The organism is Rhizobium sp. NLR10b, from assembly GCF_019685435.1.
Lineage (GTDB): Bacteria > Pseudomonadota > Alphaproteobacteria > Rhizobiales > Rhizobiaceae > Rhizobium.
Map to the genome: position 1 here is coordinate 168506 of NZ_JABDWV010000011.1, position 57671 is coordinate 226176.

The window sequence follows — 57671 nt, forward strand, 5'->3', positions numbered from 1 at the left end:
GATCGGCGATGACGGCCTTTATGAAAACGCCAGCGAGTATATTCGTGCGCTCATTCGCCGCGACTTGCAGTCCCGTAATGAGGCCTGGGACATGCTGCAAAGAGAGCTTGCGCCGGGCATGCGGGCTGACGACAGCGAATTCATCGCGGTTTCGGCCGAAGACGTCATCCGCCGCAACAAGCGTCAATAAGCCTGATGGCAGCCTATCGATTTTATCCGCGCCCTGACGACGCGCAGGACAAGATTTGGCGCGACACGATTGAGGCGTGGGGAGAGAAGCAGGCGGATGCCTACATTTTCGGGCTGCACGCCTATTTGCAGCGTTTGTGCGAGGATCGGTCGATCTGGCGACAGCTTCCGCAACGTCTGGCAGTTCCGACAGACATCAAGCGGTTGGCCTATTTCGGTCGTTATGAACAACATTACGTGTTCTTTCGCGAGCTTAAGAACGGCGATCTTGGTGTCATGAGCATTCTTCACGAACGGATGAATCTGCCGGTCCGGCTCAAAGAGGATCTGGCGGCTCTCTCAAACAAACTGCCGTGAGGGCGCGGAATCTTCGGTCGGTAGGATTGATCCTCGATGTGCGCTTTAACCCGGACTCAGAACCGGTGTTCCGCTCCCTCCAGCGGGTTTGCCCAGACCGTCATGCCAGGCCCGAAAGGCGTTTCGCCTTCGGCGCGCACGATCATTTCACCGAGTTCGGGGACGTCGAGATAAAGGATCGCGTCGGCGCCGAGCCGTTCCACATGGCGGATTCTGCCGTGCCACTGGCCGGTGCCTTCCGAAAGCCTGACATGTTCCGGGCGGATGCCGTAGGTCGCGCAATTCATTCGCCGTGCCGTCTCGCCGCCATAGAGGTTCATTTTCGGGCTGCCGATGAAGCCGGCGACGAAGGGTGTCGCGGGATTGCGGTAGAGCTCCATTGGGCTGCCGATCTGCTCGACCGCGCCACCGTTGAGGACGACGATCTTGTCGGCCATCGTCATGGCCTCGACCTGGTCATGGGTGACATAGATCATCGTCGACTTCAGACGGGCGTGGAGTTCCGAGATCTCCAGGCGCATCTGTGCCCGCAGGGAAGCATCGAGATTGGAGAGCGGCTCGTCGAAGAGGAAAACCTTGGGATCGCGCACGATGGCCCGGCCGATGGCGACACGCTGCCTCTGGCCGCCGGAAAGCGCTTTCGGCTTTCTCTGCAAGAGATGGGTGAGCTGCAGCGTTTCGGCCGCCGCCGCAACCTTCTCGGCGATTTCAGCCTTAGGGCGGCGGGCGAGCGAAAGTCCGAAGCCGATATTCTCGGCAACCGTCATATGCGGGTAGAGCGCATAGCTCTGGAACACCATGGCGATGCCTCGCTCGGAAGGTTCCGCATAGGTCACGTCCTTGCCGCCGATGGTCAGCCTGCCCGAGGTCGTCTCTTCCAGGCCGGCGATGATGCGCAGCAGCGTCGACTTCCCGCATCCCGACGGGCCGACGAAAACGACGAACTCGCCGGAGGCAACCTCCAGATCGACGCCCTTGATGACCTCAAGGGCGCCAAAGCTCTTGCGAACCTGTTTGAGAGTGAGCTCAGCCATTCTGCTATCCCTTGACCCCGCCTGCCGTCATGCCTGCGACGATCTGGCGGTTGAAGAAGATGAAGACGATCAGCGGCGGGATCGTCACGAGGAGGATGTTCATGAAGAGCAGATTATACTGGCTCGAATACATGCTCTGGAAATTATAGAGCGTCAGCTGCACCGTCACGTTCTCCTTGCCCGGCAGGTAATAGAGCGGATTGGTGAAATCGTTGAAGATCGCGATCGACTGGACGACGATATTGGTCACGGTCACCGGCTTCAGCAGCGGCAGGACCACCCTGAAGAAGATCTGCCGAGGCTTGGCGCCGTCGATCAGCGCCGCCTCGTCGAGATCGCGCGGGATGGTCGAAATGAACGACCGATAGAGCAGGACCGAAAAGGAGAGATTATAGGCAACCTGGATCAGGATCATTCCCGTCATGGTCTTGAAGAGGCCGATGTCCTGCAGAAGGCCGATGGTGGGAACAACGGCCGGCGGCATCATCAGGCCCATGAACAGCGCAGCGAAAGCCACGCGGTTCCACGCCGTCTTGCGGCGCTGCATCACATATCCGACCATCGCCGACAGCAGGATCAGGATCGTGACGGAAACGACCGTGATCAGCGTCGAATTGAAATAGGCGAGCACGAGCTGATAGTCGCGCGCCTTGAAGACGGCGACGAGATTGTCCCGGAACAGCCAATGCTCAGGAAGTTCGAAATCGAGCCGGGAGGCCTCGGATTTGGATTTGACCGCCTGCAGGGCGACGAAAACGAAAGGCATAACGAAGATGACGGCCGCGACGGCAAGGGCTATCGCACCCGTCAGATAGGGGCGGACGCTTCTCATTCCTCGACCTCGCGCCGGTTGAACCATAGGGTGAAGGGCAGGATGATCACGGCGATCAGCGCGAACAGGATGACGTTTCCAGCCGTCGACAGTCCATAGAAACCAGCCTGGTACTGCTTGTAGATAACCGAGGCGATCACATCGGAGGAGAAACCGGGTCCACCGCGGGTCATGGCCCATATGAGATCGAAGGAACGAAGCCCGCCGATCAGCGACAAGGTCACCACGATGACGGTGGCGGGACGCACGAGCGGTAGGGTGATCCGAAAGAATTGCTGGAGCCGCGTGGCGCCATCGATCCTCGCCGCCTCGTAATAATCGGGGCTGATCGCAGCAAGACCAGCGATGAAAATCAGGGTGGCGAGGCCGACGCCCTTCCAGACGTCGACGAGGGCCACCGAAAAAAGCGCGAGCGCCGGATTGGTCAGCCATCCCGGCCCAGGAATGCCGAGCGTCTCGAGTGTAACATTGATGATGCCCTTGGTCGGATGCATCATCACCGTGAAGGTGATGCCGATGCCGATGGTCGAGACCAACACGGGAAAGAAGACCAGCGTGCGCAGGAAGCCGCGGGCGAAGATATTGCTGGTGAGCAGCACGGCGAGCAGCAGGCCGCAGACCGTTTTCAGGCCAGATGTCGTCACGGCATAGAGCAGGGTGTTGACCAGCCCCTTGACCAAGAACGGCTCGGAAAAGAACTGCTGGAAATTTTCGAGCCCGATGAATTGGGCCGTCGAGAGATCCCAGCGCGTCAGGCTGTACCAGAGAGACGATATGGTCGGAAAAAGGAACAGCACGCCGTAGATGATGGCGGCGGGAATGAAAAACCACAGCGGGTAGGGCGATTTGCGCGAGTGCGGGGGTGTCTCGGTCATGACTACCTCTTCGATCGGGGAAACCTCGCCCCGTCAGGAGCGAGGTTAGCTGGCCCGAGTGACCGCTACCAGTTGGGCAGGCCGAGCTGCTTGGCCTGTTTGCGCACATCCTCGTCATAGAGCTTCGCTGCCTCGGCCGGCTGGCGAATGCCGGAACCGACTTCGACGGTGATCTGCTCGAGAGCCGGGCCCTTCACCGGCGATACGAATTCCAATGCGGGGGTCGTCTTTTCCTTGGCGTCGAAATAGGGGAGCATGTCCTTTACGGCAGGCGGTACGTTGGCAGGCAGATCGCAGCCGTTGATCAGCGGAGGCCCCTGCACGGTGTTGGTTTCCACCATGATCTTGCAGCCTTCGACACTTCCGGCGAAATCCACGAATTTCTTCGCTTCCTCTGTGTGCTGGCTGGTCAGGGGAATATAGAGGGCGGGCGGCATCCATACGGTCAGACCATTCGTCGCCGCATCGTCGCTCGGCTGCGCGAAGAAACCGACATCTGCAAGATTTTCGGGATAATTCTGCTTGATGGCGCCGATGGCGAAGCTCAGCATCGGATAATGCGCCGCTTCGCCCGTCGCCACCATTCTGAGGCCATCGTCATAGCTTGCCGCGCCGAAATCCTCGTTCATCAGGCCGGCGTCGTGAACATCCTTCAGCCGTTCGAAGCCTTTTGTGGCGGCGGGCGTCTCCGCATATTTCGCCTTGTTGGCGGTATAGTCGCCGGCGAAGTTCGGCACGGCGGCATGCAGATTGTAATAGTCGGCCAGAACGAACAGCTGCGAGGTCCAGGTATCGCGATAGGTCTGGGCCACGGCGACCTTGCCCGAAGCCTTGACCTTGGCATTGTTGGCCATGAAATCCGCCCATGTCTTCGGAACGGTGAGGCCGAGGTCCTGATAGACCTTCCTGTTGTAGAGGATGCCACCCGCCATCGCCGTGCCGAAGGGAACGCCGTAGAGCTTGCCATCGGCACGGACGACCGATTTGAAGCCTTCAACCACCTTCGCCTGTGAGGCGAGACCGCTCAGATCGACAAGTGTCTGCGCCGGCTTCAGCGCCTGTAAGAGGGATCCGGAATTATAGAGGAACACATCGGACATCTCCCCCGTCGCCAGGCGCGTCTTGATGATGTTGTCACCCTCGCCGCCGCCTGCCCGCGGCTCGATTTCGATCGTCACGTCGGGCGCTTTGGCCTGGTAGGCGGCAACCAGTGCTTCGGCTGCCGCGACCGTGTCGGGGTTGTTGTCGATCAGGAAAGACAGCGTGGTTTCCGCATGCGACGGGCTGGCCGCAGCCAAGGCCAGAAGCGCGGATGCGCCGGCAAGAATGAGCTTTATCCGATGTGTCATGACGTTCCTCCTCTGAACGGTGTGACCTATATGCTCCTCAGTAATCGGGTAGGGAAAAGACCAGCTGGTGCGTACCCGGGGGGAGAACCGCCTCCTCAATGACAGGCTCGCCATTGAGTGACGCATTCCGGTGCCGCCGGCCGGGCCGGAAGCGGCCGACGCAACCCTCCGGAAGCGTCAGCACATAGGTGACCTCGCTGCCGGTGCAGTGCCAGCCGGCCTCGATGCGCCCTTGGCTGATATCGTGATAGGCCGAAACCGACGAAAGCGACCGGATCGGTGCCGGGTCGACGATCACTTCGGCAAAGCCGGGTGCGGCCGGGCTCGGCGAAATGCCGGCAACACATTCGAACAGCCATTGGCAGACCGCGCCATAGGCATAGTGGTTATAGCTGTTCATGTCGGGTTCGTAGATGGTGCCGTCGGGCGCCATGGAATCCCACCGCTCCCAGATCGTCGTCGCTCCCTTCGACACCTGGTAAAGCCAGCCCGGCACGTCGTCCTGCAGGAAGACCTTTTCAGCGAGATCGTCCATTCCGAGCTTCGTCAGGGCCGGCAAAAGGGCGGGCGTGCCGATGAAACCGGTGCCGATCTTGTAGTCGGCGTCGACGATCACCTTCCGGAAATGCTTCCGAGCGGTTTCCTCATGCACCGCCGGTATCAGATCGTAGAGGAAAGCGAGTGCGTAGGATGTCTGGTCATTATGGGCGAGCCGCCCTGCCGGCGTGATGAACTCATTAGCAAAGGCCATCCGGATATTGTCGGCGCGGCCTTTCATCTGTTCTTCAAGCATTTGCTCGCCGAGCACGCCTGCGATCTTCGCCAGAAGATCCGTCGAGATGAAGTGGTAGAGGGTGGCTGCACAATCGTCTGCAATTGTCGGGCGCGGCTTTCTGTTATCGCCGACCGGCTGCAGCCAGTCGCCGAAGGTGAAGCCGCGGGCGCCCCAATGCGAGGGCGGACGGACGATCGGGCCATCCGAGATGGACCAGACGAAATCGACCCAGCGCACCATCGAGCCCAGGCACTCCGAAAGAACCGACCGGTCGCCGTAATGGGTGTAGAGGACCCAGGGGATCACGACAATCGCGTCACCCCAGCCGGTCGAGCCGGCATAGCCCGGGAAATTGCCCGGGTGCAGACGCGTCGGGTCAGGCGAGAAATGCGAAACGGCGCCGTCTTCGCGCTGGTCGGCCATCACATCCCGCAGATATTTCCTGAGGAAGGACTGGCTGTCGCTCAGCCAGCAGGCCGTCGCGGCAAAGACTTGGGCATCACCCGTCCAGCCAAGCCGTTCGTCGCGCTGCGGGCAATCCGTGGGCACTTCGATGAAATTGGCGCGCTGCGACCAGATGGTATTCTCAACCAGTCGATTGACGAGAGGATTGCCCGAGGTGAAGCCGCCGGCCGGTTCCGGCGCCGAGGAGATCGGGATCGACTGGATCGCAAGAATCTCCGCTTCGCCTTTGATCGTCACCCTGGCATAACGGAAGCCGTGGAAGGTGAAATGGGGCGCATAGGTCTCGTCGCCATCTCCGCTGAGCGTATAGAGGGTATGCGCGGCCGCCGCGCGATAGTTGCGATTGTCGAAATGGCGTTCCGGCCCAAGGACTTCCGAGTGCTCGACCCGCACTTCGGTGCCGCCGACGCCACGGACCGCATATCTGACGTAACCGCCGACATTCTGGCCGAAATCATAGATCGTTCTGCCTTCGTGATCGGTCCAGCTTTCGATAGGGGCGAGCGGCTGCAGCTCCCGCACCGCCGCAGTCTCATGCGCGACGAGCAGCCCCGTGTCGAACGGCAATCGCGCGGTCCCGTGGGTTTCGGCGACGTTTTCCAGGCGTGCGTCATAAATCTCGCCGAAATAAATCCCCGACTTCTGGATCGGCAGAAGGCCGCTTTGCCATGTCGTGTCGGTAGAAAGAAGGGTGCCGCTGGGGCCGACCAGATCCGCAATGGCCCCGATCCTGTCGCCCCAGCAATTGGGAATAGCCTGGGCGCCCCACATGATCGGCGAGCGGTACCATCCGTCGGCGAGCCAGATTTCTATCCTGTTGAAGCCTGACTTCAGCAATCTCGAGATGTCGTATCGCTGATAGGCAATGCGGGCGTCGTAATTTGTCCAGCCGGGCGTCAGCACATCGTTCCCGACGCGGGCGCCGTTGATGAAGCAGCGATAGAGGCCGAGCGCCGAGATGAAGAGTTCTATCGGAAGGCCGGTGCCGTCATGATCAAAGGTCTTGGAGACGAAGCTTGCGGCCGTTCCCTGGCCGCGGTCCGATAGTGGTGCGATCATCTCTCCGGCCCAGGCGCGCGAAACGAGATTGCCGTCGATGGCTGCCGGCTGAAAGTTCATCAAGTCCTCCCGGAGAGTTGTAGAACGTTCTCCATATAACGTTCTACATTTTTTTCGGAAGCGCAATAGAAATTTCGTCGCCAGTCTGCCATGGTGGTTCTGCGAGCGATTGTGACGGCCCGCAGAGTAGTCCAGAGATTTCATGTCGATCGAAGAGCAAAAAAGACTGCAACGAAATGATCGCGTGACGATCCGGACAGTGGCAGCGCATGCGGGCGTGTCGGTCGCCGCAGTTTCCAAGGTGATGCGAAACGCTTATGGCGTTAGTGAAGCATTACGGGCAAAGGTGATCGAGGCTATCGAAGTTCTCGGATATCGCCCCTCACGGGCGGCGCGCGGGTTGCGCGGCCGGAGTTTCACCATCGGCGTGCTTTTGATCGACATCCGCAACCCCTTCCTTCCGGAGGTGATTGCCGGCGTCAACGGCGTGCTCGCGCCTTCGCACTACCAGGCGATGATCGGCGTCAGCGACGCGCGCGTGCAGCTGGAGACTTCGTTGATCGAGTCGATGATCGATTACAAGATGGACGGCCTGATCCTGGTTGCGCCGCGCCTGCCCTCGGACATCATCGCAAAGTTTGCGGCTCAGATACCGATCGTTGCGGTCGGTTATCACGATGCCGGCGCCACGGCCTTCGATACGGTCAATGCCGACGACCAGCGCGGGGCGGAAATCGCAGTCGAAGCGCTGCTTGCCTGCGGCTATCGCGACATCGAGATGCTGAGCCTCGGCGAGCGTGAAGGGCACCAGGTCTCCGTCGTGCGCCAGCGTGAGATCGGCTTTCGCCGGGCGATACAGCGCGCCGGACTGGGATCGTCTGCGCCGATCACCAAAATTCCGATCGCCCCGCCAAAGCGGGAGGAAACGATGCGAAAGTTCCTATCGAGAAAGAACAGGCCGCGCGCGGTGTTCTGCTGGAGCGACCTCGACGCCATCACCCTTCTGAGCCTGGCGATGGAAACGGGTGTGCGCGTGCCCGAGGATCTTGCCGTCGTCGGATATGACAATTCGTCGACCGCAGCGCTCGGCCTCGTCAATCTCGCAAGCATCGATCAGTCGGGCAGGGAACTCGGCCAGGTCGCCACCCGAACGTTGATTTCCAGAATAGAGGGCCGCACCGGCGCCGAGCACATTTTCCAGATACCGTCGCTGGTCAGCCGCAACAGCCTGACTCGCTCCGTTAACGCTCCAGGCACATAGCGCCAGAGATGGTAAGGCCGGCTGCGGCTGCGCGCTCGCCGGCCTCGTGATCTCAGGCTGCCTTGCCGAGTTTCGAGGGGCGCGTCGCAGCAGCCTTCTCGACCATGGCGGTGACTTCGGTGCGCCGTGCACCCGAAAGCGGCAGGCGCGGCATGCGGACGCGCTCGGAGCCGCGGCCCATGATCTGCTCGGCGAGCTTGATCGACTGCACGAGGTCATGCTCGGCATCGAGATGCAGCAGCGGCATGAACCAGCGGTAGATCCTGCGGGCCTCTTCCCAGTCGCCGCGTTCGGCCGCTGCAACGAGCTGCACGGACTCCTCAGGGAAGGCGCTGGTCAGGCCGGAGACCCAACCCTTGGCGCCGAGCATCAGGCCCTCAAGCGCGACGTCATCGAGGCCGGCAAAGATATCGAAACGATCGCCGAAGGCATTGATGAGATCGGTGAAGCGGCGTGGATCCGGGGCGCTTTCCTTGACCGCTTTGATGTTCGGCACGTCGGCAAGCACCTTCAGCACGTCGACGCCGATGTTGACGCGGTAGGCGGGCGGATTGTTGTAGAGCATGATCGGCAGCGAGGTCGCCTCGGCGACGGTGCGGAAATGCGCGATCAGCTCCTCCGGCTTCGGGACATAGACCATGGCCGGCAGCAGCATCAGCCCGTCGGCGCCGAGTTTTTCGGCGTCGCGGGCATAGGCGACGGCGCGGCGCGTGTCGAATTCGGAGACGCCCGTCACGACAGGAACGCGGCCGTTGACGACCTCGACGGCGGCTTTGAGGATCGTGCGCTTCTCATCGGGATCGAGCGAGTTGTTCTCACCGCATGTGCCCATGACGATCAGGCCGTTGACGCCGTCGTTGACGAGCGCGTCCTGAACACGCTGGGTTGCGGAAAGATCCACGGAAAGATCTTCGTTGAACTGCGTCGTTACGGCGGGAAATACGCCCTTCCATCCTGTTGTCATCTATCGAAACTCCGTTAAAGTCGGTTCGTTATATACAAACTGTCGACAAGACTCAATCGCGGTTATTTGTAAATTCGTGGGGCGTTGCCGAAATCGGCCAAAACGCACTACAAGGCTCTCATCAAGGGGAGGGACGCATGCAGAACGACGCGGAAAATGTGCGGGTGCGCGGTTCCGGCACGCAGAGCATCTATGCCGCGCTGCGCCGGGAGATCCTGTCGATGGCGCTGGAGCCAGCCAGTCCGCTCGACGAGGTGCGGCTGTCGGAGCGTTTCGGCATGTCGAGGACACCCATCCGCGAGGCGCTGTTACGGCTTGCCGCCGATGGGCTGGTCACGACCCTGCCGAACCGGAACACGATCGTTGCGCCGATCGATTTCGCCAACCTGCCTACCTATTTCGAAGCGCTGACGCTGATGTACCGGGTGACGACGCGCGGGGCCGCCGGTCGGCGGAACGACGCGATCATGGAGACCATCCGCCGCCACCAGAAGGACTTCGCCGGCGCGGTTGCCGCGCGCGACGCCTATGCGATGATCGAGGCGAACCGCGAATTCCACGTGGCGATCGCCGAGCTTGCCGGCAACGCCTATTACACGGCCTTCTTCGCCAAACTGCTCGACGAAGGCCGGCGCATCCTTCGCTTGTATTATTCGACCTTCGACGACCGGCTGCCCCGCCAATACGTCGACGAGCATGAGGAAATCATCGCCGCCATCGACGCCGGAAACGCCGAACGCGCCGATCGGCTGGCGATTGCCCACGCCGGCCAGATCGTCCGGCAGATTCAGGATTATCTCGCCCGCAACCTCGATCGGCCGGTGGCGATCGGTCTGTCGTGAAGCGCTACGCTGGACCAGGCATAAACGGTAAGAACAGGAAAACGACATGTCATGGCAGCACCCCGTACCCCGGATCACTGAAGACGAGCGTCAGATCCGCCTTTCCAGGCTTCGCGAAGCGATTGAAGCCGAAGGGCTTGCCGGCCTGCTTCTCGGCCCGACCGAAAGCCTGCGTTATTTCACCGGGCTCGTCTGGCATCCGAGCGAAAGGTTCCTCGGCGCGCTGATCACACCCACGGCCGTTTCCTACATCGTTCCGGGTTTCGAGCGCAGCCGCGTCGAAACGCTGCCGCATCTGCCGGGGGAAATCCTGGTCTGGGAAGAGGAGGAAAGCAGTGCAGCGCTCATCGCCCGGCTTGTCGGCCAGGGCGGCACGCTCGCCCTCGACGATGGTTTGCCGCTGTTCTTCTATCACGCCTTGGCAGCGGCGATGGGCGCCGACAGGCTCGCCGACGGCGGGCGGCTGATCCATGGCCCGCGCCGCATCAAGTCGGCGGCCGAGATCGCGCTCATTCAACATGCGATGAACCTGACGCTCGACGTCCACAGACAGGTGCACGCGCTGTTGAAGCCGGGCATCACCTCATCCGAGGTGGTCGATTTCATCGATCGGCAGCATCGCCAGGCGGGCGCCGACGACGGCTCGACATTCGCAATCGTTTCCTTCGGTGCGGCGACTTCGCTTCCTCATGGCGCCGACGGCGATCAGATCCTGGGCGACGACGAGGTCGTTCTCGTCGACACGGGCTGCCGGATCGACGGCTACCATTCCGATATTACCAGGACCTATATGCTCGGCGGCGGTAACGGCGACTTCGAACGCGCCTGGTGGATCGAACGCGAGGCGCAGCAGGCCGTCTTCGATGCTGCCCGGATCGGCGCCGCCTGCTCGAGCCTCGACGATGCGGCCCGCAAGGTGCTCGCCAAACATTCGCTCGGCCCCGACTACCGCCTGCCGGGCTTGCCGCATCGCGCCGGACATGGCCTTGGGCTCGAGATCCATGAAGAGCCTTACATCGTTCGCGGCAACGACACGCCGCTTGCCGCCGGCATGTGTTTTTCCAACGAACCGATGATCGTCTTCCCCGATAAATTCGGGATCCGGCTGGAGGACCATATCTGCATGACCGCGGACGGTCCGCGCTGGTTCACCGATCCGGCGGCCGGACCGACCGAGCCGTTCTCCTGAGCGGGCGCCGTCCGCCCGCTCAGGCAACTGCACCTCAATTTTGAACGCCGGCAGCGCTTCCGGACTTGAGCTTGACCTCTACGACCGGGACCACGAGCTTAGGTCGGCGCACCGCAGGATGAAGGTCAGTTCATCCTCGGCGACCGGGAACTGGTATTTGCTCATAAGGTATCGGCGGCCGGGCGCAGCCAGGTGACATCGCTGGCGTCATGTAGGAATTGCGCATATTCGATCTTGCCGGCCAGCGCATCCAGGCCGCCGGGGCAGGCTTGAGGAATTGACAGGCGCCTGTATCTTTCTGGCCTCGGAGGCTTCGAGGTACATCAATGGTCACAGACTTTACGAAGACGGAGGCATGTGGGCATGTCCTTGAAAATCAGTAAGGCGCCGGGGGAATTGCGGTCGGCGCGCTGGTTCGTATCCGAAGACCTGCGCGGCTTCGGCCATCGCTCGCGCCTGATGCAGATGGGTTATGACGCCGGTGACTGGGGCGGCAAGCCGCTGATCGGCATCCTGTCCACCTGGTCGGACCTCAATCCCTGCCACGCCCATTTCAAGCATCGCGTCGAAGACGTGAAGCGCGGCGTGCTACAGGCGGGCGGCTTTCCGGTGGAGATGCCGGCGCTGGCGCTGTCGGAAAACTTCATGAAGCCCACGACCATGCTCTACCGCAACCTTCTGGCGATGGAGACCGAAGAGCAGATCCGCGCCCACCCCATCGATGGCGTGGTGTTGATGGGAGGATGCGACAAGACCACACCTGGCCTCATCATGGGCGCGCTCAGCGCCGGCGTGCCGATGATCTACCTGCCGGCGGGGCCGATGCTGCGGGGCAACTATGCGGGCCAGCAGCTCGGTTCCGGCTCGGATGCCTGGAAATACTGGGAAGAGCGGCGCGCCGGAACGATATCGGACAAGCAATGGGCCGGCATTGAAGCCGGCATTGCGCGCTCCTACGGCCATTGCATGACGATGGGCACCGCTTCGACGATGACGGCAATTGCCGATGCGATGGGGCTGACGCTGACGGGGGTCTCTTCGATTCCCGCGGCTGATGCCAATCATATTCGCATGTCGGCTCATTCAGGCCGGCGGATCGTCGAGATGGTCTGGGAAGATCTGACGCCGGACCGAATCGTCACTCCGGCGGCCATTCGCAATGCGGCGACGGTCGCCATGGCGACCGGCTGTTCGACCAATGCCGTCATCCATCTCCTGGCCATGGCGCGCAGGGGCGGGGTCGCGCTGACGCTCGACGATCTCGACGCGCTTGGCCGCGTCACTCCGGTAGTCGCCAATGTCCGTCCGTCCGGAAAGACCTATCTGATGGAGGATTTCTACTATGCCGGCGGTCTTCTGGCGCTGATGTCGCAGATCCGCGAGCGGCTCGATCTCGACGCATTGACGGTTTCGGGGGAAACGCTGGGCGCGGCTCTGGCCGATGCAAAGATCTATAATGACGATGTGATCCGCCCGCTTTCCAATCCGATCTATCCGGAGGGCTCGCTTGCCGTACTCAAGGGCAATCTGGCGCCCGACGGCGCGGTGATCAAACCCGTCGCCTGCGACCCGCGCTTCCATGTCCACCAAGGCCCGGCCCTGGTCTTCGACAGTTACCCCGACATGAAGGCGGCGGTGGAGGACGAGACGCTCGATGTGACGCCGGATCATGTGATGGTGTTGCGCAATGCCGGACCGCTCGGCGGCCCCGGCATGCCGGAATGGGGCATGCTGCCGATGCCCAAGGCGCTGCTGAAGCAAGGATATCGCGACATGCTGCGGCTGTCGGATGCGCGCATGAGCGGCACCAGCTATGGCGCCTGCGTGCTGCACGTGGCGCCCGAAGCCCATGTCGGCGGCCCGCTCGCTTTGTTGCGGAACGGCGACATCATCAGGATCGACATCCCCAACCGCCGGCTGGATATGCTGGTCGACGAGGCGGAGCTGGTCCGGCGCCGCGCCGCCTGGATGCAGCCGGCGGATCGTTTCGGCCGCGGCTACGGCTGGATGTACGCCTCGCATGTCAGCCAGGCCGACAAGGGTTGCGATTTCGATTATCTGCTGCCCGAATTCGGAGCGGCAGCCGGAGAACCGGACATTTTCTAGGAGGACATGCATGATCACACTTTCAGACAGCACGCGCGAAAAACTCATGCGGGTGAGCGTCGCCACCATCAGCACTGCGCTCTTCAAGCGCGGCCTGCGCAACCAGACGATCCAGGATGTGCAGCCGGTCGCCGGCAAAGGCCGCAATATGGTCGGCCCGGCCTATACGCTGCGCTACATTCCGGCGCGCGAGGACCTGAACAAGCTCGAGGTTTTCCGCAATCCCGAACACCCGCAGCGCGCCTGCGTGGAAAGCTGCCCCCCCGGCGCCGTCCTGGTGATGGACAGCCGCAAGAATCCACGCGCCGCCTCCGCCGGCTCGATCCTCGTCACGCGGCTGATGGTGCGCGGCGTGGCGGGTGTCGTCACCGATGGCGGTTTCCGCGACAGCCCCGAAATAGCGAGATTGGCGATCCCGGCCTATCACAACCGCCCCTCGGCGCCGACGAACCTGACGCTGCACCAGGCGCTCGACATCAACGTGCCGATCGGTTGCGGTGACGTGGCGGTCTGGCCCGGCGATATCATGGTCGGCGACGACGAAGCGGTGATCGTCATTCCGGCGGAACTGGCCGACGAGATTGCCGAGGAGGCCGTGGAAATGACCGCTTATGAGGACTTCGTGACCGAGCGCGTGCTGGCCGGCCAGTCGATCATCGGTCTCTATCCGGCGACGCGGCCGCACAATCTCGAAGAATTCGCCGCCTGGCGCGCCAAGCACGGCCGCTGACATTTTCCGACTGGAAGCATGCGGAGTTCAGGGATTATATGCATTTGAAGGTGCGCCTCATTATGCTCTCCTGCAGCGCCCTGGCTTATCGGATGGACAGGACGCGCAGGCGGCTGACGCCGCCTGCGGGGGAACACGTCCCGCGGTCTTGTTCCGGGGGGGGGGAACGCGACCGAAGAGGTTGCCATCAAGATTCACCGAGCCTCGCCCGCAGCGGGCGTGGGACGATCCGGCTGATCGCTCGCCGGAAGGCGATCATCGCTGACCTTGCCCTCGCCTCGATTGCCCGGGCTTGAAGGTGATTGCCGCGTGATCGTTGGAAGCCTGCGGTTCGCTGTCGGGAGCTTTCGGTTCGGCTCGACGGAAAAGACGCTTGAGCGCCTCGTCCAGATCGTCGACGAAGGTGAAGATGACGGGGATGACGATGAGGCTGAGCAGCGTCGACATCATCACGCCGCCGATCACCACGATCGCCATCGGCTGCCGGAAGCTCGAATCGCCGCCGGTCAGGCTGAGGGCGACCGGAAGCATGCCGCATGCCATGGCGATGGTGGTCATGACGATCGGCCGGGCGCGCTTGTGGCAGGCATCGACGAGGGCATCGAAGCGGGCCATGCCCTGGCGGCGCGACATGATCGCGTATTCGATCAGCAGGATCGAGTTCTTCGTCACCACGCCCATCAGCATGAGCAGCCCGATGACGGCCGCCATCGAAAAGCTGGTCCCGGTCAGCACCAGCGGCAGGAGCGCGCCGCCGAGCGAGAGCGGCAGAGCCATCAGCAGGGTGAGCGGCTGCAGGAAGTCGTGGAAGAGCAGGACGAGGACCGCATAGATGCAGAACACGCCGATCGCCATGGCAAGGCCGAAGCTCTGGAACAGCTCCGAGCTGCGCTGAAGTTCACCCTGTTCGACAAGCGTGACGCCGGACGGCAGATGCTGGAGCGCCGGCAGCGCCTGCGACTCGCGGTTGACGTCGCCGAGGATGCGGCCGTTGAGCTCGACCGATACGGTGACATTGCGCATCCGGTCGATGCGATCGATTTCGGAGGGGCTGCCGCCGATCCCAATATCGGCGATCGATCCGAGATCGACATTGCCGTTGGTGCCCGCCACCCGCATGTTCTTGATATCGTCCAGGCTGGTGCGCGACTCCGGGCTGAAGCGGACGACGATCGGAACCTGGCGCTGCGGCAGGTTGAGTTTTGGCAAACTGGCGGAATATTCGCCATTCGTCGCCACGCGGACGGCCTCGGCGATGGAACTCGACGTCACGCCGAGCGCTGCTGCGCGGTCAAAATCCGGCTTGATCTGGATTTCGGGCGCCTGCCTCGCGGCAGTCGACGTCACCGCGCCTATACCCTGCAGCGTGCGGAGCTGTTCCTCAAGAGCCGTGCTTGCACTTTCCAGGACATTCGCATCGTCGCTCGCCAGCGTGATTTCGAGCTTCGTGCCGTTGCCGCCGCTGCCGACCTCCACGCGCACACCGGGCAGCAGGGAGAGCGCCTGCCGGATGTCGTTTTCGATTTCCGACTGCTTGCGGTCACGCTCGCCGATCGGGGTCAGCACGGCGACGATCGTGGCGGAATTGACGCTGCTCGTGGTGCTGGCGTCGGCGCCGCCACCCGAAGATGCGGAGCCGACCGAAGAGAAGACACGGGTGACATCCGTGAGCTTGCCGACGAGATCGGCGGCTTTTCTGATCGCCGCATCGGTCTGCTCTATGGTGGCGCCCGGCTGCATGGTCAATGTGATCTGGGTGCGCGCGTCGTCCGAAGCCGGCAGGAAGCCGGATTTCAGCAGCGGAATAGTGGAGAGAGAAAGCGCGACGACAATGGCGGTTACGGCCACGGTGGTCTTCCGGCGGTTCATGGCAGCTTTCACGATTGCCAGATAGGCGCGCATGATGCGGCCATCATTTTCCTCCGTCGGCGGGACCGCTTTCATGAAATAGGCTGCCATCATCGGCGTCAGCAGGCGGGCAACGACGAGCGAGGCGAGAACGGCGACGGCGGCGGTGACCCCGAACTGGCGGAACAGAAGCCCCGGAATGCCGCTCATGAAGGCCGTCGGCAGGAAGACCGCGACCAGCGTGAAGGTGGTTGCGATGACGGCGAGCCCGATCTCGTTGGCCGCTTCGAGGGCGGCATCGATCGGCCGTTTACCCATCTGCAGGTGGCGGGCGATGTTTTCGATCTCGACGATGGCGTCGTCGACCAGGATACCGACCACCAGCGACAGCGCCAGCAGCGTGATGATATTCAGGCTGAAGCCGCAGAGGTACATGACCAGGAAGGTCGGGATCACGGACAAGGGCAGTGCCACGGCCGACAGGATCGTCGCGCGCCAGTCCCGCAGGAAGAGCCAGACGACGATGATCGCCAGGATCGCCCCTTCGAACAGCATGTGCATCGAACCGTCATAATTGTCGATGATCGGGCCGATCGTGCTGTAGGCTTCGTCGATCTGCACATTGGAATGTTTGGCGGCGAACTGTTTGATCGCCTTGTCGACGTCGCCGGCGACGCCGCTGTCGGAAAAGCCGTTCGAGCGCTTGATCTCGACCGCGATCACCGGCTTGCCGTCGAGATAAGCCATCGAGGACCGCTCCGCGAAACTGTCCGTTACCGATGCGACTTCGTCGAGACGAACCTGCTGGCCGTTGGCCAGGGGAATTCTCAGCCCTTTCAGTGCCTCGACCGACGGCAGAGCGCCGAGCGTGCGCAGGGTTTGACGAGTGCCGCCGATTTCGCCGAGGCCGCCCGACGTATCCGCCTGCACCGCCTTCAGCTGCGACGATACGGTCGCCGCAGTGACCCCGAGCGACGCCATCGTCGCGGGATCGAGATCGACGTGAATCTCGCGGTCGATGCCGCCGATGCGGTTGACTTCTCCGACGCCGGGCACCGAAAGCAGCGTCTTGGTCAGATCATTGTCGACAAACCAGGAAAGCTCGGTTTCGTTGAGGGCAGTCGAGCGGACGGCATAGGTGACCAGCGCGGAGCTTTGGACTGTGACCTTGGTGACGCTTGGTGTCTCCATCTGCGAGGGAAGATCACTCTTGACGCTGTCGACGGCGTTGCGGACTTCGTTGAGCGCCGCTTCGCTGTTTTTCTCCAGCTTGAAGGAAACCTTGATCGAGACGGTGCCGTCGGTGATGGTCGTGGTGATGTGGTCGAGATAGCTGAGCGAAGCCAAACTGTCTTCGATGGTGCGGGCGACCTCGGTTTCGAGCTGTGTCGGCGCTGCGCCGTCGAGCGTCGCTGTGACGCTGATCGTCGGAAGGTCCATATCGGGGAAGTTCTGGACCGCCAGGGTCTTGAAGGCCAAGAGTCCCCCAACCGTCAGCATCACGAACAGCAATATTGCCGGGACGGGGTCGCGGATCGACCATGCCGAGAAGTTCATCAGTTTTTCTCCGCGATCTTCACGAGGTCATTGTCCGAGAGGAACGCGCCGCCCGAGGTCACCACCTTCGACGTCCGGTCTATGCCGGAGACGATTTCCACCTCGCCATTGTTGCGGCGGCCGGTTTCCACCCGGACCCTTTGCACCCGTTGATCCTCGCTCGCAGTGAAGACGTAACTGATCCCGTCCCGGAACACGATTGCGGTCTCGGGCACGGTCAGCGCCGGGGAGGTCTGCAGCTCGATGTTGCCCGTGACGTAAAGGCCCGTGCGTGGACGGGTGTCGGCCGGCAGCGTGACATAGACGATTGCCCGGCTGGTATCAGTGCTGACCGACGGCCCGACAAGCCTCACCTTGCCCTCGATGGCGTGGCCTTCAGGCCCGTTGACTTGGACGCTCAGGCCTTGTGAAATGCGTGGGAGGTAGCGAGCGGAAACCTCGGCCTGCCATTCGATCCGCTGCTGGCGAACCATGCGGAACAGTTCGGTGCCGGCGGAGACGACGGCGCCGAGATCGGCGGAACGCGACGTGATGAGGCCGTCATCGACGGCCGTTATGGTCGTCTGCGCAAGCTTGATCTTTTCGCTGTCGAGCGCGGCCTCTTCGGATGCAAGACTTGCCGTCGCCGTCTGCTCGTCGGCGAGATATTCGACGATCTTCTCGTCGGAGAGCGCCCCTGAAGGCTGGAGCTGCCGCGCCCGGTCGGCATTGGCTTTGGCCATTGAAAGGCTTGCCTTGGCGGTCGCGACGGCGGCCTCCTGCTTGCGAAGATCGGCAAGCACGCTCTCCTGCGAAAGCCGCACGAGCGTCTGGCCCTTGGTGACGACCGAACCGACATCGACCAGAACATCGGTTATGCGCAGCCCGCTCGTCTCGGAGGCGATGACCGCTTCCTGCCACGGTTTCAGCCATCCGCTCGCGGGAACGGTCTCAGGCCAGTCCCGCTGAGCCGGCGCCGTCAAAGAGACAGTGAGGGCGGTTGCCGCGGCCTGTTCCGCCATGGCGTTGCGGAGGGGAGCAAACAGCGCCATCGCAACGAAGGCGGAGGCGAATAGTCTGGAGGTTTTTCTCAACGATGCATTCCTTGTCGTCAAGGCATCGGCGCCTTTTCCCGATCGGCGCCAATTCGACCAAGAATTACCGTTCATGCATGGCAACCGGGTCTCGGCGCGGGTCGATGTCATGACCGCTATGTAACGGGGCGAACGTTAAGTGCGGTCAAGTTAGTGTTAAGTTGGGTAAAACTTGGTCGCCTGAGCGTGTTTGTGCTGTATGGCTTGCCCGGCTTGATAATGGATGACGCGAATGAACAAGGTTCTCCTGATCGACGATGATGCGGAGCTGACGACACTTCTGCAGGAATATCTGGTCGAAGAAGGATATGACGTCGTAACGGACACGGATGGCCGCGCCGCCATTGCCGCGGCGGCCGGCAATACGGTCGACATCATCGTGCTCGACATCATGATGCCCCGGATGAACGGCATCGAAGTGCTGCAGCGGATCAGGAAGCTGAGCCAGGTTCCGGTGCTGATGCTGACGGCCAGAGGCGACGACGTGGACAGGATATCCGGTCTCAATCTCGGCGCCGACGACTATGTGCCGAAGCCATGTTCGCCGGGCGAACTGGCCGCGAGGCTGCGCGCCATCCTGCGCCGGGCAGGTCAGCCGGCGGCCGGCATGTCCACAGACACGGTCAGGGCAGGGCGGCTGGTGATCCATCCGGGCAGCCGGATCGCCGAATGGCGGGGGGAAAGCCTTGACCTCACCGGCACGGAGTTCAGCCTGCTCGAGGTTCTCGCCCGCAGCGCCGGCCAGCTCGTGTCGAAACAGGATATTTCCAAGCGGGCCTTCGGCAAGCCGCTCACCCCGTTCGATCGCCGCATCGACGTCCACATCAGCAGCGTTCGCCAGAAGCTCGGGCTGCGGGAGGACGGGCAATCCTGGATCCAGTCCGTTCGCGGCCAGGGCTATCAACTTCTCGTGGACTGACCATGCCCCGGCTTTTCTGGAAGTTCTTCAGGATTATCTGGCTGACTCTGGCGGCAAGCCTTGCTGCCGTTATCCTTATCGTCAAACTCCTTCAGGCGGTTCCCTTCGCAAGCGAGCTGGAACATGAGCGGCGGACGCTTGTGCTCAACCTGACTGCAAATATTCTGGCTGAGGACGGCGAAGCCGCCGCCGCGCGTTTCGTGACCACAAGCCAGAAGACGCTACCGCTTGGCCTGACCTTGTCCAAGCCCGACGACGCCGACGCCTGCGCCGAGAAGGACACGGGCACCGCCCGATCCATGCTGAAGGATGGAGTCTGCTATCGGCTTTCCGTGTCGGCTCCGGCCGGTTCCACTTTCGACAGCCTTGGACCATTCCTGCCGTGGCTCACCATCCTGGTCGCCAGCACGACCGCGGCCGGCGCGCTGGCGCGATACCTCATTCGTCCCGTCGTCCACCTTCGCGATGGCCTGAGCGCGCTTGCCCACGGCCGTTTCGACGTCCGTATCGGCGACAAGATGGCGGGACGCAGGGACGAGGTCACAGCACTTGCGCATGATTTCGATTCCACTGCCGCCCGCCTTCAGGAGCTACAGGATGCGCAGCAGAGGCTGTTCCATGACGTCTCCCATGAGCTGCGCTCGCCTCTGTCCCGGCTGCAGGCCGCCGTCGGTGTGTTGCGGCAAAGCCCCGCCAAACTCGGCGCCATGCTGGATCGAATGGACCGCGAGGTCGAACGGCTCGATATGCTGGTGGGCGAGGTTCTGACGCTCGCCAGGCTGACGGCAGGATCCAGCCTGCCGCTGAAGACGCAGACCATCGATGTCATCGAACTCCTCAACGAGATCCTCAGCGATGCGGCATTCGAAGCCCAGGCGCGGGAGATCTCGATCACGACGAGCGTCGATGGCACCTTCCGGGCCGAAGTCGAAGGCGAGCTTATCTATCGGGCGCTCGAAAACGTCGTTCGAAATGCCGTCAAATATACGGCCGACCATTCGCACATCTCGGTCTCCTCAGAGGCGACAGCCGACCGGCTAAAAATCTGCGTCACGGATCAGGGGCAGGGCGTCCAACGGGACGAACTCGAACGCATTTTCCAGCCGTTCTCTCGCGGGAGAGAGGCGGTGCCGAGAGGCGGATACGGTCTCGGTCTTGCAATCACCCGGCAGGCCGTCGAACGGCATGGCGGGCGCGTGCATGCGTCATTGCCGGAGGCGGGGGGGCTGGCGATCACCCTGGAGCTTCCCAGGAAGCCGATACCCTATGGTTTGGCGGACGAACAGGCCTGAGCACCAATCGACGAAGCTTGGTATCGTGGTTGCTCATCCCGAAGTAAAAGCGACGGGCGCGATGGTCGCGAACCGCGCCATCGCACATTGCGGTAAGTCAAGGCGGCCGCCAAGCCGATCCGGTATCGTGCATGCTCCTTTAGCTGGAGCCTTTACACATGACGATCCCTGCCAAGTCGGTGATGACAACGGATTTAATTACGGTATCGCCTGAGACCACGGTGGCCGAGGCCGCCCGGTGCATGCTTATCCATCATATCACCGCCGTACCGGTGGTGGACGCCGATAACCGGCCGCTTGGATTGGTCAGCGAAGGCGATGTGATGCGCCACTTTGGCTCGCAGTTTCAAAGCAAGCGAGCGCAATGGCTGCGCATGCTGGCCGAAGGCGAGAAGCTCGCCCCGGAGTTTCTCGCCGAAATCCGCCTCAACCAGCAGCATGTCCGCGAGATTATGAACGAGACCATCATCGCCGCGGATGAGGAAGCCTCGCTTGCGGAGTTGGCCGATCTGATGCTGAAACATCGGATCAAGCGCGTCCCTATCCTGCGTGACGGCGTGTTGGTTGGCATCGTCAGCCGCGCTGACGTGGTTCGGGCCGTCGTCGAAAAACTGGACGATTTGCTTGAGCCGACGGACTAGCACCGGAAGCTGGTCGGTCGGGCTCCATCATCCGCCAGCGCAGCGGCCGGCCGGACCAACAGCAGCGGCAGGACAAAAAGCAGCGAGTGGCAGGGGCGGCACGGCTTGATCCCGTCATGTTGAGCAGCATTTGCATTGTCGATTTGAGGCAAGAGTTCGCTGGCGCGAAGGCGGGCATAGCCCCCAAGCCTCTCGACGATCTGACCGACGAGAAGATCGCGAATAAGCTGGGTGCCCCTCGCTATCTTCCCACCCGCTCGCGGCATCAATGAGGGAATTGCGGTGCCTTCCTTCCATCCGGACTCGATGCATCTCTCCCTCATCGAGGACGAGGCCGCGCAGCTCTGCTGAACCGAGATGTGCGGCGGGACGCTGCTTTTACCTAACTTTACCGTTTCTTAACCGCCATTAACGCTAGCGCCGCTAAGCCTGAACCCACGATCCCGGTTCAGAAGGCTCCCCCGTGAGTACGTCGCTTAGCACTAGATTATCATCCCTCCGCTACACCGCAGCCGCATTCACACTGCTGCTGGCAGGCTGCGTCAGCGGCCCGGATCACGTTGCCCCCGAGATGCCGCTTCCCGCCAAGTTCGAAGACGGGGGTAATAAGAGCAACGGCGATGTCGTGACGGCAAGGTGGTGGACGGCCTATCGCGACAAGAAGCTCAACGGGCTGGTCACGCAGGGTCTCAGCGAGAACCTAGATGTGTTGCAGGCACTCGAGAGCATCAATTCGGCTTCCGCCAACGTCACGGTAGCCGGCGCCGGCGCCCTGCCGAGCCTGACGGTCGACGGATCGCATACTCTCTCCGGGGAGAAGGGGCGGCTGCGGACGACGGTCGGCACCACGAACACGACGGGAGGCGATGCCAGCCTTTCCTGGCTGCTCGACGTCTTCGGCCAGTACCGTCGCTCGAAAGAGAGCGCCCTCGCCTCGCTTGGAGCCGCTTACGCGACGGCCGACAATGCCAGGCTCACCTTTCTGAAAGACCTGGTCGAGACTTATATCGACGCCCGCTACTACCAGGAGCGCATCGCCCTTTCTCAGGCGAATTTGAAATCCCGCCAGCAGACTTACGAACTCACTGAGCTGCAGTTGAAAGCTGGTGCGGCCTCCCGCCTCGACGTCGTCCGGGCCGAGGGTCTTGTACAGTCGACGAAGTCCGACATTCCCGGCCTCGAACAGAGTTTTACCGAATCGGCCCATCACATTGCCACACTGCTCGGGATGCCGGCGGCTTCGCTGACGGAAGAGCTGCGCAGGAATACTGGCCAGCCGGTGTTCCGCGGCGACATTGGTGCCGGCATCCCGGCCGATCTCATCCGCAACCGTCCCGATATAAGAAAGGCCGAACGCGAGCTGGCGGCAGCTGTCGCCGATATCGGTGCTGCCGAAGCCCAGCTTTACCCGTCGATCTCGCTTTCCGGTTCGATTTCGCCGAGCTGGGTCAAATCATCGGGCGCCACCGGCGCAAGCCTGACGAGCTGGTCTTTCGGACCGACGCTCAACCTGCCGATCTTCGATGGCGGCAAATTGCGGGCCAATGTCGATATCGAGAAATCCGATGCCAAAACGCAATATCTGGCGTGGAAAGCGGCGGTGCTGAACGGCGTCGAAGAGGTCGAAAACGCGCTTGCGGCCGTTCGCCACGACACGCAGACGCTGGGACCGTTGCGCAGGCAGGTACAGACGGCGCAGGAATCGCTGGCGCTTTCGACCACGAGCTACAAGGATGGCGCCTCTTCGCTGCTCGACGTTCTGGACGCGCAGCGGTCCGTCTCGGATGCTCAGGAAAGCCTTGCTGCCACCATGCAGCAGGTCGCGAAGGATTATGTGGATCTCTATGTCGCCATCGGCGCCGGTTACCTCGAGCCGGAGCAGGCCGCCTCCAGGCAAATCGCAAAACCGGGCTGATCCGCTGGATGGGTGGGCTTATCGTCCGGCGCTTTCCAGAATGCGCAGCGCAAGCTTGAGGTGCGGCAGGTCAAGCATGCGTCCGTCAAGCTGGATGACGCCGGCGTCAGGCCTGGCGGCGAAGGCGGCGGCGACCTTCTCTGCCCAGGCGAGCTCGGCGGCGTCAGGTGTGAAGGCGTGGTTGATCGTTTCGACCTGGCTCGGATGGATGGCCATCATGCCGGAAAAGCCGTCGCGCCGGCCGCGGCTGGCATAGGCCCTGAGACCGTTGAGATCGCGCAAATCGGGATAGACGGTTTCGATTGCCGGAACGGCGGCGGCATGGGCTGCGAATAGGGTGAGCGAGCGGGCAAGCTCGTAGGGCGGCGTATAACGGCCATCCGTCCTCCGCGCTGTCGCAGCCCCTATCGCGGCCGGCAGATCCTCGGCGCCCCAGGTCAGGCCGCAAAGCTTCGCCGAGACGTCGCGGTAGCTGCCAATCTCGAAGATCGCGGACGGCGTTTCCGTCGCGATCGGCAAAACGGGAACGGCCGGCGTCAACGAGGCTGCGAGTTTGCCCACGGAAACGGCCCCCTCGGCCTTCGGCAACATGATGGCGAAGGGATGAAGACCGTTCAGAGCGGCAAGGTCGGCTTCGAATTCAGGGGAGGTGAGGGGATTGACGCGGATCAAGAGAACGGTCTCGCCGGCATAGCGGTGGGCGAATTCGTGCACGGTCTCGCGTGCTTTTGGCTTGTTCGCGGGCGCAACCGAATCTTCCAGATCGAGAATGACGGCATCGGCGCCGGAAGCGAGCGCTTTCTCGAAACGCTCCGGCCGATCGCCGGGTACGAAGAGCAGCGAGCGCAGCCTCATGACGGTTTCACCTTCAGCATCGCCGTGCGCAGGCACTGGCAGACGATCTCGTCACGTTGGTTCAACGTGACATGCCGGAAAGTGACGATGCCGGCATCGGGGCGGGAGTTCGAGCGGCGCAGCTCCGTCACCTCGGTTTCCACCCGCAGCGTATCGCCGATGAAGACCGGCCTCGGCATCGTCACCGTGTCATAGCCGAGATTGGCGACGAGCGTGCCGAGTGTGGTGTCGCCGACCGAAAGGCCGATGGTGAGCGCAAAGGTGAAGGTGCCGTTGACAACGATGCGGCCGAACTCGGTGCCGGCGGCATAATCGGCATCGAGATGCAGCGGCTGCGGATTGTGGGACAGCGTCGTGAACAGCAGGTTATCGGTCTCGGTGACGGTGCGGCGGATCTCGTGGGCGATGCGGTCGCCGACTGTCCACTCGTCGAAATAACGGCCGGCCATCACGCCTGCTCCTTGATGACGCTGACGACCAGCTGGTTTTCCGAGACCCTGGCGCCGGTGGAAACCTGCAATTTCCCAACGATGCCGTCGAAGGGCGCGCGTAACGTATGTTCCATCTTCATCGCTTCGACCGTCAGCAGACGATCCCCCTTGGCAACAGTGTCGCCTTCGGCGACATCGACCGAGATGACGAGGCCCGGCATGGGCGAAAGGATCGCGCCGTCGCCCGCACCCTGATTTGCCTCGACTTCGCCCGCATGGGGCAGGCCGATCGGCCAGGCATTGCCGGCGTCGAAAAGCACGGTCTTCGCGTCGATCTCGACGGCATTCGCCTCAAGGTCGGGGCGCACGCGCCCCCAGTGGAGGTGACCGTCGATGCGCACCCGAACGCGGCCGTCACTTGGCCCGGCGATGCGAAAACCGGTCAGCACCGACCAGGGATCCTCATTTGCGGCCTTCGAAAGTGCCGTTGCCGCTTTGTCGATTGTCGTCTCATCTGGCTCCGTCGCCACAAGGCCCTCGCCATGCCGGTCGAGGAAGCCGGTATCGATCCGGGCGGCGCGAAAATCCGGGTTGGTGGCGACGCGGGCGAGAAGGCCGGCATTGGATCTGACCGGCCAGATCTCGATACCGGCACAAGCGGCGGCCAGCTTCGACAGCGCGGCTTCGCGGTTCGGCCCATGCGCAATGATCTTGGCGATCATTGGATCGTAGAAGGCGGTGATCTCATCGCCCTGTTCGACACCGCTCTCGACGCGGACGGTTCGGGGGAGTTTGAGATGTTCGAGCCGGCCGGTCGAGGGCAGGTAGCCGGCGGCGGGATTTTCGGCATAGAGCCGGGCCTCGAGGGCCCAGCCCTTCATGGCGATCTCATCCTGGCTTTTCGGCAGCGGCTCGCCGTTAGCCACCTTCAGTTGCCAGAGCACCAGATCCTCACCTGTTATGGCTTCAGTGACGGGATGTTCCACCTGCAGGCGTGTATTCATCTCCATGAACCAAATTCGATCCGGACGCAGGCCTTGCGAGGCATCGGCGATGAATTCGATCGTGCCGGCGCCGACATAGTTCACCGCTCTTGCGGCCTTCACCGCCGCATCGCAGATCGCAGCCCGCGTGGTTGCATCGAGCCCGGGAGCGGGGGCCTCCTCGATGACCTTCTGATGACGGCGCTGCAGCGAGCAGTCGCGTTCGAAGAGGTGGACGCAGTTGCCATGCTCGTCAGCGAAGATCTGCACCTCGATATGACGCGGATTGGCGATATAGCGTTCGATGAGAACGCGATCATCGCCGAACGAAGCGGCGGCTTCGCGGCGGCAGGAGGCGAGAAGCTCGGTGAAATCCTGCGGGCGGTCGACGCGGCGCATGCCCTTGCCGCCGCCGCCGGCCACCGCCTTGATGAGTACGGGATAACCGATGGCCTCGGCCTCGGCCGCCAGTCTTGCTTCGCTCTGGTCTGGTCCGAGATAACCTGGAGTGACCGGCACGCCGGCTGCCTGCATTAATTCTTTGGCCGCGTCTTTCAGCCCCATCGCCCGGATAGCGGCCGCCGGCGCTCCGACCCAGATGATACCGGCCTTCTCGACTGCTTCGGCAAATTCGGCATTTTCCGACAGGAAACCATAGCCCGGATGAATCGCGGCCGCCCCGGTCTTGCGGGCGGCTTCGAGGATGTGTACCTCAGACAGGTAGCTTTCGCGGGCCGGCGACGGCCCGATGGCGATCGCCTCGTCGGCTTCTCCGACGAAGGGCAGGCCGGCATCGGCCTCGGAATAGACGGCGATGGTGCGGATGCCGGCAGTCTTTGCCGTGCGGATGATGCGGCGAGCGATTTCGCCTCTGTTGGCGATGAGAAGGCTTTCCATCATAGCCGCCTCACATCCGAAACAGTCCGAAGCGCGGCCCTTTTGGGATCGGCGCGTTCAGGCAGGCGGAAAAGGCAAGGCCGAGCACGTCCCGCGTCTGGCCGGGATCGATGATGCCGTCGTCCCAGAGGCGGGCAGTGGCATAATAGGGATTGCCCTCCGCCTCGTAGCCGGCGCGGATCGGCGCCTTGAAAGCCTCCTCTTCTTCGACAGACCAATTCTCTCCGCGCGCCTCCAGTGCGTCGCGGCGGATGGTGGCGAGCACGGAAGCCGCCTGTTCGCCGCCCATGACGCTGATGCGGCTGTTCGGCCAGGTGAAGAGAAAACGGGGGCGATAGGCGCGGCCGCACATGCCGTAATTGCCGGCGCCGAAACTGCCGCCGATGATGACGGTGACCTTAGGCACGGTCGCCGTCGCAACCGCCGTCACCAGCTTTGCCCCGTCCTTGGCGATGCCGCCGGCCTCATAGCGGCCGCCGACCATGAAACCGGAAATATTCTGCAGGAACAGCAGCGGCACGCGGCGCTGGCAGGCGAGCTGGATGAAATGCGCACCCTTCAGCGCGCTTTCGGAAAAGAGCACGCCGTTATTGGCGATGACGGCGACCGGCATGCCCCAGATGCGGGCGAAGCCGCATACGAGCGTGGAGCCGTAGAGCGGCTTGAACTCGTGCAGTTCCGAGCCGTCGACGATCCGTCCGATCACCTCGCGCACATCATAGGGCGAGCGCACGTCATCGGGAATGAGGCCAAGAAGATCCTGGAAATCGAGTTTCGGCGGCCGCGGAGGCTGGATGTCGATATCGACCGATTTGACGCTGTTGAGGCTGGCGACGATGTCTCGCACCAGAAGCAGCGCATGTTCGTCATTCTCGGCAACATGATCGACGACGCCGGAGCGGCGGCCATGGGTTTCGGCGCCGCCGAGTTCTTCGGCCGAGATGATTTCGCCGGTCGCGGCTTTGACCAGCGGGGGACCCGCGAGGAAGATCGTGCCCTGATTGCGCGCGATGACGGTTTCATCAGACATGGCGGGGACATAGGCGCCGCCGGCCGTGCAGCTTCCCATCACGCAGGCGATCTGCGGAATGCCTTCGGCCGACATCTGCGCCTGATTGTAGAAGATGGCGCCGAAATGGTCGCGGTCGGGAAAGACCTCGGCCTGATGCGGAAGATTGGCGCCGCCGCTATCGACCAGATAGAGGCAGGGCAGCCGGTTCTGCAGGGCGATCTCCTGCGCCCTAAGATGTTTCTTCACCGTCATCGGGAAATAGGCGCCACCCTTCACCGTCGCGTCATTGGCGACGATCATCGCCTCGCGGCCGCAAACGCGGCCGACGCCCGATATGATGCCGGCGCCCGGCGCCTCGTCGCCATACATGCCGTTGGCTGCCAGCGTGCCGATCTCCAGGAAAGGGCTGCCGGCATCGAGCAGGAGCTGGATGCGGTCGCGCGGCAGGAGCTTGCCCTTGCCGGTATGGCGCGCGCGCGCCGTCTGCGATCCGCCCTCGCGCGCTCTCGCCGAATGCGCGTAGAGTTCGTCGACGAGGGCTTTATTCTTGGCGGTATTGGCTTTGAAGCTTTCGCTGTCGCGATCGATCGCAGTCGAAATCACCGTCATGATGCGATGAGCTCCCGCCCGATCAGATAGCGGCGGATCTCGTTGGTGCCGGCGCCAATATCGTAGAGCTTGGCGTCGCGCAGGAAACGCTCGACCGGCCATTCCTTGGTATAGCCGGCGCCGCCGAGCGCCTGGATCGCTTCCAGTGAGACTTTCACGGCATTTTCGCTGGCAAAAAGGATCGCGGCGGCCGCATCGGTGCGCGTTGCCCGGCCGGCATCGCAGGCGCGGGCCACGGAATAGACATAGGCGCGCGCCGAATTCAGCGCGACATACATGTCGGCGATCTTGCCCTGCATCAGCTGGAAATCGCCGATCGCCTTGCCGAACTGCTTGCGCTCGCGCACATAGGGCAGCACGACATCGAGGCAGGCCTGCATGATCCCGAGCGGGCCGGCGGCGAGCACGGCGCGTTCGTAATCGAGGCCGGACATCAGGATTTTCACGCCTTCTCCCTCCCGGCCCATCAGCGCATCGGCTGGCACCTCGCAATCCTGAAAGACCAGTTCGGCCGTGTCGCTGCCGCGCATGCCCAGTTTCGAGAGCTTCTTGGAGACGCTGAAGCCGGTCAGGCCCTTTTTGATGATGAAGGCGGAAATGCCCTTCGGGCCGGCGGCCGGATCGGTCTTGGCATAGACGACGAGTACGTCGGCATGCGGGGCATTGGTGATCCAGAACTTCGTGCCGTTGAGAATATAGCGGTCGCCTCTTTTCTCGGCTCGCAACCCCATGGAGACGACATCGGAACCGGAGCCGGCCTCGGACATGGCAAGCGAGCCGACATGGTCGCCCGAGATCAGCTTCGGCAGATGGCGGCGTTTCTGCTCCGTTGAGGCCCAGCGGCGGATCTGGTTGACGCAGAGATTGGAATGAGCACCGTAGCTCAAGCCCACGGAAGCCGAGGCGCGCGAGACCTCCTCCATGGCGACGACGTGCTCGAGATAGCCGAAACCGGCGCCGCCGAACTCTTCCTCGACGGTGATCCCATGCAGGCCGAGTGCGCCCATCTGCGGCCAGAGCTGGCGTGGAAACGTGTTGCTTTCGTCAATCTCCGCGGCGAGCGGAGCAATATGATCGGCGGCAAATCGCGCCGTCGTTTCGCGGATCGCGTCCGCGGTTTCGCCGAGCGAGAAATCAAACATGGCACTCCTCCCGCTGAAATATGTAGCGCGGGTTGCGGCAGGTTCAAAGAGGCACCCCATGCCTCCCTCATGCCTGTGCTTGTCACCGGCATCCAACCATCGCGCGTCCGCGCGGAGAATGGCTCGTTGCTCGCTCGAAGAAAGTCTCTTGCGCCCAAGGACTTGGGCGCGCTGGATGCCTGTGACAAGCACAGGCATGAGGGAGGGTGTGGAACCGCCAGCGCCAAATAGCGACTGGGTCTAGATGCAGGTCTCGGCTTATTACCCACTGCGCTATTCCCCCGCTTCCTCCCGTCGAAAAGTCTCAGGGCTCTTGCCCATCCATTTGCGAAATGCGCGAAAAAAGGCGCTGGGTTCGGAATAGCCGAGCTGTACGGCGATCTCGCCGATCGTTTTCGAGGTATTCAGCAGCAGTTCGACGGCGAGATCCCGGCGGATGTCGTCCTTGATGGCGGCATAGCTTTGTCCTTCGTCGTGCAGGCGGTGGCGCAGCGTCGAGGGCGGCATGCGCATGTCGGCGGCGAGTTCGGCGAAGCTGCGCCACGTCGCCGGCGTTGCCTGGCTCAATCGCCGACGGACGGCGGCGGCGATGCCCGCGTCGTAGCGGTAGCGCACCAGAATATTGGCGGGCGCGCCGCGCAGGAACTGTTTCAACGCCTGTTCGCTACGGGAAATCGGCAGGTCGAGCAGGGTGCTGTCGAAGCCGAGACGGCTGATCGGTTGCGAGAAGCGCACCGGAGCGCCGAAGAACAACCGGTAGTCGGCGCCCTGTTTCGGTTCGGCGCAGCGGAAGTCGACAAGCCGGATGGGGATGCGGCGGCCGACCAGCCAGCATATGATGCCGTGCAGGATGATCCAGTAGGTGCGATAGGCGAAGGCCGATCGCGGGCCGCCCACATCCCTGAGCTCAATCTCGGCCAAGCCGTCGCGGATGACGAGCCGGCCTCTAGGGTCGTCGAGCACGACATCGAGAAAACGTAGCGCCCGACGCAGCGCCTGACCGAGCGTCGGCGCATGCAGCACACAATGGCAGAGCAGCGTGAAGCTGCCGCTGCGCATCGGTCGGCCGCCCATGCCGAAGAATTCGTCGTCGAGTTCGGCGGCGATCATCAGCCAGAGGGCGCCATAAGTTTCGGCAGACACCGGCTGATCGACGATCGGCGGCAGGCCGACCCGCGCAAGGATCGGCGCCGTCGGCTTGCCGAGCCGCCGCAGGCTGTCCAGCGCCTCTTCGACGAAGCCCGGTGCAATCATGCGTCGCTCGATCTCGGCCATCTCAACCCCGCTATGGCAAAACTGGCCGAAATAATGGAGCAGTTCTGTCATCGCTTGCAATAGGTGGAACGAATAGAATCGTGACCGTCGGTGGCGCTCGGAGGAGGACGCAGCCGACAGGGAGGAACAGATTCATGCTGATCCGTGGGGCAAGTTTCATCGTCACCGGCGGCGGCTCCGGGCTCGGAGCGGCGACGGCGCGCATGCTCGTCGAGGCCGGCGGGCGCGTGACGATCGCCGATCTCAACGTTGACCTGGGCGAGGCGATCACGCGGGAATTTGGCATCGATGCCCGCTACGTCAAGGCGGATGTGACCGATGGCGAGGCTGGAGCAGCTGTGGTTGCCGCGGCGGCCGAAGCCTTTGGCGGTTTGCGCGGGCTGGTGAACTGCGCGGGCGTGGCGCCGGCCGAAAAGGTGATCGGCCGCGACGGGCCACACCGGCTGGAGAGTTTCGCGCGCACCGTCGGCATCAATCTCATCGGCACGTTCAACATGATCCGGCTTGCCGCCGCTGCGATTCAGACCGGGGAGCCGGATGCCGAAGGCGAGCGCGGCGTGATCGTCAATACGGCCTCGGTTGCCGCCTTTGACGGTCAGATCGGCCAGGCGGCCTATGCCGCCTCCAAGGGCGGGGTGGCGGCGATGACCTTGCCGATCGCCCGCGAGCTCGCCCGTCACGGCATCCGCGTCGTGTCGATCGCGCCCGGCATTTTCGAGACGCCGATGATGGCCGGTATGCCGGCCGAGGTTCAGGCGGCACTCGGCCAGAGCGTGCCCTTTCCGCCGCGGCTCGGCCGGCCGGCGGAATTTGCTGCGCTGGTGCGCCATATCTTTGAAAACACCATGCTGAACGGCGAGGTCATCCGCCTCGACGGCGCATTGCGGATGGGCGCGCGCTGAGCGTTTGCCCCAGGGAGGAAACATGGCACTGCAGGACCCTATCGTCATCGTCGGCGCGGCGCGCACGCCGATCGGCAGTTTCCAGGGAGAGCTGAAGGAGGCGACAGCGCCGGAACTCGGAGCCACGGCGATCCGCGCGGCAATGGAGCGTAGCCATGTCTCGGCCGAGGCGGTTGAAGAAGTCGTTCTCGGCTGCGTGCTGCCTGCAGGCCAAGGCCAGGCGCCGGCGCGCCAGGCGGCGATCGGCGCCGGCCTGCCTTTCGCGACGGGGGCAAGCTCCGTCAACAAGATGTGCGGCTCGGGCATGAAGGCGGTCATGACGGCTCATGACCTCATCACCGCCGGCAGTGCTTCTGTGGCAGTCGCCGGCGGCATGGAAAGCATGACGAACGCGCCCTATCTCCTTGACAAGGCCCGCGGCGGCTACAGGCTCGGCCATGGGCGTGTCGTGGACCACATGTTCCTCGACGGGCTGGAGGATGCGTATGACAAGGGGCGCTTGATGGGCAGCTTCGCGGAGGACTGCGCCCAAGCCTATCAGTTCACGCGCGAAGCGCAGGATAATTACGCCATCGCCTCCCTGACGCGGGCGCAGAAGGCGATCGCGGAAGGCTGGTTTGAAAGCGAGATCGTGCCGGTGACGGTCAAGTCGGGCAAATCAGAGCAGCGGGCGAGCCGCGACGAGCAGCCGGGTCGGGCGAAGCTCGACAAAATCCCGATGCTGAAGCCCGCCTTCCGAGAGGATGGCACGGTGACGGCCGCCAATTCAAGTTCGATTTCCGACGGCGCGGCAGCGCTCGTGCTCATGCGCCGCTCCGAGGCAGAGCATCGCGGCCTGACGCCGCTCGCCACCATCCTCGGTCATGCCACCCATTCGCAGGCGCCCAATCTTTTCGCCACCGCGCCGATCGGCGCGTTGCAGAAGCTCTCAGATCGGACCGGCCTGGCGCTTTCGGACGTCGACCTCTTCGAAATCAACGAGGCTTTTGCCGTCGTCGCCATGGCGGCGATGCGCGATCTCGACCTGCCGCATGAAAAGGTCAATGTGCATGGCGGCGCCTGCGCGCTCGGCCATCCGATCGGCGCATCAGGCGCCCGCATCCTGGTGACGCTGCTTTCAGCATTGGAGCGCTACGATCTGAAGCGCGGCATGGCGGCGCTTTGCATCGGCGGCGGCGAGGCGACGGCCGTCGCCATCGAGCGGCATTAGCGGGAAGGAGGAGCGACATGATCCTTTCCGACCTTCAGCAGCAGATCACAGATCTCGCCCGCGACTTTGCCCGCGACCGGTTGGCGCCGGGAGCCGCCAAACGCGACCGGGAACATCTTTTCCCGCGCGAGGAACTGAAGGAGATGGGCGAACTAGGGCTGCTCGGCATGCTGGTGCCGGAGGCCTATGGCGGCTCGGACACGGGTGTTGTCGCCTATGCCGCGGCACTCGAGGAGATTGCCGCCGGCGATGGACCCTGTTCGACGATTATGAGCGTGCACAGCTCCGTCGGCTGCGTGCCGATCCTGAAATTCGGCACCGAGGAGCAGCGGCAGCGTTTCCTGCCGAAGCTTGCGACCGGCGAATGGATTGGCGGCTTCGCCCTCACCGAGCCGCAGGCCGGATCCGATGCCTCGAACCTGAAGACAAGGGCCCGGCGTGACGGCGACCACTATGTGATCGACGGTGCCAAGCAGTTCATCACCTCGGGAAAAAACGGCAATGTCATCATCGTCTTTGCCGTCACCGATCCCGATGCCGGCAAGAAGGGCATCACCGCCTTTATCGTGCCGACGGACACACCCGGCTATGAGGTGATCCGCGTCGAGGAAAAGCTCGGACTGCATTCCACCGACACCTGTCAGATCGCCTTCAACACGATGCGCATTCCCGTGGATCTGAGGCTGGGTGGGGAAGGCGAAGGCTATCGCATCGCGCTCGCCAATCTCGAGGGGGGGCGGATCGGCATTGCCGCGCAGGCGGTCGGCATGGCACGGGCGGCCTTCGAGGCGGCGCGTGATTACGCCAAGGAGCGCACGGCTTTCGGCAAGCCGATTTTCGAACATCAGGCCGTCGCCTTTCGCCTTGCCGACATGGCGATGCAGATCGAGGCGGCGCGCCAGCTCGTCTTTCACGCCGCGTCTCTTCGGGAGGCGGAGTTGCCCTGCCTGTCGGAAGCCTCGATGGCGAAGCTCTTCGCCTCTGAGATGGCCGAGCGCGTCTGCTCCGATGCGATCCAGATCCACGGCGGCTACGGCTACATGGCCGATTATCCGGTCGAGCGCATCTACCGCGATGTGCGCATCTGCCAGATCTACGAGGGAACGAGCGACGTGCAGCGCATGGTGATCGCCCGCAATCTTTAGGAATGACATCCGGCCCGCTTCCGGGAGGGAGGCGGGGTCGGCAAAGGGAGGAACGCAAAAACATGGTGGATTCCGCTCATTTGAGCCTGCACGTCCCCGAACCCGCCGTCCGCCCGGGCGGCCAGCCCGACTTTTCCAACGTCAAGATCGCCAAGGCCGGTTCCGTGCCGCGGCCGGAGGTCGATGTCGCGTCCGAGGATATCCGCGATCTCGCCTATTCGATCATCCGTGTCTTGAACCGTGACGGCGAGGCGGTCGGTCCCTGGGCCGGATCGCTCACCGATGAGGAACTGCTGACCGGGCTTCGTAACATGATGAAGCTGCGCGCCTTCGATGCCCGCATGCTGATGGCGCAGCGCCAGGGCAAGACCTCCTTCTACATGCAGCATCTCGGCGAAGAGGCCGTCAGCTGCGCCTTCCGCAAGGCGCTTGCTAAGGGCGACATGAATTTCCCGACCTATCGCCAGGCGGGCCTCTTGATCGCCGACGACTATCCGATGGTCGAGATGATGAACCAGATCTACTCTAACGAGAGTGATCCGCTGCACGGCCGGCAGCTGCCGATCATGTATTCTTCCAAGGAGCATGGCTTCTTCACCATTTCGGGCAATCTCGCCACCCAATATGTGCAGGCCGTCGGCTGGGCGATGGCTTCGGCGATCAAGAACGACAGCCGCATTGCCGCGGCCTGGATCGGCGACGGATCGACGGCGGAATCGGACTTCCATTCGGCGCTCGTCTTCGCCTCGACCTACAAGGCCCCTGTGATCCTCAACATCGTCAACAATCAGTGGGCGATCTCCACTTTTCAGGGAATTGCTCGCGGCGGCTCCGGCACCTTTGCCGCCCGAGGCCTCGGCTTCGGCATTCCGGCGCTCAGGGTCGACGGCAATGATTATCTCGCCGTCCATGCCGTCGCCCGCTGGGCAGCTGAACGCGCCCGGCGCAATCTCGGGCCGACGCTGATCGAACATGTCACCTACCGCGTCGGCGCGCATTCGACCTCCGACGATCCGAGCGCCTATCGGCCAAAGACGGAATCGGAGGCCTGGCCGCTCGGCGATCCCGTGCTGCGGCTGAAGAAACATCTGATCGGCAAGGGCGTATGGTCGGAGGCGCGGCATGTGCAGGCGGAAGCCGAAATCGCCGATGAGGTGATCGAGGCGCAGCGCCAGGCCGAGGCGCATGGCACGCTGCATGCCGGCGGCAGACCTTCGGTGCGCGACATTTTCGAGGGCGTCTATGCCGAGATGCCGGCGCATATCCGCCGCCAGCGGCAGAAGGCAGGATACTGACATGGCCAGGATGACGATGATCGAGGCCGTGCGCAGCGCCATGGACGTGTCGATGGCGAAGGATGACAATGTCGTGGTCTTCGGCGAGGATGTCGGCTATTTCGGCGGCGTCTTCCGCTGCACCCAGGGCCTGCAGGCAAAATACGGCAGGACGCGCTGCTTCGACACGCCGATCAGCGAATCCGGCATCGTCGGCACGGCAATCGGCATGGCGGCCTACGGGCTCAAACCCTGCGTCGAGATCCAGTTCGCCGATTACATGTATCCCGCCTATGACCAGCTGACGCAGGAGGCGGCGCGTATCCGCTACCGTTCCAACGGCGATTTCACCTGCCCGATCGTCGTGCGCATGCCGACTGGCGGCGGCATCTTCGGCGGCCAGACGCACAGTCAGAGCCCGGAAGCGCTCTTCACCCATGTCTGCGGGTTGAAGGTGATCGTGCCGTCCAATCCCTATGACGCCAAAGGCCTGCTGATCGCGGCGATCGAGGATCCGGATCCGGTGATGTTCCTCGAACCGAAGCGGCTCTATAACGGCCCCTTCGACGGCCACCACGAGCGGCCGGTCACACCCTGGTCGAAACACGCTCTCGGCGAGGTGCCCGATGGCCATTATACGATCCCGATCGGCAAGGCCGAGGTGCGGCGCACGGGATCGGCGGTAACAGTCGTTGCCTATGGCACGATGGTGCATGTGGCGCTGGCCGCGGCCGAGGATGCCGGCATCGACGCCGAAGTGATCGATTTGAGAAGCCTGCTGCCGCTCGATCTCGATACGATCGTCAAATCAGTTTCGAAGACGGGCCGCTGCGTCGTGGTTCATGAGGCGACCTTGACGTCGGGCTTCGGCGCCGAGGTCGTGGCGCTGGTGCAGGAACATTGCTTCTATCATCTCGAAGCGCCTGTCGTGCGCGTCGCGGGCTGGGATACGCCCTATCCGCATGCGCAGGAATGGGACTATTTCCCCGGTCCCGGCCGGGTCGGGCGGGCGCTTGCCGAAGTCATGGAGGCCTGAGCCATGGGCGAATTCATCATCAAGATGCCCGATGTCGGGGAAGGGGTCGCCGAGGCCGAACTTGTGGAATGGCATGTGAAGCCGGGAGATCCCGTCCGCGAGGACATGGTGATCGCCGCCGTGATGACCGACAAGGCCACAGTGGAAATTCCCTCTCCCGTCGATGGCACGGTCATCTGGCTCGCCGGCGATATCGGAGACCGCATCGCGGTCAAGGCGCCGCTGGTGCGGATCGAAACGGCGGAAGGTGCCGGCGAGGCCCAGCCGATGCGGATTTCGCAGGCGCCGACCGCCGAAGTCGTCACAGCGGAAATCACGAGGCCTGCCCCGGCAGCGCCGGTCTCCGCAATCCCGTCTACTGCCGCCCCGCCCGTCGAAAAACCGCTTGCTGCCCCTTCCGTTCGGCTCTTTGCCAGGGAAAGCGGCGTCGATCTCAGGCAGGTGCAGGGGAGCGGGCCGGCCGGACGTATCCTGCGCGAAGATGTCGAGCAATTCCTGATGCAAGGCGCCGCTCCGGCCCTCCTAAAGGGTGGATCCGTCAAGAAGACAGCGACGGAGGAGATCAAGCTCACCGGACTGCGGCGGCGCATCGCCGAAAAAATGGTGCTTTCCACCTCGCGCATTCCCCACATCACCTATGTGGAGGAAGTGGACATGACGGCGCTGGAGGAGCTGCGCGCCACCATGAACGGCGACCGCAGGGAGGGCCATCCGAAGCTGACGGTCCTGCCCTTTCTGATGCGGGCGCTGGTCAAGGCCATTGCCGGGCAGCCGGAGGTCAACGCCACCTTCGACGACGATGCCGGCATCATCACGCGCCATAGCGCCGTCCATATCGGCATCGCCACGCAGACGCCGGCCGGCCTGACCGTGCCTGTCGTGCGGCATGCGGAAGCGCGCGGCCTCTGGGATTGCGCCGCCGAAATGAGCCGGCTGGCGGATGCGGCGCGTTCGGGCACGGCGACGCGCGACGAGCTTTCCGGCTCCACCATCACCATCAGCTCGCTCGGTGCGCTCGGCGGCATCGTTTCGACGCCTGTCATCAACCATCCCGAGGTGGCGATCATCGGCGTCAACAAGATCGCCACACGCCCGGTCTGGGACGGCACGCAATTCGTGCCGCGCAAGATCATGAACCTCTCTTCGAGTTTCGATCATCGCATCATCGACGGCTGGGATGCGGCGACCTTTGTCCAGCGTATCCGCACGCTCCTTGAAACGCCGGCGCTCATTTTCATCGAAGGCTGAGCACATGAAAGAAATGGTCTGCAAGCTCCTCGTCATCGGCGCCGGCCCGGGCGGCTATGTCTGCGCCATCCGCGCCGGACAGCTCGGCATCGATACCGTCATCATCGAAGCCGGCAAGCCGGGCGGCACCTGTCTGACGGTCGGCTGCATTCCTTCCAAGGCGTTGATCCATGCGGCCGAGGAATTCGACGCCACGCAAAAAATGCTGGCAGGCAAGAACCCGATGGGCATCCGCGTCGAAGGCGCCTCGATCGATCTCGCAAGGACGATCGCCTGGAAAGACGGCATTGTCGGCCGGCTGACGGGAGGTGTTTCAGGTCTGTTGCAGAAGGCGCGGGTGAAAATCGTCCATGGCCGCGCGCACTTCCGTGACGGCAAGACGGTGGAGGTGGAGACCGAAACCGGTCAGCAGGTCATCCGCGCCGAGACCGTGGTGATCGCCACCGGTTCCGATCCGGTGGAGCTTGCCAACCTGCCCTTCGGCGGCCGCGTCATTTCCTCGACCGAGGCGCTGTCGCTGACGGAACTACCGAAAACGATCGTCGTGGTCGGCGGCGGTTATATCGGGCTGGAACTCGGGATGGCCTTTTCGAAGATGGGCTCGGAGGTGAGCGTCGTCGAGGCGACTCCCCAGGTGCTGCCGCTCTATGATGCGGAATTGGTGCGTCCCGTGATGCGCAAGCTGACCGAGAGCGGCATCCGGGTGCTGACGGGTGCGAAGGCGATGGGTCTTGCCGATAATGGCGAGTCATTGATCGTTGAAACGTCGGATGGCCGGCATGAGACACTGCCGGCGGATCGCATCCTTGTCACTGTCGGCCGCCGCCCGCGAACGGCAGGGTCCGGTCTCGAGGAGTTGGATCTCGACCGCGCCGGTCCATATCTGAGGATCGACGATCAATGCCGCACCTCGATGCGCGGCATCTATGCGATCGGCGACGTGACCGGCGAACCGATGCTGGCGCATCGGGCGATGGCGCAAGGGGAGATGGTGGCAGAAATCGTTGCGGGCAAGAAGCGGGGCTGGGACAAAAGATGCATTCCCGCCATCTGCTTTACCGATCCTGAGATCGTCAGCGCCGGCCTGACGCCGGCGGAGGCGCGCGCGCAAGGATATGAGATCCGCACCGCCCAGTTTCCGTTCAGCGCCAACGGGCGGGCGATGACGATGGTCTCTGAGGAAGGTTTCGTGCGCGTCGTCGCCCGTGCCGACACCAATCTGGTTCTCGGCTTGCAGGCGGTGGGAGCCGGAGTCTCCGAGCTTTCGGCAGCTTTTGCGCTAGCGATCGAGATGGGAGCACGCCTGGAAGACATCGCCGGCACCATTCACGTCCATCCGACCCGCAGCGAAGCGCTCATGGAAGCGGCGCTGAAAGCGTTGGGAAACGCTTTGCACATCTGAGCCGACTGGACCCGGATCACGCATTGACGTCTGCCGGTTCGGATCCCATCAACTGAGACCGGAATAAGGCCGTGCCGATGCCGAAAAGCTTTGCCCACAAGGGCAAGAGCTCGACCTGTCGTACGAGGATCAGCGTCACACGGACGTTGATCGACAGGCCGACTACCCCTGAAGCGCTGACTTCGTCATCGCGTAGGCGGCAATCCCCGGATATGACACAGATCGCCGTTCGTGGAGCCGATTGACAAACTTTGCCAAGTCCAGCTAACCTACTCGCACCATGGAGGCTCGAATGGCTACGATGAACGTATCTCTTCCGGACCCGATGAAAGATTGGGTTGAGGCACAAGCAAAGAGCGGGCGATATTCCAATGCGAGTGACTATGTGCGCGACCTGATCCGGAGGGACCAAATTCGCAGTGACAAGGTTGCCGCCATGCAGCGTTTCGTTGATGACGGTTTTAAAAGCGGTATTGGCAGCCGCTCGAAGGACGAACTCTTTGCCGCGGCAGTGGCACGTGCAGAAACAACGCGCGGCGGTAGATAATGCGCTTTGACCTTTCAGTCGAAGCGGAAGAGGACATCATTGCGATCGCCGAACAAGGAGTGCGCATGTTCGGAGCCGCACAGGCTAGGCAGTATCATGACGAGTTGTTTACCGTGCTTGATCTGATTGCGGCCAATCCGCGAATGGCGCGTGAGCGAGAGGAGATTTCGCCGCCAGTTAGAGTTCATCCGTTCAAAGCCCATCTCATTGTCTACCGGATCGAGGAGCACGGAGCTATATTCGTGATCCGAATACGCCATGGACACGAAGACTGGGCCAGCGATCCTGCTTAGGCCTGGCTGAGCGAATGAACAAGCACAGTTGCATGGCGGCAATAGGCCCCGGGAATATCGTCAGCAAAGCCTGTTAAGAGAACGCCGACCGACCGCTGGAGGAACCGCGTCGTCTCCTCGGATAGCAGGGGACGAGGTGTTCGCCGCGATCAGCCCCTCCGAGAGGCAAACACGTAATCGCCTCCCATGCGCTAGAGCAGATCCTGTGATCGATGAATCGATTGTGAGGTGACGAGGCGAGTCGAAGCTGATTCAACATGCATATCATTTCTCTGGGGCGTGGCCTCATTTTGGCCCGAGGGCGACACAGAAGCCGGATCAAACATCAACGCCAGTGCCGTTCGATCTCTTCGGCTTAATGGCAATTAGATTGCCCAATTCCATCGGGAAGGGGAATAAAATCGTCGAAGTCTTCTCGCTGGCGATGACGTTCAAAGTGCTCAAGTAACGAAGTTGCATCGCCTCCGGCTGTTTGGCCAGAATTTCCGCCGCTTCCAGTAGCTTCGCTGCAGCTTGCTGTTCGCCCTCGGCATTGATGACCTTTGCGCGGCGTTCGCGTTCGGCTTCCGCTTGGCGAGCGATCGCCCGTATCATCGACTCGTTGATATCCACATGTTTGATCTCGACAGTGGCTACTTTAATTCCCCAAGCGTCCGTCTGAGAGTCGAGGATTTCCTGAATATCGGAGTTGAGCCTGTCGCGTTCTGCCAGCATTTCATCGAGGTCGTGCTTGCCGAGCACGGAGCGCAAAGTCGTCTGAGCAAGCTGGCTTGTTGCCATCATGAAATCCTCGACCTGTATTGTCGATTTCTCGGGGTCAATGACCCTGAAGTAGATCACCGCGCTGACACGAACCGAGACATTGTCATGTGAGATGACGTCCTGGCTAGGGACATCGAGTACGCGCGTGCGCAAGTCGACCCGGATCATCTGCTGGACATAGGGAATGAGCAGAATCAAGCCGGGTCCCTTGACTCCGGTAAAGCGGCCAAGTGTGAACACGACGCCGCGTTCATATTCCCTCAGGATCTTAACCGCGGATGCGAGGATGGCGACGGCAATGACTATGGCCACCAAGTAGAAGGCAAGATCTGCAAACATATCCATGACTTCTCCTCCTGCGTCCTTGAATGCCGCTAGGTGTTCTTAGGACGGCTGGCGACCTCGAGCGCCAGCCCGTTGCGGCCCGTCACCCTGACAGGGTCACCAGCAACAAGGGGTTCGGCGGAAACGGCCTTCCAGCGTTCGCCATGCGCGATGACGTACCCCGTGAGCCCCGTCCAACTCTCAACTTTGCCGGAAATGCCAATCATCTCCTCTGCACCGGTGGCTACCCGGCGCAATCGCGAGGTGAATGCCACGCGAGCAACGACAAGGCTAAAGGCAAGAGTCGCAAATGCAATTGCGCCCAGTAGGGGGCGCGATACTTGCAGCCCGGGGATATCGGTATCAAACAGGATGGTTGCTCCCAGGATCACGGCTACCCCGCCGCCGATGCCCAGAGCGCCGAAGCTTGGCGAATGCGCCTCAGCCACAGTCAATCCCACGCCGAGTAAAATAAGCCCAACGGCGGCAAAACTTACCGGCAGCAATGCCAGGGCATAGAGACCAAGGAGGAGACAGATGCCGCCGATCGTTCCAGGAAGCATTGTCCCAGGTGCGAGAAATTCGAAGATCAGGCCATAGATACCAACCATCATCAGGATGATTGCGATGTTCGGATCGGTAATGACGGAAAGCAGGCGCGTGCGCCAGTCAGGCTCGAATTCCTGCACGGCCAAACCGGCGGTATCGAGCCGGACCTCCGTTTGACCGACCCGCACCATGCGGCCCTGCGCCTTTGCAAGGAGATCGTTGACATCAGTTGCCGTGAAATCGATGGCATGTTCGCGCACTGCCGCTGTGGATGAAAGACTTGCAGCTTCGCGGACAGCACGCTCTGCCCAGTCGGCGTTGCGATTGCGCAATTCCGCAAGCCCACGAATGTAAGCGACTGCGTCGTTAACGGCTTTTGCTTCGTGGGCATTGCCTGAAGCTTCCGGCTGCTTGCCACTAGGTTCGCTCGGCTTCTTTTCCGGTTCCTCATCACCGCCGAAAGGCTTTACGCTGAGCGCGATTGGTGTCGCCGCACCCAAATTGATCCCAGGGGCCATTACCGCAATGTGGCTTGCGTAGAGAATATAGGTGCCGGCGCTGGCAGCCCGTGCCCCGCTTGGCGCGACGAAACTCGCGACAGGCACCGGCGAGGCAAGGATCGCGCGGATGATTTCCCGCATGGAGGTGTCAAGGCCGCCTGGTGTATCCATTTGCAGGACGATCAAGACCGCTGCACGTTCGCCAGCACGCTGAATGCCTCGTACCACGTAGTCAGCTATAGCAGGCCCAATGGCGCCATTCACCTTGAGGACGACAGACGCGCGTTCAGACGCCGACGGTACGCCGAATCCCCAAGCTGAAAGCAGCAAAAACAACAAAGTGAAGATTGGCGGTTGCCATCGCCAACACCTCAATCCCCGCGTGCCAATCGGCGAAACGTACATAATATTTAATGTATGTCGGAAATTACAAAGAAAAAGACGGAGGCGTCAAAGGCTCATGTTCAAGCCGTCTTGCGCGCTCGTAAAGGCAAAGTTGGCTAAGCGCGTTACACGGATGCGAACCGCGTGGCCTATGTTTTTTGAAGGTCGCTGGGCCATCGACCGATCGGAGATGGCATGTCACTCAGATATTCAGTATCTTGCGGCCAGGCGAGAATATCCCGTTCGGCAGGATGTCTTACGACCAAACTATATGTGGGCCGCTTCAATATTTGGCAACCAGATTGTGCCATTCTACAGATAGTCAGCGGTTAGTTCTTCCGCTTCCATGACCCATGAAGGGTTTCACTCCGCGTCATCAAGTGCTGCGAGGAGCCCAAGGTCGCATGTCCCTTTCAGAAGATGAGAGATTGAATCTCCTTCACCAGGCCAGTATTCTCGATACGCCGCCGACGGAAGAGTTCGATGCAATCGTGCGGCTGGCTTGCAGCGTGTTCGACATGCCGATGGCGTTGGTTTCGTTCGTCGACGGGGATCGGCAGTGGTTCAAGGCCGAGCACGGTCTCTTTTTGAAAGAGACGCCTCGCGAGCATTCCTTCTGCAGCCACATCGTACAAACGAAGTCACCGCTCGTCGTTAAAAACGCCGACAAGGATTCTCGCTTTTCCGGAAACATCTTCGTCAGAGAGCGTTCGGTCCGGTTCTATGCGGGAGTGCCGCTTTCGGAAGGGGAGACCTGCTACGGCAGTTTCTGCGTCCTCGACACCAAGAACCGCCGCTTCGGCGATCGGGATCTCGGACAGCTTCGCAGTTTGGCAAGCGTCGTCGTCGGCCTCATCAGGGAACATCGTCAGCAAAGCCTGCTGAGAGAGCAGCAACGTGAACTTGAATTGAAGCAGGCCCGCTTCGAGCAGACCGAACGCTCTGCCAAGGTCGGCGGCTTCGAGATGGATCTCGAGACCGGCACGATCATTTGGTCCGACCAGATTTACCGCACCGTTGGATTGCCGGTCGGCAAACGAATGACCTCGGAGGAGGTGATCGGCTGCTATGCTCCCGAAGAGCGCGAGAGCGTCAGACGCAGGATACGCGATGTCCTCGATGGTTCTGCGGCCGGCATCGACAGGGAATATCGCATCATGACGCCAGAGGGGGAGGAGCGCTGGGTTCGCGTGGTCAGCGATATCGAGCGCTTGAGCGACAAGCCCAGTCGTCTGTTTGGCATCGTTCAGGATGTTTCCGAAAAAGTGCGGTACGAGCAACGTCTGCTCCAGGCGGCAAACGCCGATCCGCTGACCGGACTTGGCAACCGGGCAGCCTACAACGCTCATATGGAGCGGCTCACAGCGGCCGACGCTCCTTCCATCGGTTTGCTGCTGATCGACGTCGATCGCCTCAAGCAAGTGAACGATATCCTTGGCCATGCGACAGGTGACCTGCTGCTGAAAGGCGTGGCCTCACGTCTGGATGAACGCTTGGGAAAACGAGGAAGGGTCTTTCGCCTGGGCGGCGATGAGTTCTCCGTTATTCTGGACGCGCCCGCAAGCGTACGCCGCATGGGTTCACTCGCGCGCCACCTGATCGGATATATCGGTCGCCCTCTGGATGTTGGGGGGTCGACGATAAATCCGACGATAACTGTGGGTGGAGCGATTTCGGAGGGCAGGATGGATGCCGCAACGCTTTCGCAAAACGCGGATTTCGCCCTCTATCATGCCAAAGAAACGCGGCGCGGCAGCTATGTCCACTACGAGCCCAGCCTGCGTTCGAGGATAGCGCGACGCATTCAGATCATCCGGGAGGTGGAGTCGGCTCTTACCGATTATCGGATGGTGCCGCACTATCAGCCGATCGTCGGTTGTGCCGACGGTCGGGTATGGGCGTTTGAAGCGCTGGTGCGAATGCAGCATTCGGATGGTTCAATCGTGTCGGCGGCGCAATTTCACGAGGCGTTCACAGATCCAAGCGTTGCCCACCACATTACGACCCGCATGCTCGAGCAGGTCGCGACCGACATTCGAAGCTGGATCGACCGCGGGCTGGAATTCGGGCGGGTGGGTCTCAATATAAGCGCCTCCGATTTCATGAGGGGCGACTTGGAAACCCGGATCGTTGCCGCCTTTGCGTCGAGAGGCATCCCGCTGGATACGCTCGTGCTGGAGGTGACGGAAACGGTCTTCCTGCAGGGCTTGGAAGATACCGTTGCAACAACCCTGCAACGTTTGCGCAAGAAGGGCCTGACAGTGGCGCTTGATGACTTCGGGACAGGTTATGCATCGCTGACGCATCTGCGAAGTCTGCCGGTCGACATCATCAAGATCGACAAGAGCTTTATCGACACCATGCTCGTGGATGAATCGAGCCTCGCAATCGTCGAACTGGTGCTCAATCTGGCGCGGAAGCTCGATATGAAGGTCACGGCGGAAGGCGTAGAGAGCCATCGGCAGGCGATGTGTTTGCTGGAAATGGGCTGCACCACGCTGCAGGGCTATTTGTTCGGCAAACCCATGGGTCGCGAACATGTTGGCGAATACCTGTATGCACGCAAACCCGACGTGACGGAGAACGCCGACCGACCGCAGGAGGAACCGCGTCGTCTCCTCGGATAGCGGGGGGCGAGATGTTCGTCGCTATCAGCCGCTCCGACAAGGCTCCGGCGGCGGCCGTGGAAAGATCCCCATCGGCTGGTGGGAGGCGGTGAGCAGTCCGGGCGCTGCCGTCCTGTTCTTCAAGGCCGGCTCCTGTTCGGCACAGATCGATGTCGCCTTCCAGCAGCGTGTTCGAAAACGGCATCCGCTCGGCGGATCGACGGGCTTGGCAAATCAGTCCTGTTGTTTGATCTCTATAGGGCTTTTCATGATGATTTCATGATGCGGAAATGGGATAGAGATGCCAGCTTTCTTGAAGGCGTCCCACAGCGCCATCAGGACTTGCCCACGAACATTCGTCAGCCCGTTCGCTGGATCCGAGATCCAGAAGCGAAGCCGAAAGTCGAGCGACGAAGCGCCAAAGGCGGTCAGCCAGCAGACGGGTGGCTTGTATTCGTTAGCGACCCGGGGCACGGTCGATGCTGTCGCAATGGCGATCTTAACGACTTGATGAGGATCACTATTATAGGACGTCCCGAAGTCAACGTCGATCCGCACATAATCACTGGAGAACGACCAGTTGACGACCTGCTGCGATATGAAGTCCTCATTTGGAATGAGGTACTCCTTGCCATCGCGGGTGATGACGGAAACAAACCGCGATCGCAGGTCGCGGATCGACCCGAACGTGTCGCCAAGGGTGATCGTGTCACCCGGCTTTATCGACTTGTCGATCAAGATGATTATGCCGGATATGAAGTTCGATACGACTTTTTGAAGGCCGAAGCCTATTCCGACGCCGACTGCGCCTGAGAAAATGGTCAGGGCCGTCAGGTCGACCCCGGTCGCCGACAAAGCGATGGCTCCAGCGATTATGATCAGGCTGATCTTGATGCATTTGCTGATCAACACCTTGATGGAAGGCGACAAGTCGGCCGACCGCTGAACCCAGTGGGAAAGCATATTGCCAATGAGGACGGCCAGCCAGATCAGGGCGATCGCCAGCACGAGGGCTTTGAGCACAAGCAGAAGCGAGAGTCTCACCGCGCCTAAATTAATCGCGAGACCGTCAAGAGCAGATAGAACTGGGCCGTCAAGACCGACTGCATAAAGAGCGATGTAGCTCCAACTGCCGATCGCGACGGCGCGTGACAGGGTTGGGTTGCGGATGATTTTGGTCAGAACGGAGATGACGAACCATGCCGCTGCCAGCGTCAGAGCCGTTGACACAAGCCAGCGTTGTGAGGGCCACGCGCTCTTGCTCAGCACAACGTTGGCGAGCCATAACCAACCTACAAGGAAAAGCCACATCATCCGGCGCATAGGAGCAATGATGACCCGAAGGAGGTCTGGATTACCCTTGATCAGGCGCGCCTTTGCCTCCATCGCAGGCTCTGTGCGTGACGCAAGTAAGGACGCAAAACCCAAGCCCGCCACGATGATCGCAAGCTGAAAGAACGTCCATTCGTTCAGAATGAATGTCGTTAGCCACTGCTCGGCGATCTCGGTCATCTGCCTGATATTCATGATGATGATCCGATGAATGTCAGCTAGAGAAAGCTAGCGCACGAGTTTAGTTCATTTGGAAGAAACAAGCATCAGCATTCCATTTCGTCGTGCGAAAACAGGTCGATGAAACGATACTCGCGGGGTATCGAGCAGCTTGCGCGCCTGCGCAGCCATGTGCGGCCTTCTTTCGCTGAGCTTCACGTCGAAGATGGAACGGTGCTGCGGCAAAGTCTGGGTTCCCGCAAAAAATGATATTTCGGCGCCAACTGACACAAGACGTTCATTTGAACACTGTATCGAGCATCCGAGTGGCTGACGGCGAAATCCATGCCCAGCCAATCATGCTTTGGAAGCAGGAGGCCCGTGCGGCCTTCGGTTTACGAGCGCTTCAAATGTTCATGTGAACATTCCGTTGTTGCAAAGTGAAACTCGGCTGCTACCATCCGCGCGTCTGGAGCGGGAGGCTGCGGACCGAGAGAAGTGGGAGAGATTATGAACAAGATCGCTTTTTTCCTGTCCGCAGGATTGACCAGCCTGTCCTTGTCCGTTCCGGCGATGGCCGCCACGAAAATCCAGTGGTGGCACGCGATGGGCGGCGAGAACGGCGCGAAGCTGGAGCAAATCGCCAAGGGCTTCAACGCATCTCAGTCCGATTATGAAATCGTGCCGGTTTACAAGGGCACCTACGACGAGACGCTGACGGGCGCTATCGCTGCGTTCCGCGCCAAGCAACAGCCGGCCATCGTGCAGGTCTATGAAGTCGGCACCGGCACCATGATGGCAGCACAGGGCGCGGTCTATCCGGTGTATCAGTTGATGAAGGACCAAGGCGAACCCTGGGACCAGAACAAGTTCATCGCGCCGGTTGTCGGCTACTACTCCGACACCAGCGGCAACGTGTTGTCGCTGCCCTTCAATTCGTCGACGCCGATCATGTATTACAATAAGGATGTCTTCAAGAAAGCCGGGCTTGATCCGGAGACGCCGCCAAAGACATGGGCCGAGGTGGAGGCCTTTTCGCGCACGATCATCAAGTCGGGCGCCGCCAAATGCGGCTTCACCAGCGCCTGGATCTCCTGGATTCAGACGGAAAATCTCAACGCCCTGCACGACAAGCCTTATTCCACCAAGGCCAACGGGTTCGGCGGCCTGGATGCGGAGTTCACCTTCAACAATGATCTGACGATCCGCCATTGGGGGAACCTGAAGAAGTGGCAGGACGAAGGGCTCTTCAAGTTCGGCGGGCCGGTCGGCGGAGATAACGCGCCTCCGATGTTCTATTCGCAGGAATGCGCGATGTACATGAACTCGTCCGCCGGCCGGGCGGGCGTCATCAACAATGCCAAAGCCTTCAAGGTCGGTTTTGCGCCGCTTCCCTATTATGACGACGTCATCAAGCAGCCGCTCAACTCGATCATCGGCGGCGCCACACTCTGGACGCTGAGGGGGCGTCCGGAAGAAGAATATAAGGGTGTGGCAAAATTCTATACCTATCTGCAGAAGCCGGAAGTTCAGGCCGACTGGCATCAGTTCTCGGGGTATCTGCCGATCACCGAGGCTGCCTACAAGCTGAGCCAGGAGCAGGGATATTACGAAAAGAACCCCGGTGCAGATGTTGGCATCAAGCAGCTGACGCGGGTGACGCCGACCGAAAATTCCAAGGGCATCCGCTTCGGCAATTACGTCCAGGTCCGCGGCATCATCGATGACGAATTCGCGGCATTGCTCGGCGGCAAGAAGACTGCCAAGGAAGCGGTTGATTCCGTCGTCGCACGCGGCAACGAACAGCTTCGCGATTTCGAATCTGCCAATTAAGGGCTCGGGGCAGGGGCCGGCCAAACCGGCCCCTGCCTCTCCGTCATTCTGTGAGGGCCCATGCAAACGAAACGAACCGTCTTTCCCAATAAGGTTTTGCCTTATCTGCTTATTGCTCCCCAGCTTCTGATAACCGTCGTCTTCTTTCTCTGGCCGGCCGCAACCGCCTTCTGGCAATCGTTCCTTCGCCAGGATGCGTTCGGTTTCAAAACGAACTTCGTCTGGTTCCAGAATTATCGCCGGCTGTTTGCCGACCCGCTCTATATGGACGCCTTTGGTCACACCCTGGTTTTCGCCGTCTCGGTGACGGTTCTGTCGACGACGATTGCGCTCACTCTGGCCGCCGCGGCCATGCGTGTGCTGCGGACGTCCCGCATCTATTCGACCTTGCTGATCTGGCCTTACGCCGTTGCGCCTGCGATCGCCGGCATACTCTGGTGGTTCATGTTCAATCCCTCGATCGGCATCGTCGCCTATATGCTTCGCAGCATGGGGATCAGCTGGAACCATCTGATCAATCCGGACAACGCGATGGTCCTGATCGTGATCGCCGCCACCTGGAAGCAAATTTCCTACAATTTTCTGTTTTTCCTGGCCGCGCTGCAAAGCGTGCCGCGCTCGCTCCAGGAAGCCGGCGCCATCGATGGCGCCGGGCCGGTGAAGCGCTTCTGGACGATCGTCTTTCCGCTGATCTCGCCGACAACCTTCTATCTGGTCGTCATCAACATCGTTTACGCCATGTTCGACACTTTCGGCATCGTTCATGCGACGACGCAGGGCGGACCGGCGCGCGCCACGGAAATCCTCGTCTACAAGGTTTATTTCGACGGTTTCATCGGCCTCAACCTGGGCTCCTCGGCAGCGCAGTCGGTCATACTGATGATCATCGTTGTTGCTCTGACCGCGGTCCAGTTCCGCTTCGTCGAACGCCGTGTGCAATATTGAGGAGCGTCAAAGGTGGTTGAAAATCGTCCTTTCCTGAATTTTCTGGCTCACCTCGTCCTTATCCTCGGCGTCACGATCGTGATCTTCCCGGTCTATATCGCCTTCATCGCCTCGAGCCATGGCCCCAACGACTTTTTGTCCGGTGTCGTGCCGCTGATGCCGGGACCGCACCTCATTGAGAATTATTCGACCATGCTGTCTTCGGGTATGACGAGTTCCGGCGCACCGCCGATCGGACCGATGCTGTTCAACTCGTTGATCATGGCCGTCGGTGTCGCGGTCGGTAAGATTGCCATTTCCATCCTTTCCGCCTTCGCCATCGTCTATTTCCGATTTCCCTTTCGCACGCTCGCCTTCTGGATGATCTTCATCACCCTGATGCTGCCGGTCGAGGTGCGCATCGTGCCGACCTACAAGGTGGTCGCCGACCTGGGAATGCTGAACAATTATGGCGGACTCATCATTCCGTTGATTGCATCGGCGACGGCCACCTTCCTGTTTCGTCAGTTTTTCCTCACCGTGCCCGACGAGCTGATGGAGGCTGCGCGTGTCGACGGGGCGGGGCCGATGAAATTCTTCCGCGATATCCTGCTGCCCTTGTCGGTGACCAACATCGCAGCCTTGTTCATAATCCTGTTCGTGCTCGGCTGGAATCAGTACCTGTGGCCGCTCATCGTCACGACCGACCAGAGCCTCTACACCGTCGTCATGGGCATTCAGCGCATGGCCGCGGTCGCGGATGCCGAGCCGCGCTGGAATCTTGTCATGGCAGCGGTCATCCTGGCCGCCTTGCCGCCCGTCCTCGTCATTGTCGCCATGCAACGCCTTTTCGTCAAAGGCCTGGTCGAAACGGAGAAATGAAATGGCCCCGATCAATATCGTCGACGTCAAGAAAAACTATGGTTCGATTCCTGCTGTCAAAGGCATCAACCTGACGGTCGAAGACGGTGAATTCATCGTGCTCGTCGGCCCTTCCGGCTGCGGCAAGTCAACCTTGCTGCGCATGATCGCCGGATTGGAATCGATCACCGGCGGCCAAGTCGAAATCGGCGGCCGTAACGTCAACAAGGCGGAGCCGGCCGAGCGCGATATCGCCATGGTCTTCCAGAATTATGCGCTTTATCCACATATGACGGTGCGCGGAAATCTTGAATATGGCCTGAAGAACCGCGGCACGCCGCGGGCGGAAATCGATCGCCGCGTCAAGGAAGCGGCCGACATTCTCGAAATTGGGCCAATGCTGGATCGCAAGCCGCGCGAATTGTCGGGAGGACAGCGCCAGCGCGTCGCGATGGGACGGGCCATCGTGCGCGAACCGGCGGCGTTTCTTTTCGACGAGCCTCTGTCCAATCTTGATGCCAAGCTGCGCGTGCAGATGCGCGTCGAAATACGCCGGCTGCAACGCCGCCTGAGGACCACCAGCATCTACGTCACCCATGATCAGCTCGAAGCGATGACGCTTGCCGACCGGCTTGTCGTCATGAATGGCGGACTGGTCGAACAAGTGGGAACGCCCGTTGAAGTCTACGACCGTCCGGCAAGTTTGTTCGTTGCCGGCTTCATCGGCTCTCCGCCGATGAACCTCGTGCCGATCGAGGTGCTGGGTACGGCCGATGCCAGGAACGTCCTAGCCTTGCCTGACGGGACGGACATCGTCGGTCTCAGGCCGGATGCTCTTCTCATCGCAAAGCCCAGCGAGCCTTCCGTTCGTCTGAACGCCATCGTCGAATTGCTCGAGCCGATCGGCGGCGAAAGCCACTTGCATGTAAGACTGGGGGAAGGCCAGCAGACGGTCGTTCTGACGGTTCAGGGCCGGCCGGACTTCGCCGAGACTGCAAAGATCGAGATCTTCGCGCGGATTGATCAGATGCATCCATTCAACAGCAAAACTGGACGACGTACGGACTGAAACGGCCGGATAGAGCTGTCCGACATCTGCAGCGTCGAAAAGTGAGGAAAAAGAGAAAGACATGCCAAAGTCAGAGCCGCGATCCGGACCCGGCCGCAGTGAGGTTCAAGCACATCGAGGCGCATCCGCTGTCGCGCCCGAAAACACGATTGCCGCGTTTCGGGCGGCTGCGGACCGGGGCGCCGAATGGGTCGAACTGGACGTCGCGCTCCTTGGCGATGGGACCGCAGTCGTCATCCACGACGTGTCCGTCGACCGTTGCTCCTCATCGACCGGCAGGCTCGGCGATCTCACTGCATCCGACCTGCGGGAGATCGACGCCGGCGCGTGGTTCGCCCCCCGTTTCAAGAGCGAACCCTTGCCGACCCTTGCCGAGGTCCTGTCCGCATTGGGAGAGCTGGGATTGAACGCCAACGTCGAGATCAAGCAGCATCCGCATCACAAATCTCTCGACCAGCTGGTAAAGACCGTTGACGAGCATCTGAAGGCGCGCGCGCCGCAGACCAAGATCATGATATCGAGCTTCGACGCGGCGGCGCTCAGGCGCATGCACGAAATCGATCCCAGTTACGAGCTCGCTATGTTGTGGAGTAGACTGCCGGATGACTGGAGTGATGTTCTCCAATCAATTCCCGCAAGAACGATCCATCTTGGTTACAAGTCTCTCAGCATCGGTTTCCTTGAGGAGGCGGCGCACCAGGGGATCAAGGTGCGGGCATGGACCTGCAATGACCCCAAGCTCCTCGCATCTTTTTGGCCTGTCGGCTTGACCGGTGTGATAACAGACGACCCGAGTGTCTATCTCTCATAGGAAAAAGCGATGGGGCAGCGGGTCATATCGAGCCGACAACGCGAAATACTGGCGCTGATCGAAACGGAGGGCGTCCAATATATCGATGATCTGGCGCGCCGGTACGATCTGACGACCCAGACGATCCGCCGTGATATCAATGCGCTGTGTGATCTCGGGCATGCCCGCCGCTTTCACGGCGGTGTCGATGTGCCGGTCGAAGGCAGCAATATTTCGCTGAACGCCCGCGCCCAACTGAACCGTCGGGCCAAGCGGCTGATCGCCAAGCGGGTCGCCGCCGACATCGGCCCGGATGCGACGGTATTCCTGGGAATCGGCAGCACGGTCCAATTCGTCGCGGAGGCGTTGCGCGATCACCAGGGGCTGACTGTTATCACCAACAACATTCATGTCGCTCTGACCCTTTGCGAATCGCCGAGTGTCGAGGTCCATCTCACCGGCGGCCTGCTGCGCCATGACGACCGCGACGTCGTGGGCAGCGATGTGATCAAATTCGTGGAAAAATTCTATGCGACTTATGCCGTCGTCGGTGCCGGTGCACTCAGTCCGGTGAACGGCATGATGGACTTCAGCTATAGCGAGGCGCAGATCACCAATGCGCTTCTGGAGAATTCGCAAACGCGTCTTTTGGCTGCAGACGTCAGCAAATGGACCCGCCATGCGGCGGTGCGCGTTGCACCTTTCAATAAGATAACCCGCTTTTACACGGATCGGCTGCCGGCCGATCCGTCCGTCGCCAGTGTGCTGGCCGATAGCAGCATGGAGGTGGTGACCTGCGAGGACATGACGTGACGTTCGTAGATCTGGCACCCTCCGCGCATGAATTGCAGCATGTGCGTTATCTCTTCACCGATATCGACGACACGCTGACGACAGAAGGTAAACTTCTGCCGCGCACCTATGATGCCCTTTGGGAACTCAGCCGGGCCGGCATCGCCGTCGTGCCGGTCACGGGTGGTTCAGCCGGCTGGTGCGAACACATCGTCCGTGCCTGGCCTGTTGCCGCGGTCATCGGCGAAAGCGGTGCTTATGCCGTCACCCGCCGCAACGGTGAGGTTGTTTTCGATTACTGGGAGAACGGCGCATTGCAGGGCGAGCGTCAACGCCAGCATCTTGGTGCCATCGAAAAACTGATCGCGGAAAAAGGCGGCACATTCAAGATCGCACACGACCAGGTGTTCCGCCTGGCTGACGTGGCAATCGACATTCAGCGTCATGATACCCAGGACGTCGAAGATTTTGCATGCGATATCAGGGCAATCGGCGGCACCGTCGCCATCAGTTCCATCCACATCAACACCTGGATTGGCGATTATGACAAACGCGCCATGAGCGAGCGCCTCCTGACCAGCAAATTCGGGGTGGATCCCATAGAATTGCCATCGGTCACGGCGTTCGTCGGCGATTCTCGAAACGATGCGCCGATGTTCGGCTTCATCCGCAACTCTTTCGGTGTCGGCAATATTCTTCCTGTTCTTCCGCACCTTCAGCATGTGCCGCGTTGGATCTCCTCCCAGCCGGCAGGACTTGGTTTTGCCGACATTGCCGGGACAATCCTGAATGCCAGGACCACCGGCGAATAACCGGCGGGGAGCCCACAAGGCCATGCGCGGCCGCACGATGCGCTGAAGACGGAGCGTCATGAAGCCTACAAAAAAACGCAGCAAGTCCCGACCAGACAAGTCTCAGCCATTGCTGCGGCAGCTCGCTGCGGTTCCTGCGAAGCTGTTTGCTGGCGCCTTCCGCCAACAGTACGGCGCCATCTGCTTCCGCTATTGCGATGGCGGGCCGAAGATCGAAATTCTCGTGATCACATCGCGCGAGCGCGCGCGCTGGGTCATACCGAAGGGCTGGCCGATGAAAGGAAAGAAGCCTTTCGAAGCGGCGGCGATCGAAGCCTGGGAGGAAGCAGGCATGCGCGGGGCGGTGAAAAGGAAACCTGTCGGCCGCTATACCTATCTCAAGGAATTCGACGACGGCGATGTGGCGCCATGTATCGTCGATCTGTTTCAGATCGAAGTCACCGAGATCGGAAACGACTTCAAGGAGCAAGGCCAGCGTATTCTCGAATGGGTCAGCCCTGACGAGGCGGCGCGACGAGTTCGAGAGGTCGAACTCAAGTCGCTGCTCGTCGAATTTGAACCTCGGGGTCAGAAGAAGTCTGACCACGGCTGATACGATTGCGGGGCTCCTCGTTCTGATTACCGTTCGTGGCGGGCTCGGAAGGCAAGTTGACTCTCAATTGCCATCGCTTCGACGGGCGTTATCATGATCGCTCGAACGGCTCGCCGAGCGAGGCGACGCCATTGAGTTTGAGCAGGCGGCGATCCGCCGAAATAATACCGAGCACGATGATCGTCACCAGATAGGGCAGGCAGGCGAGCAGCTGCGACGAGACGTTGAGACCGGTTGCCTGGGCGGCAAGGCCCATCAGCGATACTGCGCCGAACAGGCATGCCCCGAGAAAGATGCGGCCGGTCAGCCAGGTTCCGAAGACGACGAGCGCAATCGCAATCCAGCCGCGACCGGCAATCATCCCATCGGCCCAGAGCGGCGTGTAGATCGTCGCTGCATAGGCGCCCGCAAAGCCGGCCATCATGCCGCCGACTGCGACCGCGGCGAATCGGATGGCGATAACCGGATAGCCGATGGCATGCGCCGCTTTCGGGTTTTCACCGACGGCGCGGATGATCAGGCCGAGCTTGCCATAGGCAAACATCGCCCAGATGGCGACAGTCACGAGCAGTGAAAGCCAGACGACGATATCCTGGCTAAACAGGCCGCCGATGACGGGGATATCGGAGAGGCCGGGAAGGGCGATTTTCGGCACAGCTTTAACCGTCAGGCTCTCATAGGTTTTGCCGAACAACGCTGACAGGCCCTGGCCGAGAATCCCGATCGCCAGCCCGGTCGCCACCTGGTTCGCGTTGAAGCCGAGGACAATCGCCGCAAAGATCAGGGACAGAAGCAGGCCGCCGAGGCCGGCGGCGAGAAAAGCCAGAAAATGCCCGCCGCCGTGATAGACAATGATGAAGGCGATGACGGCGCCGAATGCCATCAGCCCCTCGACGCCAAGATTGAGCACGCCGGCACGCTCGACGACAAGTTCTCCGAGAGCGGCCAGGAGAAAGGGTGTCGCAGCCGCCAGCATTCCGGCCAGAACGAACTCGACGGCGTTCATGTGGGGCTCCTGGTGGATGTGGACCGCCAGGCAAGACGGTAGCGCACGAAGGCGATGGCCACCAGATAGGCAAGGAGCAGGCTGCCCTGGAAAACCCGGACCGCCGCAACCGGCAGATTGGCGGAGACCATCGCATTGTCGCCCCCGATATAGAGCGCGGCCATGACGATCGCTGAGACAACGATGCCGACCGGGTGCAGGCCGCCGAGATAGGCGACGATAATTGCCGCATAGCCGTATCCGGTCGAGATCGAGCGTTGCAGCTGGCCAAGCGGACCGGCGACTTCGGCTGCACCGGCAAGACCGGCTGCGGCTCCACCGATCAGCAGCGAAAGCCAGATTGCGCCGCTCTCCCGGAATCCGGCATAGCTCGCAGCGCGCGGCGCCAGTCCGCCGACCTGCAGTTTATAGCCGATGAAGCTCTTCTGCATGAAGACCCAAGCGGCAATCGACAGGAGAACGGCGAGGATGAGCGCGACATTGACGCGCGTTCCCTCAATCAGGATCGGCACCATCGCGTCATATTGGAACATGACGGACTGCGGGAAATTGAAGCCGTTCGGGTCCTTCCAGGGGCCGAGCAGCAGATAATTGAGGAGCTGCACGGCGACAAAACTCAACATCAGGGAAACGAGAATTTCGTTGGCATTGAGCCGGACGCGCCAGAAGGCGGTGAGCGACGCCCAGAATGCGCCGCCCATCGCGCCGAACAGCAGCATTAGCGGCCAGATCCACTGGCCGGTTGCGCCGGGCCACCAGATCGGAATGGCGGAGGCGAAGATCGCGCCGAGGACGAATTGTCCTTCGGCACCGATATTGAAGACCTTGGCACGAAAGCCGACCGCAAGCCCCTGCGCGATGAGGAGCAGCGGTCCGGTCTTCAGCAGCACTTCGGAAAACGACGCCCATGAAAAGAAGGGCTCGATCAGCATCGCGTAGACGACCGCAGCCGGATCGCGCCCCATGATGACGTAAAGTCCGAGATTGAGAATGACGGTGACGATGAGGGCTATGGGCGGCGCCAGGAGGGTGGCGGCAAGCGATGCCCGCTCCCGGCGGACGAGAATGGGCGGAGCGGCGAGGAAGGGTCTGCTCATGCGGTGGCTTTCTCGCGCTGCGGCTGAGCTCCGATCATGTATCGGCCGATCTCCTCCGGGTTGGTGTCACGCGTGAGCAACGGCGGGCTCAACGTGCCGTGATGCAGGACCTGTATAAAGTCGCTCAGTTCGAACAGTTCCTCGAGCTCTTCGGAAATGACCAGGACGGCCATGCCCTTGTTGCGAAGACTCATGAGGCGCTTGCGGATCGCCGCCGCCGCGCCGATATCGACGCCCCAGGTCGGCTGGGCGAGGAAAAGAAGCTTCGGCGCCAGCATGATTTCGCGTCCGACGATGAATTTCTGCAGATTGCCGCCGGAGAGCGAACCGGCCTCTGCCCCTGGACCGCGCGTGCGCACGTCGAAGTCCCGGATACAATCACTTGTGAAGGCCTTCGCCCTCACCTTGTCAAGCAGGCCATGTTTTACAAGGTTCAGCGGGTGGGCGGTCAGCAGGCTATTATAGGTGAGCGACATCTCAGGGACCGCGCCGCGGCCGAGCCGGTCCTCCGGGACGAAGGCGAGACCGAGCCGTCGGCGGGCGGCGGAGTCGAGCGTGCCGACATCCTGGCCCATCATGAAAATCTGGTCGCGTTGATCCCGCGGCAATTGGGTTTCACCCGAAATCAGCGCTGCGAGTTCGCTTTGACCATTTCCCGAAATGCCTGCAATGCCGAGGATTTCGCCGGCGCGCACGACCAGGCTCACATTCGAAAGCGGCACGGCGAAAGGATCCGCCCGGTAATCGAGCCCGACAAGTTCCAGCCGCTTTTCACCTTCTCCCAAAGGCAGCGCAGGCATGGGTTCCGGCATGTCGCGGCCGATCATCAAGCGGGCAAGCTCGTGGGCATCGTGTTCGCGGGGATCGACGTGGCCGGTCACCCGACCGCCGCGCAAGATCGTGGCGCGATCGCAGAGCGACTGGATTTCTTCCAGCTTGTGAGAGATGAACAGGATGGACACGCCGCCGTCCCGCAGCCGGCGCAATGTTTCGAAGAGCTTTTCCACCGCCTGCGGCGGCAGCACCGAGGTGGGCTCATCAAGGATGAGCAGTTTCGGATCGGTCATCAGGCAACGGATGATTTCCACCCGCTGCCTCTCGCCGACGGAAAGCGAATGGATATGAGCGTGTGGATCGACCTCGAGGCTGAACTCATGCCCGAGCTTGCGAACGCGCTCTGCAAGCTCGCTCTTCTTGCCGGACACGATCAGGCGGATATTCTCCACGACCGTCAGGCTCTCGAACAGCGAGAAATGCTGGAACACCATGCCGATACCGGCTCGCCTTGCCTCTGCGGGAGAGGCAAGGCTAAGGGCTTTCCCGTTCCATGCGACGGTGCCGCTGTCCGGCTGCTCGACGCCGTAGATCAGCTTCATCAGCGTCGACTTGCCAGCCCCGTTTTCTCCGAGGATGGCATGGATGGATCGTGGAGCGACGTCGAGATCGATCTGCTGATTGGCATCGACCGGGCCGTAGCTCTTGGTAATGCCGCGCAGCGACAGGAGCGGGCTCGGCATGGCTTACTTCGGCAGCGGCGTCGTGACACCCTTGACGTGCCAGTCCATCGCGACGATCTGGGCGTCCGTCGCCGTGGTCCCCGAAGCGACACCTTCGCTCCCATCAGCCTTGGTGATCGGACCGGTAAACGGCGAGAAGCTGCCATTGGCAATCTTGGCCTCGATTTCCTTGATCCTGGTCATAATATCGGCCGGGATTGCCGGGTTCCAATCGACGACCCGGACAACC

The 57671-nt window shown here is 61.6% G+C and carries 51 protein-coding genes and 2 pseudogenes (2 of these 53 running past the window's edge); 30 read left to right on the forward strand and 23 right to left on the reverse strand.

Translation table 11 applies throughout. From position 1 onward, the window contains the following. Both HJB91_RS19460 and HJB91_RS19465 read left to right on the forward strand, forming a co-directional pair. Positions 1-190 carry the 3' portion of a type II toxin-antitoxin system ParD family antitoxin gene (locus HJB91_RS19460; protein WP_221155739.1) on the forward strand. It extends 62 nt beyond the left edge of the window, so only the last 190 of its 252 coding nucleotides appear in the window; the start codon falls outside the window, past its left edge; it ends in the stop codon at positions 188-190. A gap of 5 nt (positions 191-195) precedes the next feature. Then, the gene (locus tag HJB91_RS19465; RefSeq protein ID WP_210633253.1) at positions 196-546 is read left to right on the forward strand and encodes a type II toxin-antitoxin system RelE/ParE family toxin; all 351 of its coding nucleotides are present in this window, start codon (positions 196-198) and stop codon (positions 544-546) included. Positions 547-602: 56 nt separating this feature from the next. Here the strand turns inward: HJB91_RS19465 and HJB91_RS19470 are convergent, their stop codons facing one another. From HJB91_RS19470 to HJB91_RS19490, 5 genes are all read right to left on the reverse strand, one after another. After that, positions 603-1580, reverse strand: coding sequence for an ABC transporter ATP-binding protein (locus HJB91_RS19470; protein ID WP_221155740.1), 978 nt, complete (start codon positions 1578-1580; stop codon positions 603-605). Between the two features lie 4 nt (positions 1581-1584). Then, positions 1585-2412 (reverse strand): carbohydrate ABC transporter permease, encoded by an 828-nt coding sequence (locus tag HJB91_RS19475; RefSeq protein ID WP_221147202.1) that lies wholly within the window; start codon positions 2410-2412, stop codon positions 1585-1587. After that, positions 2409-3287, reverse strand: coding sequence for a carbohydrate ABC transporter permease (locus HJB91_RS19480; protein ID WP_221147201.1), 879 nt, complete (start codon positions 3285-3287; stop codon positions 2409-2411). The genes HJB91_RS19475 and HJB91_RS19480 overlap by 4 nt, the downstream gene beginning before the upstream one ends. Before the next feature lie 65 nt (positions 3288-3352). Next, positions 3353-4636 (reverse strand): ABC transporter substrate-binding protein, encoded by a 1284-nt coding sequence (locus HJB91_RS19485; RefSeq protein ID WP_221102727.1) that lies wholly within the window; start codon positions 4634-4636, stop codon positions 3353-3355. 37 nt (positions 4637-4673) lie between these two features. After that, the gene (locus HJB91_RS19490; RefSeq protein WP_221155741.1) at positions 4674-6995 is read right to left on the reverse strand and encodes an alpha-L-rhamnosidase; all 2322 of its coding nucleotides are present in this window, start codon (positions 6993-6995) and stop codon (positions 4674-4676) included. Positions 6996-7137: 142 nt separating this feature from the next. Here HJB91_RS19490 and HJB91_RS19495 point away from each other — a divergent pair, with 142 nt between their 5' ends. Beyond that, complete coding sequence (locus HJB91_RS19495) at positions 7138-8196, forward strand: LacI family DNA-binding transcriptional regulator (RefSeq protein WP_210633260.1); 1059 nt, start codon at positions 7138-7140, stop codon at positions 8194-8196. 52 nt (positions 8197-8248) lie between these two features. On the opposite strand, the gene HJB91_RS19500 is transcribed toward HJB91_RS19495, so the two are convergent. Then, positions 8249-9160: a dihydrodipicolinate synthase family protein gene (locus HJB91_RS19500; RefSeq protein WP_210633261.1), complete on the reverse strand. Its 912-nt coding sequence runs from the start codon at positions 9158-9160 to the stop codon at positions 8249-8251. A gap of 137 nt (positions 9161-9297) precedes the next feature. Here HJB91_RS19500 and HJB91_RS19505 point away from each other — a divergent pair, with 137 nt between their 5' ends. Continuing rightward, complete coding sequence (locus tag HJB91_RS19505; RefSeq protein ID WP_221155742.1) at positions 9298-10002, forward strand: GntR family transcriptional regulator; 705 nt, start codon at positions 9298-9300, stop codon at positions 10000-10002. Positions 10003-10048: 46 nt separating this feature from the next. After that, a complete protein-coding gene (locus HJB91_RS19510; protein WP_221155743.1) occupies positions 10049-11191 on the forward strand; it encodes a Xaa-Pro peptidase family protein in 1143 nt (380 codons plus the stop codon). Positions 11192-11225: 34 nt separating this feature from the next. Here the strand turns inward: HJB91_RS19510 and HJB91_RS30860 are convergent. Next, positions 11226-11442: pseudogene (locus HJB91_RS30860) on the reverse strand (alpha-L-fucosidase); the annotation flags it as partial. A gap of 26 nt (positions 11443-11468) precedes the next feature. On the opposite strand from HJB91_RS30860, the gene HJB91_RS19515 reads away from it, so the two are divergent. From HJB91_RS19515 to HJB91_RS19525, 3 genes are read left to right on the forward strand one after another with little or no spacing between them, the layout of a single operon-like run. Then, entirely contained in the window at positions 11469-11564 is a 96-nt protein-coding gene (locus HJB91_RS19515) for a hypothetical protein (protein ID WP_405047672.1), read from the forward strand. Beyond that, positions 11555-13297, forward strand: coding sequence for an L-arabinonate dehydratase (araD, locus tag HJB91_RS19520; protein ID WP_221155744.1), 1743 nt, complete (start codon positions 11555-11557; stop codon positions 13295-13297). The genes HJB91_RS19515 and araD overlap by 10 nt, the downstream gene beginning before the upstream one ends. Before the next feature lie 10 nt (positions 13298-13307). After that, entirely contained in the window at positions 13308-14027 is a 720-nt protein-coding gene (locus HJB91_RS19525; protein ID WP_221155745.1) for a ribonuclease activity regulator RraA, read from the forward strand. A 255-nt stretch (positions 14028-14282) separates the two neighbouring features. Here the strand turns inward: HJB91_RS19525 and HJB91_RS19530 are convergent, their stop codons facing one another. Both HJB91_RS19530 and HJB91_RS19535 read right to left on the reverse strand, forming a co-directional pair. Further along, on the reverse strand, positions 14283-17432 hold the full coding sequence (locus HJB91_RS19530; RefSeq protein ID WP_221155746.1) for an efflux RND transporter permease subunit: 3150 nt from the start codon (positions 17430-17432) through the stop codon (positions 14283-14285). Then, positions 17432-18463: an efflux RND transporter periplasmic adaptor subunit gene (locus tag HJB91_RS19535; protein WP_259668929.1), complete on the reverse strand. Its 1032-nt coding sequence runs from the start codon at positions 18461-18463 to the stop codon at positions 17432-17434. The genes HJB91_RS19530 and HJB91_RS19535 overlap by 1 nt, the downstream gene beginning before the upstream one ends. Positions 18464-18737: 274 nt before the next feature. Between HJB91_RS19535 and HJB91_RS19540 the strand changes: the two genes are divergently transcribed. The 4 genes from HJB91_RS19540 (at position 18738) to HJB91_RS19555 (ending at position 23272) form a co-directional block, all read left to right on the forward strand. Then, positions 18738-19424 (forward strand): response regulator, encoded by a 687-nt coding sequence (locus tag HJB91_RS19540; RefSeq protein ID WP_210633270.1) that lies wholly within the window; start codon positions 18738-18740, stop codon positions 19422-19424. A 2-nt stretch (positions 19425-19426) separates the two neighbouring features. Further along, a complete protein-coding gene (locus HJB91_RS19545) occupies positions 19427-20716 on the forward strand; it encodes an ATP-binding protein (protein ID WP_221147192.1) in 1290 nt (429 codons plus the stop codon). A 158-nt stretch (positions 20717-20874) separates the two neighbouring features. Then, on the forward strand, positions 20875-21357 hold the full coding sequence (locus HJB91_RS19550) for a CBS domain-containing protein (RefSeq protein WP_221147191.1): 483 nt from the start codon (positions 20875-20877) through the stop codon (positions 21355-21357). A 463-nt stretch (positions 21358-21820) separates the two neighbouring features. Next, positions 21821-23272 carry an efflux transporter outer membrane subunit gene (locus tag HJB91_RS19555; RefSeq protein WP_221147190.1) on the forward strand — a complete coding sequence of 484 codons (1452 nt, stop codon included), beginning with the start codon at positions 21821-21823 and terminating at the stop codon, positions 23270-23272. An 18-nt stretch (positions 23273-23290) separates the two neighbouring features. Here the strand turns inward: HJB91_RS19555 and HJB91_RS19560 are convergent, their stop codons facing one another. From HJB91_RS19560 to HJB91_RS19585, 6 genes are all read right to left on the reverse strand, one after another. Continuing rightward, on the reverse strand, positions 23291-24127 hold the full coding sequence (locus tag HJB91_RS19560; protein ID WP_210633274.1) for a CoA ester lyase: 837 nt from the start codon (positions 24125-24127) through the stop codon (positions 23291-23293). Next, on the reverse strand, positions 24124-24576 hold the full coding sequence (locus tag HJB91_RS19565; RefSeq protein ID WP_210633277.1) for a MaoC family dehydratase: 453 nt from the start codon (positions 24574-24576) through the stop codon (positions 24124-24126). Before HJB91_RS19565 ends, HJB91_RS19560 begins: the two co-directional genes overlap by 4 nt. Next, positions 24576-26441, reverse strand: a complete 1866-nt coding sequence (locus HJB91_RS19570) for an acetyl/propionyl/methylcrotonyl-CoA carboxylase subunit alpha (RefSeq protein ID WP_221147188.1) — start codon at positions 26439-26441, stop codon at positions 24576-24578. The genes HJB91_RS19565 and HJB91_RS19570 overlap by 1 nt, the downstream gene beginning before the upstream one ends. Before the next feature lie 7 nt (positions 26442-26448). Continuing rightward, the gene (locus tag HJB91_RS19575) at positions 26449-28059 is read right to left on the reverse strand and encodes a carboxyl transferase domain-containing protein (RefSeq protein ID WP_221155747.1); all 1611 of its coding nucleotides are present in this window, start codon (positions 28057-28059) and stop codon (positions 26449-26451) included. After that, entirely contained in the window at positions 28056-29201 is a 1146-nt protein-coding gene (locus tag HJB91_RS19580) for an isovaleryl-CoA dehydrogenase (protein WP_221155748.1), read from the reverse strand. The genes HJB91_RS19575 and HJB91_RS19580 overlap by 4 nt, the downstream gene beginning before the upstream one ends. Positions 29202-29474: 273 nt before the next feature. Continuing rightward, complete coding sequence (locus HJB91_RS19585; RefSeq protein WP_210633284.1) at positions 29475-30527, reverse strand: AraC family transcriptional regulator; 1053 nt, start codon at positions 30525-30527, stop codon at positions 29475-29477. Between the two features lie 83 nt (positions 30528-30610). Between HJB91_RS19585 and HJB91_RS19590 the strand changes: the two genes are divergently transcribed. The 9 genes from HJB91_RS19590 to HJB91_RS19630 all read left to right on the forward strand — a co-directional run bounded on the left by HJB91_RS19590 (position 30611) and on the right by HJB91_RS19630 (position 39533). Then, positions 30611-31378: a 3-hydroxyacyl-CoA dehydrogenase gene (locus HJB91_RS19590; RefSeq protein ID WP_210633285.1), complete on the forward strand. Its 768-nt coding sequence runs from the start codon at positions 30611-30613 to the stop codon at positions 31376-31378. Between the two features lie 22 nt (positions 31379-31400). Further along, on the forward strand, positions 31401-32588 hold the full coding sequence (locus HJB91_RS19595) for an acetyl-CoA C-acyltransferase (RefSeq protein WP_221155749.1): 1188 nt from the start codon (positions 31401-31403) through the stop codon (positions 32586-32588). A 17-nt stretch (positions 32589-32605) separates the two neighbouring features. After that, positions 32606-33733, forward strand: a complete 1128-nt coding sequence (locus HJB91_RS19600) for an acyl-CoA dehydrogenase family protein (RefSeq protein ID WP_221155750.1) — start codon at positions 32606-32608, stop codon at positions 33731-33733. A gap of 62 nt (positions 33734-33795) precedes the next feature. Next, a complete protein-coding gene (locus HJB91_RS19605; protein WP_210633289.1) occupies positions 33796-35028 on the forward strand; it encodes a 3-methyl-2-oxobutanoate dehydrogenase (2-methylpropanoyl-transferring) subunit alpha in 1233 nt (410 codons plus the stop codon). Between the two features lies 1 nt (position 35029). Beyond that, positions 35030-36043: an alpha-ketoacid dehydrogenase subunit beta gene (locus HJB91_RS19610; RefSeq protein WP_210633291.1), complete on the forward strand. Its 1014-nt coding sequence runs from the start codon at positions 35030-35032 to the stop codon at positions 36041-36043. 3 nt (positions 36044-36046) lie between these two features. After that, positions 36047-37291, forward strand: a complete 1245-nt coding sequence (locus tag HJB91_RS19615; protein WP_221155751.1) for a dihydrolipoamide acetyltransferase family protein — start codon at positions 36047-36049, stop codon at positions 37289-37291. A 4-nt stretch (positions 37292-37295) separates the two neighbouring features. Then, positions 37296-38693, forward strand: a complete 1398-nt coding sequence (lpdA, locus tag HJB91_RS19620) for a dihydrolipoyl dehydrogenase (protein ID WP_221155752.1) — start codon at positions 37296-37298, stop codon at positions 38691-38693. Between the two features lie 292 nt (positions 38694-38985). After that, the gene (locus tag HJB91_RS19625; protein ID WP_221147182.1) at positions 38986-39240 is read left to right on the forward strand and encodes a type II toxin-antitoxin system ParD family antitoxin; all 255 of its coding nucleotides are present in this window, start codon (positions 38986-38988) and stop codon (positions 39238-39240) included. Continuing rightward, the gene (locus HJB91_RS19630) at positions 39240-39533 is read left to right on the forward strand and encodes a type II toxin-antitoxin system RelE/ParE family toxin (RefSeq protein WP_210633303.1); all 294 of its coding nucleotides are present in this window, start codon (positions 39240-39242) and stop codon (positions 39531-39533) included. Before HJB91_RS19625 ends, HJB91_RS19630 begins: the two co-directional genes overlap by 1 nt. A gap of 318 nt (positions 39534-39851) precedes the next feature. On the opposite strand, the gene HJB91_RS19635 is transcribed toward HJB91_RS19630, so the two are convergent. Then, positions 39852-40640, reverse strand: a complete 789-nt coding sequence (locus HJB91_RS19635) for a slipin family protein (RefSeq protein WP_210633304.1) — start codon at positions 40638-40640, stop codon at positions 39852-39854. Between the two features lie 29 nt (positions 40641-40669). Next, entirely contained in the window at positions 40670-42073 is a 1404-nt protein-coding gene (locus HJB91_RS19640) for a nodulation protein NfeD (RefSeq protein ID WP_221155753.1), read from the reverse strand. 383 nt (positions 42074-42456) lie between these two features. Between HJB91_RS19640 and HJB91_RS19645 the strand changes: the two genes are divergently transcribed. Beyond that, positions 42457-44679: an EAL domain-containing protein gene (locus tag HJB91_RS19645; protein WP_221155754.1), complete on the forward strand. Its 2223-nt coding sequence runs from the start codon at positions 42457-42459 to the stop codon at positions 44677-44679. Between the two features lie 24 nt (positions 44680-44703). Here HJB91_RS19645 and HJB91_RS30865 read toward each other — a convergent pair. Continuing rightward, a pseudogene (locus HJB91_RS30865) lies at positions 44704-44883 on the reverse strand (hypothetical protein); the annotation flags it as partial. A 9-nt stretch (positions 44884-44892) separates the two neighbouring features. Next, complete coding sequence (locus HJB91_RS19650; RefSeq protein ID WP_210633307.1) at positions 44893-46185, reverse strand: mechanosensitive ion channel family protein; 1293 nt, start codon at positions 46183-46185, stop codon at positions 44893-44895. A gap of 474 nt (positions 46186-46659) precedes the next feature. On the opposite strand from HJB91_RS19650, the gene ugpB reads away from it, so the two are divergent. The 8 genes from ugpB (at position 46660) to HJB91_RS19690 (ending at position 53822) form a co-directional block, all read left to right on the forward strand. After that, a complete protein-coding gene (gene ugpB / locus HJB91_RS19655) occupies positions 46660-47982 on the forward strand; it encodes a sn-glycerol-3-phosphate ABC transporter substrate-binding protein UgpB (RefSeq protein ID WP_210633309.1) in 1323 nt (440 codons plus the stop codon). 60 nt (positions 47983-48042) lie between these two features. Continuing rightward, positions 48043-48927: a sn-glycerol-3-phosphate ABC transporter permease UgpA gene (ugpA, locus tag HJB91_RS19660; RefSeq protein WP_221147178.1), complete on the forward strand. Its 885-nt coding sequence runs from the start codon at positions 48043-48045 to the stop codon at positions 48925-48927. A gap of 12 nt (positions 48928-48939) precedes the next feature. Then, entirely contained in the window at positions 48940-49788 is an 849-nt protein-coding gene (gene ugpE, locus HJB91_RS19665; protein WP_221155755.1) for a sn-glycerol-3-phosphate ABC transporter permease UgpE, read from the forward strand. Between the two features lies 1 nt (position 49789). After that, a complete protein-coding gene (ugpC, locus tag HJB91_RS19670; protein WP_210633314.1) occupies positions 49790-50836 on the forward strand; it encodes a sn-glycerol-3-phosphate ABC transporter ATP-binding protein UgpC in 1047 nt (348 codons plus the stop codon). A 61-nt stretch (positions 50837-50897) separates the two neighbouring features. After that, positions 50898-51647, forward strand: coding sequence for a glycerophosphoryl diester phosphodiesterase (locus HJB91_RS19675; protein ID WP_210633316.1), 750 nt, complete (start codon positions 50898-50900; stop codon positions 51645-51647). A gap of 9 nt (positions 51648-51656) precedes the next feature. After that, entirely contained in the window at positions 51657-52439 is a 783-nt protein-coding gene (locus tag HJB91_RS19680; RefSeq protein ID WP_210633318.1) for a DeoR/GlpR family DNA-binding transcription regulator, read from the forward strand. Further along, positions 52436-53230: an HAD family hydrolase gene (locus HJB91_RS19685; protein ID WP_210633320.1), complete on the forward strand. Its 795-nt coding sequence runs from the start codon at positions 52436-52438 to the stop codon at positions 53228-53230. Before HJB91_RS19680 ends, HJB91_RS19685 begins: the two co-directional genes overlap by 4 nt. Before the next feature lie 58 nt (positions 53231-53288). Beyond that, the gene (locus tag HJB91_RS19690) at positions 53289-53822 is read left to right on the forward strand and encodes an NUDIX hydrolase (protein ID WP_210633321.1); all 534 of its coding nucleotides are present in this window, start codon (positions 53289-53291) and stop codon (positions 53820-53822) included. A 91-nt stretch (positions 53823-53913) separates the two neighbouring features. Here HJB91_RS19690 and HJB91_RS19695 read toward each other — a convergent pair whose 3' ends face one another. The 4 genes in view from HJB91_RS19695 to HJB91_RS19710 are tightly spaced (at most 3 nt apart) and all read right to left on the reverse strand, a layout consistent with a single transcriptional unit that may run on beyond the window. Then, entirely contained in the window at positions 53914-54828 is a 915-nt protein-coding gene (locus HJB91_RS19695; RefSeq protein ID WP_221147177.1) for an ABC transporter permease, read from the reverse strand. Further along, the gene (locus tag HJB91_RS19700; RefSeq protein ID WP_221155756.1) at positions 54825-55925 is read right to left on the reverse strand and encodes an ABC transporter permease; all 1101 of its coding nucleotides are present in this window, start codon (positions 55923-55925) and stop codon (positions 54825-54827) included. The genes HJB91_RS19695 and HJB91_RS19700 overlap by 4 nt, the downstream gene beginning before the upstream one ends. Beyond that, positions 55922-57442 (reverse strand): ABC transporter ATP-binding protein, encoded by a 1521-nt coding sequence (locus HJB91_RS19705; protein WP_210633325.1) that lies wholly within the window; start codon positions 57440-57442, stop codon positions 55922-55924. Before HJB91_RS19705 ends, HJB91_RS19700 begins: the two co-directional genes overlap by 4 nt. Before the next feature lie 3 nt (positions 57443-57445). Continuing rightward, positions 57446-57671 carry the 3' portion of a BMP family ABC transporter substrate-binding protein gene (locus tag HJB91_RS19710; protein WP_221155757.1) on the reverse strand. The gene runs 875 nt beyond the window's last position, so only the last 226 of its 1101 coding nucleotides appear in the window; its start codon lies beyond the right edge, outside the window — the gene reads right to left on this strand; the stop codon is at positions 57446-57448.

Excerpts from the sequence above, each read along its gene's own strand:
- HJB91_RS19535 (WP_259668929.1), bottom strand. The coding sequence starts at position 18,463 with ATGGCGCTGTTTGCTCCCCTCCGCAACGCCATGGCGGAACAGGCCGCG.
- HJB91_RS19705 (WP_210633325.1), bottom strand. The coding sequence starts at position 57,442 with ATGCCGAGCCCGCTCCTGTCGCTGCGCGGCATTACCAAGAGCTACGGC.
- HJB91_RS19470 (WP_221155740.1), bottom strand. The coding sequence starts at position 1,580 with ATGGCTGAGCTCACTCTCAAACAGGTTCGCAAGAGCTTTGGCGCCCTT.
- HJB91_RS19615 (WP_221155751.1), top strand. The coding sequence starts at position 36,047 with ATGGGCGAATTCATCATCAAGATGCCCGATGTCGGGGAAGGGGTCGCC.
- HJB91_RS19600 (WP_221155750.1), top strand. The coding sequence starts at position 32,606 with ATGATCCTTTCCGACCTTCAGCAGCAGATCACAGATCTCGCCCGCGAC.
- ugpC (WP_210633314.1), top strand. The coding sequence starts at position 49,790 with ATGGCCCCGATCAATATCGTCGACGTCAAGAAAAACTATGGTTCGATT.
- HJB91_RS19590 (WP_210633285.1), top strand. The coding sequence starts at position 30,611 with ATGCTGATCCGTGGGGCAAGTTTCATCGTCACCGGCGGCGGCTCCGGG.
- HJB91_RS19675 (WP_210633316.1), top strand. The coding sequence starts at position 50,898 with ATGCCAAAGTCAGAGCCGCGATCCGGACCCGGCCGCAGTGAGGTTCAA.
- HJB91_RS19630 (WP_210633303.1), top strand. The coding sequence starts at position 39,240 with ATGCGCTTTGACCTTTCAGTCGAAGCGGAAGAGGACATCATTGCGATC.
- lpdA (WP_221155752.1), top strand. The coding sequence starts at position 37,296 with ATGAAAGAAATGGTCTGCAAGCTCCTCGTCATCGGCGCCGGCCCGGGC.
- HJB91_RS19605 (WP_210633289.1), top strand. The coding sequence starts at position 33,796 with ATGGTGGATTCCGCTCATTTGAGCCTGCACGTCCCCGAACCCGCCGTC.
- HJB91_RS19495 (WP_210633260.1), top strand. The coding sequence starts at position 7,138 with ATGTCGATCGAAGAGCAAAAAAGACTGCAACGAAATGATCGCGTGACG.
- HJB91_RS19565 (WP_210633277.1), bottom strand. The coding sequence starts at position 24,576 with ATGGCCGGCCGTTATTTCGACGAGTGGACAGTCGGCGACCGCATCGCC.
- HJB91_RS19585 (WP_210633284.1), bottom strand. The coding sequence starts at position 30,527 with ATGACAGAACTGCTCCATTATTTCGGCCAGTTTTGCCATAGCGGGGTT.
- HJB91_RS19645 (WP_221155754.1), top strand. The coding sequence starts at position 42,457 with ATGTCCCTTTCAGAAGATGAGAGATTGAATCTCCTTCACCAGGCCAGT.
- HJB91_RS19475 (WP_221147202.1), bottom strand. The coding sequence starts at position 2,412 with ATGAGAAGCGTCCGCCCCTATCTGACGGGTGCGATAGCCCTTGCCGTC.
- HJB91_RS19625 (WP_221147182.1), top strand. The coding sequence starts at position 38,986 with ATGGCTACGATGAACGTATCTCTTCCGGACCCGATGAAAGATTGGGTT.
- HJB91_RS19580 (WP_221155748.1), bottom strand. The coding sequence starts at position 29,201 with ATGTTTGATTTCTCGCTCGGCGAAACCGCGGACGCGATCCGCGAAACG.
- HJB91_RS19595 (WP_221155749.1), top strand. The coding sequence starts at position 31,401 with ATGGCACTGCAGGACCCTATCGTCATCGTCGGCGCGGCGCGCACGCCG.
- HJB91_RS19700 (WP_221155756.1), bottom strand. The coding sequence starts at position 55,925 with ATGAGCAGACCCTTCCTCGCCGCTCCGCCCATTCTCGTCCGCCGGGAG.
- HJB91_RS19490 (WP_221155741.1), bottom strand. The coding sequence starts at position 6,995 with ATGAACTTTCAGCCGGCAGCCATCGACGGCAATCTCGTTTCGCGCGCC.
- HJB91_RS19540 (WP_210633270.1), top strand. The coding sequence starts at position 18,738 with ATGAACAAGGTTCTCCTGATCGACGATGATGCGGAGCTGACGACACTT.
- HJB91_RS19545 (WP_221147192.1), top strand. The coding sequence starts at position 19,427 with ATGCCCCGGCTTTTCTGGAAGTTCTTCAGGATTATCTGGCTGACTCTG.
- HJB91_RS19530 (WP_221155746.1), bottom strand. The coding sequence starts at position 17,432 with ATGAACTTCTCGGCATGGTCGATCCGCGACCCCGTCCCGGCAATATTG.
- HJB91_RS19510 (WP_221155743.1), top strand. The coding sequence starts at position 10,049 with ATGTCATGGCAGCACCCCGTACCCCGGATCACTGAAGACGAGCGTCAG.
- HJB91_RS19485 (WP_221102727.1), bottom strand. The coding sequence starts at position 4,636 with ATGACACATCGGATAAAGCTCATTCTTGCCGGCGCATCCGCGCTTCTG.
- araD (WP_221155744.1), top strand. The coding sequence starts at position 11,555 with ATGTCCTTGAAAATCAGTAAGGCGCCGGGGGAATTGCGGTCGGCGCGC.
- HJB91_RS19505 (WP_221155742.1), top strand. The coding sequence starts at position 9,298 with ATGCAGAACGACGCGGAAAATGTGCGGGTGCGCGGTTCCGGCACGCAG.
- HJB91_RS19480 (WP_221147201.1), bottom strand. The coding sequence starts at position 3,287 with ATGACCGAGACACCCCCGCACTCGCGCAAATCGCCCTACCCGCTGTGG.
- HJB91_RS19500 (WP_210633261.1), bottom strand. The coding sequence starts at position 9,160 with ATGACAACAGGATGGAAGGGCGTATTTCCCGCCGTAACGACGCAGTTC.
- HJB91_RS19570 (WP_221147188.1), bottom strand. The coding sequence starts at position 26,441 with ATGATGGAAAGCCTTCTCATCGCCAACAGAGGCGAAATCGCTCGCCGC.
- HJB91_RS19650 (WP_210633307.1), bottom strand. The coding sequence starts at position 46,185 with ATGAATATCAGGCAGATGACCGAGATCGCCGAGCAGTGGCTAACGACA.
- ugpB (WP_210633309.1), top strand. The coding sequence starts at position 46,660 with ATGAACAAGATCGCTTTTTTCCTGTCCGCAGGATTGACCAGCCTGTCC.
- HJB91_RS19680 (WP_210633318.1), top strand. The coding sequence starts at position 51,657 with ATGGGGCAGCGGGTCATATCGAGCCGACAACGCGAAATACTGGCGCTG.
- HJB91_RS19690 (WP_210633321.1), top strand. The coding sequence starts at position 53,289 with ATGAAGCCTACAAAAAAACGCAGCAAGTCCCGACCAGACAAGTCTCAG.
- HJB91_RS19635 (WP_210633304.1), bottom strand. The coding sequence starts at position 40,640 with ATGGATATGTTTGCAGATCTTGCCTTCTACTTGGTGGCCATAGTCATT.
- HJB91_RS19640 (WP_221155753.1), bottom strand. The coding sequence starts at position 42,073 with ATGTACGTTTCGCCGATTGGCACGCGGGGATTGAGGTGTTGGCGATGG.
- HJB91_RS19525 (WP_221155745.1), top strand. The coding sequence starts at position 13,308 with ATGATCACACTTTCAGACAGCACGCGCGAAAAACTCATGCGGGTGAGC.
- ugpA (WP_221147178.1), top strand. The coding sequence starts at position 48,043 with ATGCAAACGAAACGAACCGTCTTTCCCAATAAGGTTTTGCCTTATCTG.
- HJB91_RS19695 (WP_221147177.1), bottom strand. The coding sequence starts at position 54,828 with ATGAACGCCGTCGAGTTCGTTCTGGCCGGAATGCTGGCGGCTGCGACA.
- HJB91_RS19465 (WP_210633253.1), top strand. The coding sequence starts at position 196 with ATGGCAGCCTATCGATTTTATCCGCGCCCTGACGACGCGCAGGACAAG.
- HJB91_RS19610 (WP_210633291.1), top strand. The coding sequence starts at position 35,030 with ATGGCCAGGATGACGATGATCGAGGCCGTGCGCAGCGCCATGGACGTG.
- HJB91_RS19550 (WP_221147191.1), top strand. The coding sequence starts at position 20,875 with ATGACGATCCCTGCCAAGTCGGTGATGACAACGGATTTAATTACGGTA.
- HJB91_RS19575 (WP_221155747.1), bottom strand. The coding sequence starts at position 28,059 with ATGACGGTGATTTCGACTGCGATCGATCGCGACAGCGAAAGCTTCAAA.
- HJB91_RS19560 (WP_210633274.1), bottom strand. The coding sequence starts at position 24,127 with ATGAGGCTGCGCTCGCTGCTCTTCGTACCCGGCGATCGGCCGGAGCGT.